General features: G+C 41.7%; 51 protein-coding genes, 1 tRNA gene and 1 pseudogene (2 of these 53 running past the window's edge). 25 read left to right on the top strand and 28 right to left on the bottom strand.

The genetic code is table 11. The annotated features are described in order from the left end of the window. Window positions 1–112, bottom strand: partial view of a preQ(1) synthase gene (queF, locus tag SOI84_RS07755; RefSeq protein ID WP_320675425.1) — the start only. It extends 305 nt beyond the left edge of the window; only the first 112 of its 417 coding nucleotides appear in the window; its start codon is at window positions 110–112; its stop codon lies beyond the left edge, outside the window. 159 nt (window positions 113–271) lie between these two features. Here queF and SOI84_RS07750 point away from each other — a divergent pair, with 159 nt between their 5' ends. Together SOI84_RS07750 and SOI84_RS07745 are read left to right on the top strand one after the other, a co-directional pair. Continuing rightward, window positions 272–499: a hypothetical protein gene (locus SOI84_RS07750; RefSeq protein ID WP_320673967.1), complete on the top strand. Its 228-nt coding sequence runs from the start codon at window positions 272–274 to the stop codon at window positions 497–499. A 37-nt stretch (window positions 500–536) separates the two neighbouring features. After that, window positions 537–875, top strand: coding sequence for a P-II family nitrogen regulator (locus tag SOI84_RS07745; RefSeq protein WP_320673966.1), 339 nt, complete (start codon window positions 537–539; stop codon window positions 873–875). Here SOI84_RS07745 and SOI84_RS07740 read toward each other — a convergent pair. Next, on the bottom strand, window positions 872–1,675 hold the full coding sequence (locus SOI84_RS07740) for a TlyA family RNA methyltransferase (protein WP_320673965.1): 804 nt from the start codon (window positions 1,673–1,675) through the stop codon (window positions 872–874). The genes SOI84_RS07745 and SOI84_RS07740 overlap by 4 nt on opposite strands. Window positions 1,676–1,769: 94 nt before the next feature. On the opposite strand from SOI84_RS07740, the gene SOI84_RS07735 reads away from it, so the two are divergent. The 3 genes from SOI84_RS07735 to SOI84_RS07725 all read left to right on the top strand — a co-directional run bounded on the left by SOI84_RS07735 (window position 1,770) and on the right by SOI84_RS07725 (window position 4,930). Then, window positions 1,770–2,036 carry a hypothetical protein gene (locus SOI84_RS07735; protein ID WP_320673964.1) on the top strand — a complete coding sequence of 89 codons (267 nt, stop codon included), beginning with the start codon at window positions 1,770–1,772 and terminating at the stop codon, window positions 2,034–2,036. Window positions 2,037–2,080: 44 nt separating this feature from the next. After that, a complete protein-coding gene (gene purB, locus SOI84_RS07730) occupies window positions 2,081–3,376 on the top strand; it encodes an adenylosuccinate lyase (protein ID WP_320673963.1) in 1,296 nt (431 codons plus the stop codon). Window positions 3,377–3,529: 153 nt separating this feature from the next. Continuing rightward, window positions 3,530–4,930, top strand: a complete 1,401-nt coding sequence (locus SOI84_RS07725; protein ID WP_320673962.1) for a class II fumarate hydratase — start codon at window positions 3,530–3,532, stop codon at window positions 4,928–4,930. 18 nt (window positions 4,931–4,948) lie between these two features. Here SOI84_RS07725 and SOI84_RS07720 read toward each other — a convergent pair whose 3' ends face one another. Next, a complete protein-coding gene (locus SOI84_RS07720; RefSeq protein WP_320673961.1) occupies window positions 4,949–7,717 on the bottom strand; it encodes a DEAD/DEAH box helicase in 2,769 nt (922 codons plus the stop codon). A gap of 128 nt (window positions 7,718–7,845) precedes the next feature. On the opposite strand from SOI84_RS07720, the gene SOI84_RS07715 reads away from it, so the two are divergent. The 5 genes from SOI84_RS07715 to bioA all read left to right on the top strand — a co-directional run bounded on the left by SOI84_RS07715 (window position 7,846) and on the right by bioA (window position 12,835). Then, on the top strand, window positions 7,846–8,985 hold the full coding sequence (locus SOI84_RS07715; RefSeq protein ID WP_320673960.1) for an aminotransferase class I/II-fold pyridoxal phosphate-dependent enzyme: 1,140 nt from the start codon (window positions 7,846–7,848) through the stop codon (window positions 8,983–8,985). Continuing rightward, window positions 8,982–9,698: an alpha/beta hydrolase gene (locus SOI84_RS07710; protein WP_320673959.1), complete on the top strand. Its 717-nt coding sequence runs from the start codon at window positions 8,982–8,984 to the stop codon at window positions 9,696–9,698. Before SOI84_RS07715 ends, SOI84_RS07710 begins: the two co-directional genes overlap by 4 nt. Beyond that, the gene (locus SOI84_RS07705) at window positions 9,695–10,447 is read left to right on the top strand and encodes a methyltransferase domain-containing protein (RefSeq protein WP_320673958.1); all 753 of its coding nucleotides are present in this window, start codon (window positions 9,695–9,697) and stop codon (window positions 10,445–10,447) included. Before SOI84_RS07710 ends, SOI84_RS07705 begins: the two co-directional genes overlap by 4 nt. Next, on the top strand, window positions 10,444–11,106 hold the full coding sequence (gene bioD / locus SOI84_RS07700; protein WP_320673957.1) for a dethiobiotin synthase: 663 nt from the start codon (window positions 10,444–10,446) through the stop codon (window positions 11,104–11,106). The genes SOI84_RS07705 and bioD overlap by 4 nt, the downstream gene beginning before the upstream one ends. Window positions 11,107–11,509: 403 nt before the next feature. After that, entirely contained in the window at window positions 11,510–12,835 is a 1,326-nt protein-coding gene (gene bioA / locus SOI84_RS07695) for an adenosylmethionine--8-amino-7-oxononanoate transaminase (RefSeq protein ID WP_320673956.1), read from the top strand. A gap of 98 nt (window positions 12,836–12,933) precedes the next feature. Here bioA and SOI84_RS07690 read toward each other — a convergent pair whose 3' ends face one another. After that, window positions 12,934–13,416 carry a J domain-containing protein gene (locus SOI84_RS07690; protein WP_320673955.1) on the bottom strand — a complete coding sequence of 161 codons (483 nt, stop codon included), beginning with the start codon at window positions 13,414–13,416 and terminating at the stop codon, window positions 12,934–12,936. 80 nt (window positions 13,417–13,496) lie between these two features. On the opposite strand from SOI84_RS07690, the gene rsmG reads away from it, so the two are divergent. Next, window positions 13,497–14,240: a 16S rRNA (guanine(527)-N(7))-methyltransferase RsmG gene (rsmG, locus tag SOI84_RS07685; RefSeq protein WP_320673954.1), complete on the top strand. Its 744-nt coding sequence runs from the start codon at window positions 13,497–13,499 to the stop codon at window positions 14,238–14,240. On the opposite strand, the gene SOI84_RS07680 is transcribed toward rsmG, so the two are convergent. From SOI84_RS07680 to rpoB, 11 genes are all read right to left on the bottom strand, one after another. Further along, entirely contained in the window at window positions 14,237–15,394 is a 1,158-nt protein-coding gene (locus tag SOI84_RS07680) for an aldo/keto reductase (RefSeq protein WP_414153632.1), read from the bottom strand. The genes rsmG and SOI84_RS07680 overlap by 4 nt on opposite strands. A 59-nt stretch (window positions 15,395–15,453) precedes the next feature. Further along, window positions 15,454–15,843 (bottom strand): ferredoxin, encoded by a 390-nt coding sequence (locus SOI84_RS07675; protein WP_320673953.1) that lies wholly within the window; start codon window positions 15,841–15,843, stop codon window positions 15,454–15,456. Window positions 15,844–15,855: 12 nt separating this feature from the next. Next, complete coding sequence (locus SOI84_RS07670; protein ID WP_320673952.1) at window positions 15,856–16,245, bottom strand: DUF1257 domain-containing protein; 390 nt, start codon at window positions 16,243–16,245, stop codon at window positions 15,856–15,858. Beyond that, complete coding sequence (locus tag SOI84_RS07665; protein ID WP_320673951.1) at window positions 16,245–16,448, bottom strand: DUF2997 domain-containing protein; 204 nt, start codon at window positions 16,446–16,448, stop codon at window positions 16,245–16,247. The genes SOI84_RS07670 and SOI84_RS07665 overlap by 1 nt, the downstream gene beginning before the upstream one ends. Before the next feature lie 89 nt (window positions 16,449–16,537). Next, on the bottom strand, window positions 16,538–17,347 hold the full coding sequence (locus SOI84_RS07660; RefSeq protein ID WP_320673950.1) for a HEAT repeat domain-containing protein: 810 nt from the start codon (window positions 17,345–17,347) through the stop codon (window positions 16,538–16,540). A 209-nt stretch (window positions 17,348–17,556) separates the two neighbouring features. Beyond that, the gene (locus SOI84_RS07655; protein WP_320673949.1) at window positions 17,557–19,320 is read right to left on the bottom strand and encodes a sodium:solute symporter family protein; all 1,764 of its coding nucleotides are present in this window, start codon (window positions 19,318–19,320) and stop codon (window positions 17,557–17,559) included. Between the two features lie 5 nt (window positions 19,321–19,325). Next, window positions 19,326–20,414 (bottom strand): 23S rRNA (adenine(2503)-C(2))-methyltransferase RlmN, encoded by a 1,089-nt coding sequence (gene rlmN / locus SOI84_RS07650; protein WP_320673948.1) that lies wholly within the window; start codon window positions 20,412–20,414, stop codon window positions 19,326–19,328. A 17-nt stretch (window positions 20,415–20,431) separates the two neighbouring features. After that, window positions 20,432–20,584: a high light inducible protein gene (locus tag SOI84_RS07645; protein ID WP_320673947.1), complete on the bottom strand. Its 153-nt coding sequence runs from the start codon at window positions 20,582–20,584 to the stop codon at window positions 20,432–20,434. Window positions 20,585–20,649: 65 nt separating this feature from the next. Beyond that, a complete protein-coding gene (locus SOI84_RS07640; RefSeq protein WP_320673946.1) occupies window positions 20,650–24,777 on the bottom strand; it encodes a DNA-directed RNA polymerase subunit beta' in 4,128 nt (1,375 codons plus the stop codon). 47 nt (window positions 24,778–24,824) lie between these two features. Next, complete coding sequence (locus SOI84_RS07635) at window positions 24,825–26,729, bottom strand: DNA-directed RNA polymerase subunit gamma (RefSeq protein WP_320673945.1); 1,905 nt, start codon at window positions 26,727–26,729, stop codon at window positions 24,825–24,827. 50 nt (window positions 26,730–26,779) lie between these two features. Next, a complete protein-coding gene (rpoB, locus tag SOI84_RS07630) occupies window positions 26,780–30,073 on the bottom strand; it encodes a DNA-directed RNA polymerase subunit beta (protein ID WP_320673944.1) in 3,294 nt (1,097 codons plus the stop codon). Window positions 30,074–30,117: 44 nt separating this feature from the next. Between rpoB and SOI84_RS07625 the strand changes: the two genes are divergently transcribed. After that, window positions 30,118–30,324, top strand: a complete 207-nt coding sequence (locus SOI84_RS07625) for a hypothetical protein (protein WP_320673943.1) — start codon at window positions 30,118–30,120, stop codon at window positions 30,322–30,324. Window positions 30,325–30,353: 29 nt separating this feature from the next. On the opposite strand, the gene SOI84_RS07620 is transcribed toward SOI84_RS07625, so the two are convergent. After that, the gene (locus SOI84_RS07620) at window positions 30,354–31,139 is read right to left on the bottom strand and encodes a TatD family hydrolase (protein WP_320673942.1); all 786 of its coding nucleotides are present in this window, start codon (window positions 31,137–31,139) and stop codon (window positions 30,354–30,356) included. Between the two features lie 95 nt (window positions 31,140–31,234). Beyond that, the gene (gene rpsT, locus SOI84_RS07615; protein ID WP_320673941.1) at window positions 31,235–31,528 is read right to left on the bottom strand and encodes a 30S ribosomal protein S20; all 294 of its coding nucleotides are present in this window, start codon (window positions 31,526–31,528) and stop codon (window positions 31,235–31,237) included. On the opposite strand from rpsT, the gene SOI84_RS07610 reads away from it, so the two are divergent. Together SOI84_RS07610 and hisD are read left to right on the top strand one after the other, a co-directional pair. After that, window positions 31,491–31,616, top strand: a complete 126-nt coding sequence (locus SOI84_RS07610) for a hypothetical protein (protein WP_320675493.1) — start codon at window positions 31,491–31,493, stop codon at window positions 31,614–31,616. The genes rpsT and SOI84_RS07610 overlap by 38 nt on opposite strands. Window positions 31,617–31,678: 62 nt before the next feature. Further along, window positions 31,679–32,974, top strand: a complete 1,296-nt coding sequence (gene hisD, locus SOI84_RS07605) for a histidinol dehydrogenase (protein WP_320673940.1) — start codon at window positions 31,679–31,681, stop codon at window positions 32,972–32,974. Here hisD and rpiA read toward each other — a convergent pair. After that, window positions 32,971–33,687 carry a ribose-5-phosphate isomerase RpiA gene (rpiA, locus tag SOI84_RS07600; RefSeq protein ID WP_320673939.1) on the bottom strand — a complete coding sequence of 239 codons (717 nt, stop codon included), beginning with the start codon at window positions 33,685–33,687 and terminating at the stop codon, window positions 32,971–32,973. The genes hisD and rpiA overlap by 4 nt on opposite strands. A 44-nt stretch (window positions 33,688–33,731) precedes the next feature. Then, window positions 33,732–34,883, bottom strand: coding sequence for a trypsin-like peptidase domain-containing protein (locus tag SOI84_RS07595; protein ID WP_414153586.1), 1,152 nt, complete (start codon window positions 34,881–34,883; stop codon window positions 33,732–33,734). 225 nt (window positions 34,884–35,108) lie between these two features. Here SOI84_RS07595 and rimP point away from each other — a divergent pair, with 225 nt between their 5' ends. From rimP to infB, 4 genes and pseudogenes are all read left to right on the top strand, one after another. Beyond that, entirely contained in the window at window positions 35,109–35,579 is a 471-nt protein-coding gene (gene rimP, locus SOI84_RS07590; protein ID WP_320673938.1) for a ribosome maturation factor RimP, read from the top strand. 37 nt (window positions 35,580–35,616) lie between these two features. Beyond that, complete coding sequence (gene nusA / locus SOI84_RS07585; RefSeq protein WP_320673937.1) at window positions 35,617–37,023, top strand: transcription termination factor NusA; 1,407 nt, start codon at window positions 35,617–35,619, stop codon at window positions 37,021–37,023. Then, a complete protein-coding gene (locus SOI84_RS07580; RefSeq protein ID WP_320673936.1) occupies window positions 37,020–37,298 on the top strand; it encodes a YlxR family protein in 279 nt (92 codons plus the stop codon). Before nusA ends, SOI84_RS07580 begins: the two co-directional genes overlap by 4 nt. Window positions 37,299–37,362: 64 nt before the next feature. Continuing rightward, window positions 37,363–40,781 (top strand): annotated as a pseudogene (infB, locus tag SOI84_RS07575) (translation initiation factor IF-2). 79 nt (window positions 40,782–40,860) lie between these two features. On the opposite strand, the gene SOI84_RS07570 reads toward infB, so the two are convergent. Beyond that, window positions 40,861–41,127 (bottom strand): DUF3493 domain-containing protein, encoded by a 267-nt coding sequence (locus SOI84_RS07570; protein ID WP_320673935.1) that lies wholly within the window; start codon window positions 41,125–41,127, stop codon window positions 40,861–40,863. A gap of 46 nt (window positions 41,128–41,173) precedes the next feature. On the opposite strand from SOI84_RS07570, the gene SOI84_RS07565 reads away from it, so the two are divergent. Both SOI84_RS07565 and SOI84_RS07560 read left to right on the top strand, forming a co-directional pair. Next, window positions 41,174–41,245 (top strand) — tRNA-Thr (locus SOI84_RS07565). Window positions 41,246–41,522: 277 nt separating this feature from the next. Next, window positions 41,523–42,626 (top strand): glycosyltransferase family 2 protein, encoded by a 1,104-nt coding sequence (locus SOI84_RS07560; protein ID WP_320673934.1) that lies wholly within the window; start codon window positions 41,523–41,525, stop codon window positions 42,624–42,626. Window positions 42,627–42,694: 68 nt separating this feature from the next. Here SOI84_RS07560 and SOI84_RS07555 read toward each other — a convergent pair whose 3' ends face one another. Continuing rightward, window positions 42,695–43,540: a sulfite exporter TauE/SafE family protein gene (locus tag SOI84_RS07555; protein WP_320673933.1), complete on the bottom strand. Its 846-nt coding sequence runs from the start codon at window positions 43,538–43,540 to the stop codon at window positions 42,695–42,697. Between the two features lie 133 nt (window positions 43,541–43,673). After that, entirely contained in the window at window positions 43,674–44,756 is a 1,083-nt protein-coding gene (gene psbA, locus SOI84_RS07550) for a photosystem II q(b) protein (RefSeq protein ID WP_320673932.1), read from the bottom strand. A 376-nt stretch (window positions 44,757–45,132) separates the two neighbouring features. Here psbA and SOI84_RS07545 point away from each other — a divergent pair, with 376 nt between their 5' ends. Next, window positions 45,133–46,764, top strand: coding sequence for a photosystem II high light acclimation radical SAM protein (locus tag SOI84_RS07545; RefSeq protein WP_320673931.1), 1,632 nt, complete (start codon window positions 45,133–45,135; stop codon window positions 46,762–46,764). On the opposite strand, the gene SOI84_RS07540 is transcribed toward SOI84_RS07545, so the two are convergent. Genes SOI84_RS07540 through SOI84_RS07530 form a run of 3 tightly spaced genes read right to left on the bottom strand, consistent with a single transcriptional unit; the run spans window position 46,686 to window position 49,170 of the window. Beyond that, window positions 46,686–47,564 (bottom strand): type II CAAX endopeptidase family protein, encoded by an 879-nt coding sequence (locus tag SOI84_RS07540; RefSeq protein WP_320673930.1) that lies wholly within the window; start codon window positions 47,562–47,564, stop codon window positions 46,686–46,688. The two genes, SOI84_RS07545 and SOI84_RS07540, sit on opposite strands and share 79 nt — an antisense overlap. Window positions 47,565–47,576: 12 nt before the next feature. Then, a complete protein-coding gene (gene clpS / locus SOI84_RS07535; protein ID WP_320673929.1) occupies window positions 47,577–47,891 on the bottom strand; it encodes an ATP-dependent Clp protease adapter ClpS in 315 nt (104 codons plus the stop codon). Between the two features lie 55 nt (window positions 47,892–47,946). After that, window positions 47,947–49,170 carry an LL-diaminopimelate aminotransferase gene (locus tag SOI84_RS07530; RefSeq protein WP_320673928.1) on the bottom strand — a complete coding sequence of 408 codons (1,224 nt, stop codon included), beginning with the start codon at window positions 49,168–49,170 and terminating at the stop codon, window positions 47,947–47,949. Window positions 49,171–49,286: 116 nt separating this feature from the next. Between SOI84_RS07530 and SOI84_RS07525 the strand changes: the two genes are divergently transcribed. The 3 genes from SOI84_RS07525 (at window position 49,287) to SOI84_RS07515 (ending at window position 54,718) form a co-directional block, all read left to right on the top strand. Next, on the top strand, window positions 49,287–51,953 hold the full coding sequence (locus tag SOI84_RS07525) for a TIGR03960 family B12-binding radical SAM protein (protein WP_320673927.1): 2,667 nt from the start codon (window positions 49,287–49,289) through the stop codon (window positions 51,951–51,953). Between the two features lie 268 nt (window positions 51,954–52,221). Continuing rightward, window positions 52,222–54,132 carry an Rne/Rng family ribonuclease gene (locus tag SOI84_RS07520; RefSeq protein WP_320673926.1) on the top strand — a complete coding sequence of 637 codons (1,911 nt, stop codon included), beginning with the start codon at window positions 52,222–52,224 and terminating at the stop codon, window positions 54,130–54,132. Between the two features lies 1 nt (window position 54,133). Then, the gene (locus SOI84_RS07515) at window positions 54,134–54,718 is read left to right on the top strand and encodes a ribonuclease HII (RefSeq protein WP_320673925.1); all 585 of its coding nucleotides are present in this window, start codon (window positions 54,134–54,136) and stop codon (window positions 54,716–54,718) included. A gap of 5 nt (window positions 54,719–54,723) precedes the next feature. On the opposite strand, the gene SOI84_RS07510 is transcribed toward SOI84_RS07515, so the two are convergent. Next, on the bottom strand, window positions 54,724–55,254 hold the full coding sequence (locus SOI84_RS07510; protein WP_320673924.1) for a DUF1997 domain-containing protein: 531 nt from the start codon (window positions 55,252–55,254) through the stop codon (window positions 54,724–54,726). A gap of 53 nt (window positions 55,255–55,307) precedes the next feature. On the opposite strand from SOI84_RS07510, the gene pheA reads away from it, so the two are divergent. Next, complete coding sequence (gene pheA, locus SOI84_RS07505; protein WP_320673923.1) at window positions 55,308–56,150, top strand: prephenate dehydratase; 843 nt, start codon at window positions 55,308–55,310, stop codon at window positions 56,148–56,150. Between the two features lies 1 nt (window position 56,151). On the opposite strand, the gene SOI84_RS07500 is transcribed toward pheA, so the two are convergent. Together SOI84_RS07500 and SOI84_RS07495 are read right to left on the bottom strand one after the other, a co-directional pair. Next, window positions 56,152–57,090 (bottom strand): methyltransferase domain-containing protein, encoded by a 939-nt coding sequence (locus SOI84_RS07500; RefSeq protein WP_320673922.1) that lies wholly within the window; start codon window positions 57,088–57,090, stop codon window positions 56,152–56,154. 3 nt (window positions 57,091–57,093) lie between these two features. Continuing rightward, on the bottom strand, window positions 57,094–57,671 hold the 3' portion of the coding sequence (locus tag SOI84_RS07495; RefSeq protein WP_320673921.1) for an LON peptidase substrate-binding domain-containing protein. The gene runs 85 nt beyond the window's last position; the window shows 578 of its 663 coding nt (coding positions 86–663); the start codon falls outside the window, past its right edge; it ends in the stop codon at window positions 57,094–57,096.

The raw sequence follows: 57,671 nt of genomic DNA, 5'->3' as shown, positions 1-57,671 counted from the left end.
CATAAGGCCTTTTATTATTTGGGTTTTCAAAGCAAATTAACCTCGAGTCCTTAATTGCCCTTTCTCCATATAGAGGAGATTCTGTCGCTGAATCAGTTTTACTCTCAAGCAAAACAATTTCCCCTCCATTGATACTCGGTCTGAGCAAATTTTACTCAAATCCAAATTCAAATGAACTTTCACCACCTCAAATCTGGAATTGGTAACAACGGCAACATCAGAATTAGCCGCTAGCCCCCCTAATAGGTCAGCACAAGCTAATTAGCTGTTTATGGACATTTTGCTAACCAGTTCAGATGGCGGAGCTTTAATAAGTCCTATAAGCATTCATGGCATGCTTTGGCTACAGACCCATTTTGAAGATGAACATTGGGCTGCTCTAGCAAATGACCAGGTGAAAATACCTCAGGGAGATGCCAAAGAACTTGTTAAAGATGCTGCCGAAGCGGGAGTGATGTTTAATTTCTTGCCGTCTCCTACAGTTCCTGGCAGATTCTGACAAACTAAATTCATATCAATTCTCCATTAGCAACATCATGAAGAAAGTTGAGGCCATCATTCGCCCTTTCAAACTTGAGGACGTAAAACTAGCCCTTGTTAATGCAGGGATAATTGGAATGACAGTAAGCGAAGTCAGGGGTTTTGGTCGTCAAAAGGGACAAGTGGAGCGTTACAGAGGCTCTGAATTTACTGTGGAGTTTCTTCAGAAGTTGAAAGTAGAGGTAGTTGTGAATGATGAGAATGTGGATGCTGTATTAAGCGCAATTGGTGAAGCTGCAAAAACTGGTGAAATAGGTGACGGGAAAATTTTTGTTTCCCCAGTTGAATCTGTAATTCGCATTAGGACAGGAGAAAGGGATAATTCTGCTCTCTAAAGCAGAGTCTTAGATACCAAATCTTCTATATCTGGGAAGTCTTTAAATTTATCGATTCCTAGCCACAGCAAATATTCATGGTTTCCAGCAGGACCAGTTATTGGTGATTCAATTATTCCCTGAGGAAACCAACCTAAATCTTTAGCTGAAGCTAAAACACCTTTCAATGCAGCTAGATGAGCATCGGGATTCCTGACTACTCCCCCTTTTCCTACACGTTCACGTCCAACCTCAAATTGAGGCTTCACCAAAAGAATAGCTTCGGGAGAAAGGGGCTCTAGCAAATCCTTTAATGGAGCGAGTACTAACTTCAAAGAAATAAAAGACAAATCTGCTACTGCAAGGCTCGGGAAAGGGTCCTCAAAGCTAAAAAGATCATCGGGGTTCAAAGTACGCAAATTAGTTCGTTCTCTTAACACCACACGAGGATCTGTACGTATTTTCCATGCTGTTTGCCCATAACCAACATCAATCCCATAAACCCGTTCTGCTCCATACTGCAAAAGGCAATCAGTAAAGCCCCCAGTGGAGATACCAGCATCAAGACAAACTCTTCCCTGAACTTGAACTTTGAAAGCTTCTATAGCACCTAATAGTTTTTGTCCTCCACGAGAAACAAATCTTGGAGACTCTTTAATTAAAAGCTCTATGTCATCTCGAACTTCCTGACCAGGCTTATCAAGCAGCTGACCATTAGATTCTCTGACCTTTCCAGCCCGTATTAACTGTTGGGCCTTTTGACGGGAGCTTACCAAGCCTTTCTGGAACATATGGAGATCAAGACGATTTTTACGGGACATTGCTGAAATTCAGATAAAAACCGAACAAAAACCAATCAACTGAGCAAAAAAGGGCAAAAACGCATGAAGATCATTCAAACAAGAACTCCAAGGAATGTCTCCTCCTAAACCTAATAAGCCATCACAACAGCGAAAAAAGCAAAAAGGCCGCAAAAACTTGTATGGCTTGTATATCGCAAAATCCAAAAAGGTGCTTGAACTTCTACAGCCAGGATGTTTCGTTACCTTAGACAATCAACCAAGTGATCTACCCCCTTTTGAAGTCATCAACTGCAAAGGAGGTCGTTGCTGGGTTCGTCAACAAGCCTGGGGACAATGTGTGCATTGGGAAGTAGAGCACTACCGTCTGAAATCTGCATGATAAAAGGGTTTAAGTTCAACAAACTCTCAGGCATTTAAGAACCATTGATTGATAGATACACTCTCCCTGAAATGAGCCATGTCTGGAATGACAGGGCCAAATACCAAAGCTGGCTAGACGTTGAGATCGCTGCTTGCGAAGCAAATTTTGAGCTAGGAAGAATACCCCATGATGCGATGACCCAGATCCGTCAAAAAGCGGCCTTTGACGAGAACAGGATTCTGGAAATCGAAGCTGAGGTGCGTCACGATGTCATTGCATTCCTCACAAACGTAAATGAACATGTTGGAGATGCAGGGCGCTTCATCCATTTAGGAATGACCAGTAGCGATGTACTTGATACTGGCTTGGCACTCCAAATGAAAGCTTCTGTGAAATTGTTGAAGGAAGAGTTGAATCAACTTGAAGCCGCAATCCATTCACTCGCTAAGCAACATAAAAACACCGTCATGATCGGACGGTCGCATGCAATACATGGAGAGCCAATCACATTTGGATTCAAACTTGCAGGCTGGCTAGCAGAAACCAAACGAAACGGACTTCGCCTAGACCGCCTAGAAAAAGATATTTCCGCAGGTCAAATAAGTGGTGCTATGGGCAACTATGCAAACACCGATCCAGAGGTTGAACGTCTTGCATGCCAAAAGCTTGGTCTTACACCTGATACAGCTAGTACACAAGTAATCTCGCGAGATCGTCATGCTGATTATGTGCAAACCCTTGCTTTAATAGGTGCTTCGCTAGATAGATTTGCAACGGAAATCAGAAATCTACAGCGTACTGATGTCCTTGAGGTAGAAGAAAATTTTGCCAAGGGTCAAAAAGGCAGCTCTGCCATGCCTCACAAAAGAAACCCTATTCGAAGTGAAAGAATTAGCGGCTTATCAAGAGTTTTACGAGGATATGTAATCGCAGCAATTGAGAATGTAGCTCTTTGGCATGAAAGAGACATTAGCCATAGTTCAACCGAGAGAATGATGCTCCCTGACTGTTCAACAACACTTCATTTTATGCTAAGAGAAATGACACAAATCATGCAAGGTCTTGGCATCTATCCTGAAAATATGAAGCGAAACATGAATATTTATGGGGGGGTAGTCTTCAGCCAAAGAGTTCTTTTAGCTCTTGTTGAGTGTGGAATGAGTCGCGAGAAAGCATATCAAATTGTTCAACGAAATGCACATTCAGCCTGGAATAAAGAAGAGGGCAATTTCCGAAAAAACCTTGAATCAGACAATGAAGTTCTCTCAGTATTAAAAGCAGATCACCTTGCCAATTGCTTTAACACCGACTCATATGAATCAAATCTAGATGTAATATGGGAAAGGCTGGGCCTATAAATGAACCATATAATCTAATGAGGAAAGTGTTTCAAGCAGAAGTTTTACAAATTCGCAAAAACTCCTAATATAAAGTTGAAAGCTTACTTATTCAAGCTCTTAAGAAAGTAAGTTATGTGTTCTAAAGGATCCATCTCCATCAACAAAGGATGAATGACTAAACCAGTAGTTCGCATTGAGCATGACAGCATTGGCCCTATCGAGGTACCAGCTGATGTCTTATGGGGCGCTCAGACTCAAAGATCACTAAAGAACTTTGCAATTACTGAAGATACTATTCCTACTGAAATAATTCATGCACTTGCTTTAATTAAACAAGCAGCAGCAATCGTGAATGAACATTTCGGCCTATTGGAAAACTCTAAAAAAGATCAAATCGTTAAAGCCGCAAAATCAATTTCTAATGGTTCATTTGACAATCAGTTTCCGCTTCGTGTCTGGCAAACGGGTAGCGGGACACAAACCAACATGAATATCAACGAAGTTATCAGCAATATCATTGCCAAAGAAACTGGTGAACAACTTGGAAGCCAAAAACCTTTACACCCAAATGATGATGTAAATAAATCACAGTCAACTAACGATGTTTTCCCCTCTGCGATTCATATTGCAGCAGCAATTAGCCTTAAAAATAGACTATTACCTGAGCTAAAATTGTTCATCCAAGCTATTGATAATAAAAGCAAAGTTTGGGGTGAGATAATTAAAGTTGGCCGTACACATTTACAAGATGCTGTACCACTAACCCTTGGGCAGGAGGCTTCCGCCTGGAGAGATCAAGTGATTCATGCTTACTCCCGTATTCAACAAAGTCTCACTGAACTTTACCCTTTGCCTCTAGGTGGCACAGCAGTTGGCACAGGCCTAAACACACCTGCTGGCTTTGATATTGAAATCACCAAGACTCTAACAACAATTACTGGTCTACCTTTCTTCTCAGCAAACAACAAGTTCGCTGTTATGGCGAATCATGATGGGCTAGTAAATGCAATGGCTCAACTCAAGATGCTTGCAATCACACTTCTAAAGATCGTAAATGACATCCGCCTTCTTTCTTGTGGGCCTCGTACAGGCTTAGGAGAATTAAGCCTCCCAGCCAATGAGCCGGGTAGTTCAATAATGCCTGGCAAAATAAATCCTACTCAATGTGAATCAATGTCAATGGTTTGCACTCAAGTCATGGGGCTTGAGACGGCTGTAGCAATGGCCGGGAGCGGAGGTCATCTCCAAATGAATACCTACAAGCCCCTAATAGGATTCAATCTGCTTCATAGTATTAATTTGCTGCATGATGCATGCAAGTCCTGTCGAATAGGGATGATTGAAGGGATGGAAGCAAATCGATCAAAAATAAACGATTATCTACAAAATTCTCTTATGCTTGTAACAGCATTAGCACCAGTAATTGGCTATAATAAAGCAAGTGAAATTGCTAAATATGCTCATGAAAATAACTTAAGTTTACGGCAGGCCTCTCTTAAGCTTAATTATATAAGTGGCGATGAATTTGATCGAATTATTGATCCTGAAAAGATGACTAGTCCAACTCCTTAAGACTCCCAGTTAATGCTGCTATGAAACACGTTCTGTCGCAGGGTTTAAACCTCTTTTCTCTGCTTCCGCCTCATTAATAAGGTCATATGCCTCACAAACTGGGAAACGATTAATTGCTTTCAAAGCAATTCGTGCATTTTTTTGAAGTCGCTCAGTCACCAACTCGCAATAGGGGACTTGGGAAAGCAAATCAACTGTTCTCCGCATTATTCGAACAACATCTCCTTCATCCAAAGAGGTATTTGAAATCAAATCACCCCAAGACGTACCTCTTGCCCATGCATCTACAAGGCCCATCAATTCTGATTCAAACCATGCAGGAATAAACAGTTGGTGCTGTTCCTGCATCCTTAAAAGCTCTCGTCTTAAATCATTTAAGTCATTTAAAGCTTCGTCAGCTTTATGAGGGGTTGGATATCCACTCCAAAGATCTGGTCGATTCACATCGCTACTAATAGCTTGGAATACTGCTGCAAGTTCTGGTGGAGGCAAATCATCTAAATGTCCGCTCATTAAAGAAAGACCTAGCCAAAGCTCGTTATCACCTCTCAAAGAAACAACCGTACGTCCCATTTGAGTAGGAGTTAACTCTTCGAGACATCCAAAATACTGAAGAATATCTATTAAAGATAAAAAAGTTTCCCAATGATGGTTGGCTCTTTGATGCAAAAGCAATTGACGTTCCTTTATCTCGTGATCTAGCTGTTCCATCCGACGGCGATGTTTTTTCAATTTCTTTCGATCACCCCATCGATGTGCAGGTTGACTCTCTAACTCTTTCTCCAGGCTATTAACCAACTCAACTTGTGCAATCACTTCACCTGCTAAATCATATTGTGGCCTGCGCATCTCATGGCGCTTAGAAATATCTGAAACTGCAAGAGAAATTTCTCTACTTTGATCATTACCATGACATATCTCTCCAGGTCGAGATAAATCAGGTCTCTTAATTTCGCCAACATTTAAACAACTCAATTCTGCATGAATACTTACGACTGAATGGCACGGTAATAAAAGCCAAATATTCTTATCTGTCAAACAAAGTAATAAGGGAAACTGTCCTGGTCCATCGCATTTCTCAACTATCACAGCAGGTGTCACACCAGCTTTCAATTGATGAGACTTAATGCTTACCAAAGTCCCTACACTTGCAAATTGTAATGCCAACGTAAGTTCGTTAGCTAGTGTCTCCTCAGCCTGCTGTTGAAGAATGCGTAAAAGTCTTCGTTCTTCACGCAATCGTCCACGATGTTTCTCATATATCTCAAAGTCTTGCCAAGGTATATCTCCAGCAACATCATTCAATTCACTCAACTGACTCCTCAGTTGATCAATTAGTTGCTCTTCATCTGCTAAATCAAGACTTGCGAGATAACGTCCAAAACTTCGCTCAATCATTTCTCTAGCCTTATCTAAAGTGTGATGTTGGAGAAGGTTTAAGACCATGCCGTAACTTGGCGCAAACTGACTGACAAGAGGATCCGCCTGGCTAGTAGCAAGCTGCCCTGCTTCTCGCACTCCCTCAAAGCGACTTTGTACGGTGACTACATAACCCTTTGAATCAAGCCCTCTTCGACCTGCCCGTCCGGCCATCTGAAGGAACTCACTACCCATCAATGCCCGATGGCCTCTATCAGAGCGCTTAGAAAGCACAGAAATCACAGTACTTCTTGCAGGCATATTGATACCAGCCGCCAAAGTCTCAGTTGCAAAAACAACTTTCACTAATCCCCGCTGAAACAACTCCTCAATTAATTCCTTCCATGCTGGTAAGACACCAGCATGATGAGCAGCTATCCCACGCAAAAGAGCATCCGAATGTATTCCATCGCGCACAGCTTCAGGATTAAGCTCGCTGTAGTGACTAAGACGCTCACGAAGCAAGACCTGTTCAGATGGTGTTACCAAACAAAGAGCTCCCATCTCCTCCAAAGCCCTATCACAACCGCGCCTACTAAATATGAAATAAATTGCTGGCAACATTTCTCTCTCTCCCATTTGCTCCACAACAAACTTGGTACTTGGAGACTTCGGTTGGAGGGGCTTTGAGGAGCGAGCCTTCCGCTTATTCCCCTTAGGTGATCGCCAGATTTTGCAATTTGGATGTAGGCCGGTGCCTTTCTCATTAAGTAATTGATGCAGGCCCTTAAAACTACAAAAACTAAAAACCAAAGGAACAGGCCTATATTTGCTAACGACTAATTTCGTAGGCCCATGTACTTCATTAATCCAATCAGTTAACTGGCCAGCATTGGCAACAGTTGCCGACAATGCAACTAACTGAATATTGGATGGGCAATGAATAATTGATTCCTCCCAAACAGTACCCCTTTGAGAATCATTCATGTAATGACACTCATCAAAAACCACTGTTTCCACTTTCTCTAATGGGTCACTCTTCTGATCTGCCTCTATATAAAGCATGTTCCTAAAAATCTCTGTTGTCATAACAACCACTGATGCATCGCGATTCACGGACAAATCACCAGTCATTAGGCCTACATTTTCATGCCCAAACTGCTCCCGAAAATCTCTAAGCTTCTGATTAGAAAGTGCTTTAAGAGGAGTGGTATAAAACACCCTGCTCCCATGAGCAATTGCACGGTGTATTGAGTATTCACCAACCAAAGTCTTCCCTGAGCCCGTTGGGGCACTCACAACTACAGAATGTCCTTGATTCAACGAATCAATAGCCTCAAGCTGAAATCCATCCAGCTTGAAAGGAAAAATCGAAAGAGGATTCAAATCGACCTTGGTCAAGTCAGAAAAAGTCGTGACATGAGCCACTTAGCTCATAGATTCAATCCTAGTAAGCAAAATAAAGAAATCAGACCCAAAAGCTCCTTTATGCACAACGCTCAAAGTTTCTTTTACCAAGAGCCCCTTTCCCAGAAGCCTTTTTCGAATTAGAAACAATGCCTGATATCCCTCAATCAAGACTTCGTCATCTCAGGATTTTGAGGCCGGGACCTAGGGAAGCAGAATTTTTTGCTAATGATTCCAAACAGTCACAATCACTAATTGACCTTGCCAGCAATGACTATCTGGGTCTAAGTCGACATCCTGTAGTAATCCAAGCAGCCCAAGAATCCTCCTCTCAGGAAGGTGTTGGAGCAGGTGGCTCTAGATTTGTCACAGGCAGTCGACTAATTCATCAATCTCTCGAGAGTGCACTTTCTGATTGGCTTGGGAGAGAAAAAGTCTTCCTCTTCCCAAGTGGATTCCAAGCTAATATTGCTGCTGTGATGGCATTAGCCAATCGGCAAACACCAATAATTGCAGATAGATTATGCCACTATTCTCTTCTAGTAGGAATAAAAGCCGCTGGAGCTAAATTACATCGATTTGCACATAATAGCTGTGAAGATTTAGAAAGATGCCTTCAAAGATGCACAAAAAGAGATCCTAAATCCAAACCTTTAGTGGTTACTGAAAGTCTATTTAGCATGCAAGGAACAAGTCCTGATCTAAAAAAGATGACATGTTTATGTGATCAATATGGAGCAAAGATGCTTGTAGATGAAGCACATGCGCTTGGCATAATGGGGCCGAAAGGGAAAGGTCTTAGCCATGCAATAGAGGATCCATTAGTAATGATAAGTGGGACCTTCGGCAAAGCCTTTGGAAGCGGAGGTGCATTCTTAGCAACTAACACTTTAATTGGAGAACAATTACTCCAAACCAGTGGGGGGTTTCGTTATACAACTGCATTGGCGCCACCATTAGCCTCTGCTGCTCTTGCTGCATTAAGCCTAATAAAAGAAAATAGTCATTGGGGCATTGAGCTACTAAAACAGGCAAAGATATGGCGTATAAAGCTTAAAGAAAATGGCTGGGAAATTCCAAATGGTGAAGGGCCAATTATTCCGATTTTGATGGGGTCAGATGAGACCACTCTTTACCAACAAAAACAACTTGAAAGAAAAGGCTTACTAAGTGCAGCCATAAGACCTCCCACTGTCCCAGAAGGCTCATCCAGACTGCGTCTTGTTATTCGCAAAAAGCTGCCTGATCAAACCTTAGAGAAAGTCATTAAGGCCCTAAAAGAAAAATGAAAGAAGTTTACGCAATGCATGGCTGGGGAAGTGATAGCTCATCTTGGGAAAATTGGGAAAGATTTTTTCGAGATAATGAGTGGCAATGGCAAAGCGCAGAGAGAGGCTATGGAGAACTTCCCTTGTCTTCCCCAAGTTGGCAGAGCATCGGAACGAGCTCAGGAAAAATTAAAAGAGTAGTAATTGCTCATTCTCTTGGGCCTCATCTAGTGCCCAAAAAGATTTATGCACATGCCACCCATCTTGTGCTTCTGGCTAGCTTTAGCAGGTTCCTCCCAAACGGCAGAAACAATCGAGCTCTTTTGGCAGCTTTAAAAGGGATGCAGAACCAATTAGGGACAGATGAAGAACAAAAAATGCTAATCAACTTCCTAACAAAAGCTTCCTACCCAGCCCCTCTGAATTCTCTCCCTTCAGGACCTATCCACAAACCCCTGACTAACAAAGGTAGAAAAAAACTTCAAGAAGACCTTACCCTGCTAATTGGGACTAGTGGTCTTCCTGAAGGAATATCTCAGGCAGCAAAAGTGCTTGTAGTTAATGCACAAGAAGATACAATTGTCCTCCCTGAGGTTCAACAGTTCCTGCTAGACGAATTAACTCTAAAACAACAGACCAAGCCTACTGAATGGAGGCTTAAAGGTGTAGGTCATTCTTTATTAGTTTATGGTCTAATTGAAAGAATTGAGCACTGGTTGGAGTCATCCAAATGAAACAACTGTGGCATCAGGAAGTAATAGAAAACTTTGACAAAGCTGCTATCTCATACAATGAGAACGCCAAGCTACAAATTGCAATTGCCTGGCGACTTGCGAAAATATGTACAAGAAACAAAATGCCTAAAGGTCTTTGGGTTGATCTGGGGGCAGGGACTGGTCTACTTGCAGATGCACTTGAAGAATTAAATCCCGCTCAACAAGTATTAAGAATTGATGGGAGCAATGAAATGCTCTCAAGAACTAAAAGGCTTTCTCACACAAGACTTTGGGATTTAAGCGAGGGTCTTCCAAATCTAGAAACATTGCCCAGTTTACTCGCCTCAAGTTTCACTCTTCACTGGCTCGAAGATCCCCCCCGTAAACTAAATGAATGGTTCTATTCTCTTGCATCAGGAGGCTTCCTGGCACTAGCAGTTCCTGTAGATGGAAGCTTTCCAGAATGGTATCAAGCTTCAAATAACGCAAAAGTACCTTGTACAGCCCTGCCATTACCTAATCCAAAATCATTACTCAACGAAATACCAAAACATTGCATCCAATACCGCAAAATACATAGCTTTACTCAATATGCCAATGACGCCCCATCTCTTTTAAAAACAATGCGAAGAGTTGGCGGACAAACCAGTAAGAACAAGCCCTTAAGTATTAAGGAGTGGAGAAGACTTAGCAATTCGTGGAAAAGATCTCTTGAGAAAAAATGTGCTCTAACCTGGCGCATCCAGATCATCATTCTAAAACGATGAATACCAAAAGAAGCAAAAACATTATTGTATGCGGTACAGGTACTGATGTAGGGAAAACTGTAGTCAGTGCGCTACTTGTTCAAGGGCTAAATGCAACCTATTGGAAACCTATTCAAAGTGGGCTTGATGGTGGTGGAGATAGGGGCAGGGTATGCGAATTACTAAAGCTACCAGAGGGAAGATGGCTCCCTGAAACTTTCAACCTAAAAGCACCTGTATCTCCTCACTGGGCAGCAGAAATGGAAGATTCTTTAATAAAACCTGAACTGATCGTTCTTCCAAACAACACTCAAACAATTGTAGTAGAGACAGCTGGGGGGTTAATGGTTCCACTAACTTATGACTTTTTACAAATCAAACTAATAGAACAATGGAAATCTCCAGTTATTCTTGTTGCCCGAAGTGGTCTTGGTACTCTCAACCACACTCTTCTAAGTTTAGAGGCTCTTCATTTACGAAAGATACCAGTATTAGGAATTATTTTGAACGGTCCCCATCATCCAAATAATCCTAAAACCCTTGAAAAAATAGGTAAAATCCCTGTAATCGCAGAATTACCACAATTAAAACCTCTAAATGCTGAAAATCTTTCAAAGCAATGGCATAAACAAAATCTTCGTTCTAAGTTCAATGAGCTCCTCAAGGGGGAATATGAATAATCGCCAAATATTGGCCACTTTTACCGTCGCTATTCTCTGCAGCGGTATACTTGTTCTTCTAACAGATATAGAAGAAAATCTCATTCATTTAGTGGAATGTAATCAGCTTTCAAAAGATATAAAGAACAGTAGAAAACACTGCTATTAAGAAATGCATTTTAAAAATGCCAAGGCGTGAGAACATATTTACCACATAGATTATCACAACCTCGTACTTAGCCCTACTGAAACAAGTCTTTCCTAAATTAATCATTATTGGAAGCCAATAAAGTTAATCCAGGTGATTTTATTCTCAGAAATGATGCATTAGACTTTCTCCTGTGCTATCAAAATGGTAGGGCGAGTACGAAGGCAATTCCTATCTGCTTTTTCCAAAAGTACTGATCAAAAAATCCGATTTAAAATGTCAAAAAAACAAAACACCGAAATAAATTTCAAAAACCCATCTCAAGCTCTCAACCAAGACTGGAATCAGCATATTTGGCCACCATTTACACAAATAGCGCTCTCAAGCCCCCCTGATCGTGTAGTCACTGGGAAAGGCGCCCTTTTATACAGAGAGGGAGGCTTACCTCTAATAGATGCTATTAGCAGCTGGTGGGTTACACTTCATGGTCACTCCAATCCTTATATAGCAAAGGCAGTCTCCGAGCAGGCAAGTAAACTGGAACAGGTTATTTTTGCTGATTTCCTTCACCCTCAAGCCGAATATTTAGCCGAAAGGCTTTATCGTCTAACTAAACTTGAACGCTTATTCTTCTCAGATAATGGGTCAACAGCAGTTGAAGTAGCCATAAAGATTGCCTGTCAATTCTGGCAAAACAATAGGGAAAATCGTACTCAAATTATTGCCTTCGAAGGTGCCTACCATGGAGATACTTTTGGAGCAATGTCTGTCGGTGAACGAAATCTATTCAATGCACCTTTTGAAAAAATGCTGTTTCCTGTTAAAAGAGTTCCATGGCCAGAAGATTGGTGGGGGAATGAAGAAATAGAAACTCATGAAAGGCTGGCCTTAACTAAACTTAAAAAACACCTCTTAACCCCTACAGCAGCTGTAATACTTGAGCCATTAATTCAAGGTGCTGGCGGTATGAAAATAGTAAGAAAAAAATTCTTACTAGATGTCCAAAGGGTAGTTCAAGAATCTGGAGCTCTTCTTATTGCTGATGAAGTTCTCACTGGTTTTGGGAGAACTGGAAAACTTTTTGCATCTCTAAATGCCGGCATTTCTCCAGATCTAATGGCTATATCAAAAGGCCTCACAGGAGGCTTCTTACCGATGGGGATCACACTGGCGAAAGAGAAAATATTCGAAAAATTTCTTAGTGAAGACCCTAAACATACTTTCTGGCATGGGCATAGCTTTACAGCAAACCCTCTTGGTTGTGCTGCAGCTAATGCAAGCCTAGATCTACTAGAGAAGTCTCCAGAAATGTACGAGAACTTTGAGAATAGACACCGTCCCTATGTTGAAAGGATTTCAAGGAAAGAAAACATCGAGAAGCCAAGATTGATTGGAAATATTTCCGCATTTAATCTTTGCAATAGAGGAGAGAAAGGGTATCTAAATAAAGCTAGATTAACTATCAAGAAGCGTGCAATGGAAAAAGGTGTTTTCATTAGGCCCCTTGGAAATGTGATTTATTTAATGCCCCCTCTATGCATAAGCGACTCACAACTAGAAAAATGCTATTCAGTGATAAGTGATATAATTGACGATCTATAGATAACCTTGTAAAGCAAGCAAATTCAAATAAATCTAGGCACAGCTGCAGCCAACTTATTTCAAATAAAGGTATATTTATTTTGATCAAATAAATATACCTAACTAGAAACTTGCCTTATTTGATCAAAAGTCTGATCTGCGATTAGCCAACTCGGCAGGATTTGTACCTCAGTACCTTTCGTGAAAAGAACTATGAGGCAAATGATCAAGCTAAGAAAAAATGTTGCTCCCAAAAGGATCAATGAAAACAACTCTCCTCCAGAAAGAGGACGAAGAACCTCCTTTTTTTTTAGTCCATTAAAAGATGAGGACTTACTGAAAAGTTCTTCCTTAAAAAGAGTTTTTTCAGAAATTTTCTGATCCGAAAGATTGTCATCATAAGATTTTCGCCTTTTAGGATCTATAAGAAGGTCGTAAGCTTCGCAGAGCAATTGAAACTTCTCCGCCGCTTGACTAGAAGGAAGAGATGTCGTATCAGGGTGGAAAACTTTACTTTGTTTATGAAATGCTCTTCTCAAAGTGGATGCATCAGCAGACCTAGGAACGCCAAGCAAGTCGTAATAATCACGGGTGAACGGCAAATCCTCAAAACTCCTAAAGAATGGTTCCTAATCAAGCTCTAATCTGCCAAGAAGCCTACAAAAACTGAAACTTCTCAACAATGTCGAAGCAAATTTGGTTAGAAAATCATGGCTTCGGTCTATGGGAAGCCCTTGGATGGGAACCCTCATCAAAACAATTAGAGCAAATGATAAGCATTCAAAAGCTTCTTAAAGCATGGAATCAACGTGTCAATCTAACTCGACTTATACACAATGAAGATTATTGGGTAGGTCAAATTTTTGACAGCCTTTGGCCTTTAAAGAAAGAACTAACCAATCCTCTCAGGTCACTTCGATGCATAGATATAGGCAGTGGATGTGGTTTCCCTGGGCTAGCAATAGCAATAGCTCTGCCAAATTCTCAATTCACTTTGGTTGATGCTGCTTCCAAGAAAACACGTATTCTAAAAAATATGATTGAAGAAATTGGGATAAGTTCACGAGTAAAAATTCTAAATGAAAGAGCAGAGATAACAGGACAAAACAAGAGCTATAGATCAATGTTTGATATCGCTATGGCGCGAGCAGTCGCCCCTGCACCAATAGTCGCTGAATATCTGATCCCACTCCTAAATCACACTGGAGAAGCAATACTTTTTAGAGGGAAATGGACCAATGATGATAAGGTCAATCTAACAAAAGCCATCAAGCTTCTAAAAGCAGATCTCATCAAAATAGAAATACAACATCTTCCCTATAAACTAGGTTTGCGTCATCAAATACGACTAAAGGCTATAGCAAGTTGCCCTATGAAATATCCTCGAAAAGTTGGAATCCCGTCGAAACATCCTCTTGGTAATTAATATTTCCCGAGTCTTTGCTTTGATCCACCGCCAAGCCTTTTCTTTAATTTTCGCAATATTAATGGTATCTCCTTTCCCCAAGGACTTTCTTCAAGGGCCTTTTCTAAGTCTCTTTGGCTAACTTCCTTATCCAAAAGATCTGCATTCTCCCCTGGGAACCAATGACCTCCATTTCCTAAAAGAGAATAACGAGCTTTTGCAAAATTCTCCATTTCCCAAGACTCAATAAGATTGTGCAGCCAAAGCAAAACTGTAAGGTTTATTCCTCCGGGTGTGTCCTCCCAAGAAGGTAAACCAACCCTCCAAGTTCCCAACCAGTCATCTCCAAGTGAAAGGCGGGCAGCTTCTGTTAAACGATTATGAATAGGCGCTACCAACTGATTTGCTTGTGGTAAAAGCTTTACGGCCTCAAGATGATTATCTATATCACCTGGACACGCTAACCCAACACTAATAGTATGAACCAGAGGGTTCGCTAAACAAAAAAGATCATTAAAAACGATTGGAGGAAGAGGACTACAAAGTTTTTCAAGGCAAGAGGATGGAGTGTGCAAATGGCCACCCTTATCGGTAGGGCTAATAATAAAAACACCAAGATCTCTATCTTTTGCTGCTTGAATAGCCGAAGAATTGTCTTGATTAATATAGTACCAATGAAGATTAACGTAATCAAATTGATCTGTTTCAATAACCTTCAGGATGAAATCTGTACGGCCATGAGTTGAAAAACCAACATGTCCAATCCGTCCTTCTGATTGCCATTGTCGCACTACTTCCATACATCCACCCGGCCTTAATGTTTGTTCGAGATGCTCTGAATGGTTTAACCCATGTATAGCTAAAAGATGCAAGTAATCGCATTGCAAATTCTTAAAGCTAAGCTCTAATTCCCTCTCAAAGATGTGCGGGTCTTGCCTAGGAGGAACTTTCGTCTGAAGAAGCCTCTTAGAGTCTGGGACATTACGCAAAGCCCAGCCAAGTTGTAGCTCTGAAGTGCCGTAATGCCTTGCAGTTTCAACATGGTGAAACCCTTTGCGCACAGCAAGACGAAGAATCTCCTCCAACTTATTCTGAGAAGAACTATCAATATCCCTAGACGGTAAATCATCCCAACTCTGCTGAAACCTCATACTCCCTAAAGAAAGTACAGGCATTTCCAAACCTGTTCGGCCGAAGCGGCGAGAAGGGAGAGAATTATTCAGCAATGATCTGATCAGATATTTCTACGTTTTTTCAACCGATTTGACTTTTTTGGAGGAAATCCCAAAGGTTGGATTTCCATTAGTTCTAATTCTTCTCTTAAACGGTCAAGGTCCTCAAACGGAACCCAATGAATGCAATCGACTGGACAAGTGTCAACAGCTTCTTGAACCAAATCAGTACTATCACCATTCTGGCGTATAACTCTTGATCGACCTAATAATGGCTCAATAACAAAAGTATTAGTTGCTACATGTGAACAATATCGACATCCAATACAAACGGATTCATCTACCCATATGGCACGCTCCCTAAGCTGACCACCTAAACGAGGTTCAGAGCCATTGGGAGCGTCTGAATTACCTACTAAAACTCTAAAAGCTGTTGAAGGATCTACTGGCACCAAGATTACTTTTTAATCCCAACGTGTTACTACTAACTCGATCGACCCATCAAGATTATTTGCCTGTTTCTCAACTGCAAAACCTTCTTCTGCAGTCGCAGATAGAACTGTATTAAGTGCATATTGCTGAGTAAGTTTGGAAAGAAAACGCTCTACCGGAACTGGCTGACTCCAAAGATCTAAATCAGCAACCAATTCATATGAATCAGTTGAAGAGTTCCAGCGAAAACCTATATCTGATCCTTTGTTAACTGAAACGGCAAGATCGGCCTTTACAGTTTGCCCCCTATACCCTCTAACCAGCTTCTCTTCAGCTTCTGCCACCATGCCTAGATCTCTTAAAGCTGCTAGAAGATGCTCCTTTTTGCGAAGTTGAGTTTTAATAATGCTGAAATGAGACATTAGTTTAATTCAGTAGAAATTGACTGGTTTTCTTCTTGGTTAACACGGAAAGCATCAGCTGTCTGATGGTTAACTTCAACGGAGCCTAAAGCAGCTTCGAGCTTTTCTGTAAGTACTTGACACGATTCACCAAGAACGCCGGTTACTGACTCCTCCACCCGACCATCTTGTCTAATCCGAAAACGTAAGGTCCTTTGAGGCATCCGTTTTATCCTTTAGGAGCTTGATTTTATAGAAAGAATTCCATCTTCTGTGCATAAGTTGTTACACAAATGCGTAAGCATTAGCAAACTCAAACCAAAACGCCATCATCGATCAGCTCTTGAAGGCGAGTCCTAACAATCCCAGTGCCTAATTGCTCCAAAACAATTCTTGCTTCATCTCGCACCGAAGACTCAACATCATTGAGCAAGACATCAAAGAAAGCATCTATCAGTGCGGTTCTTAATGACTCCTCTAAATTCTCAATAATTCGACCAAGGGCCCATATGCAATTACTGCGAACAACAGGCTCACTATCAATCTTAAGGCTAATTAAAAGCTGTTCAGAAGCTTTGGCAGCTTTTTCAGAAGAAGTGCCGACTACATCAGCCAATGAACTCGAGGCCCATAGTCTCACTGCTGAAACATCATTCTTCAACGCATTTATTAACGGTTGCAGCACCAAATCATCCGGATAATTCCCTAAACTCCAAGCCGTTGCCTTCCGCACATAAGCATTGCAGTCATTTTTCAGAAGATTTAGCAAAAGGTCCAAAGCCCTAGGACAAGGGTTTCGACCTAAAGCATAAACAGCACTCATACGTTCAACGGGGCACGGCTCTTTTAACAAGGGAATTAACAGTGGCAAGGCTCGTGGATCTCTATGCTCACAGAAAACTCTTAAGCCCTGAAGACGTTGCTCATGCCCTTCCTTTAGCCAAGTCAAGCCAGACTCGCATTCCATAGCAATTTGCAGAGAATCTGGATCAAACCCCTCAAAATCGATCTCATCAAGGGGATCTCCAAGTAGTTCAGCTGCTAACTCACTTGCTAACACATCTGGATCTATAGCCAAATTGACCGGCGATTCTTGAACCAAATTTTCCTGTTCATCAGTCATGCAAAAACATTAAACCAATTAAAAGATCTAAGCTCAACTCAATGGCGCAGGTGCCAGCATGTCGCCTGGTAGCCAAATCCGAGCACTGACCGCAATCAAGGCCAACCCAAAAATAGCCACTATCAATACTGGAAGAACGGTTGAGCGTAAGAAACCCAATTCATCAAAAGCTTTTAATCCATTTTGCTACCCAAATAAGGATTTCGGAATCACAAAGTAGCCAGTCTTCTGCGTAGCCATCCCCTCCAAAGGGCGATAAAGCAAATACCTGCTATAGAAATTCCTAGCCACCCACACAATTGTTGATGAAGAATAAAGGCTCCACTCCCAAGTAAGCCTCCATACAAAACTCCTACGCTTAACAAAAACCGTGCAAAAATTCTGTTAATGGGCTCAGGTGGCTGAACGCCTAATTGATTACGAATAATTCTCCAGCCAGGTCCAGGTGGTTGAACCTTTGTCACAAAATGCTCCAGAACAGCTTTTGATTCTGGAGGTGTTAATACTAAAACCACTAACCAAATAACTGCTGTAATTGCTGTTGTTGCAATCAATCTAACGCCATAATCCTCTATGCGGAAAACAGGAATTACTGAGGTTGTAAATCCAATTAAAAATCCAGCAACCATTGCAGCCAATTCTGCCTGAGCATTAACACGCCACCAGAACCAACGCAGAACTAATACAACGCCTGGACCAGTCCCAATAGCAATAACCAATCTAAAAACTGAACCGATACTTTCGGCCCACAAAGCAGTTACAACACCTAGTCCCAAAAGCACGAAGCTTGTAATTTGACCAACCTGCACTAATTCAAAATTAGTTGCCATAGGTCTGACAAACCTCTGATATAAATCATGGGTTAGATAACTTGCACCCCAATTCACCGCTGTACTAACAGTGCTCATAAAAGCAGCGACCAAAGAAACAACTACAAGGCCTAATCCAACTGGGGGAAGGTATTTCACTGCCAAGGTTGGGTAACTAAGCTCCCAATCCTGCTGAGTAGGAAGTAAAACTATCGAAGCAAGCGCAACGACAATCCATAACCAACTTCGGAGAAGATAATTAACTACAAGAAACACCCAAGCCGCTAAAGTCGCCTCCTGTTCATTACGGGTTGCCAACATTCTTTGGATAAACTCTCCTCCTCCATCACTACGGCGAAAACTCCACCACTGAATAGTCAAAAATGCACTGAAGGTTGCAACACTTATACCTGCACCTTCTATCCATTCAAATCGACCACTTTGCCATTGCCATGGGAATAATGAAAGCAACTCAGGACGGTTCAACTCCTCAAGTTTGTGCAATAAATTTGTCATCCCACCCGCAGCATGCACAGCTGCCATTGCAACCGCAAATGCCCCTACAAGAGCTAGAGCTAACTGAATTAGATCATTAACAACAACTGCCCAAAGGCCTCCAATAACAGTGTAAGCAAGCATTAGTACGGCTACAAGAACAAGAAGGAACATCGTGTCGGTCATGCCTCCGACAATTAGTCGCCCCTGAACAATTCCCAAAGCCTCCATTACCTTCCTCATAGCTAAAAATGCGTATCCAATCCCAATACAATTCACTGGTAATGCAAGTAAAAAAGCCTTTACCCCCCTCAACCATGCAGCAGACACTCCCCCATATCGAAGTTCTGTAAAAGCTGCATCAGTCAACACTCCACTTCTTCTCCAAAGAGGTGCGAAAATTACAGCCATTGCAATGTGAGCCAATCCAAAGCTCCACCATTCCCAGTTTGCGGCCAAGCCACGAGTACCTACTAATCCAGCAACATAAAGAGGGGTATCGATAGAAAATGTTGTTGCGGCCATTGAAGCCCCAGCAAGCCAACCACTTAAGCTACGACCAGCAACAAAATAATCATCCTCTGTCTTATTACGTGCAGCAAGCCAAAGTCCTAAAAGAAGCGTTCCCAATAAATAAAATCCAAGAATCAACCAATCAACAAAAGTCATGATATCTAGCCAATCGTGAGGTCTTCGTAAGTCACATCAGGCTGAGTTAACATTTGGGAATGATCACGACGAAGCTGTCCACAAGCAGCATTTTTATCTAATCCTCGACTACTCCTAATGCTGGAAACGATGCCATTCCTCTCTAAAATTCTTCGAAAATCTGCTACTCGATTAAAAGATGGGCGACGAAATTGACCATCAGCTATAGGGTTGTAGGGAATTAAATTAACATGACTCTGAGAACCTTTTAATACTTGCGCTAATTCATTAGCATGTTCAGGTTGATCATTGAGTTCTCCTAAGAGAATATATTCAAAACTCACTCTTCTTCCTGTAATCGAAAAATAATGCTTGCAATCTTCTAGAAGAGAATTAAAAGTATAAGACCTTGCTGTAGGAATAATCTTCTCGCGTAACTCTTGATTAGGTGCATGCAAGCTAACCGCAAGAGTAAATTGAGCTCTCCCCAGGATAGATATGGCTTGCTCGGCCAAGGTTGGGAGAGTGTTCGAAACTCCAACAGTGCTAATAGTTATACGTCTTTGCCCAATTCCCAAATCGCGATTTATAGAGCGTATAGCAATTAACACTTGCTCCATATTTAATAATGGCTCGCCCATTCCCATAAAAACAACATTTGATGGTCGACGACCCATTACCTCTCTGATACTTATTACCTGAGAGACAATCTCGTAAGCATCTAGAGAACGCAACAGCCCTTCCTTTCCAGTTGCACAAAAGCTACATGCCATAGGACAACCCACTTGACTAGAAACACAAACTGTCAATCGATGATCTGTAGGTATACCAACAGATTCAATGTTCAAACCATCATTGGTCTCTAATAACAACTTAATTGTTGAATCCAAAGAAACTAAACGTTTTATCTCCTTTAAACGGCCTACTTGATATCCATCTTCTAATAAGGATTTCCGCCAAGCCTTAGGCAAAACAGTTATTGCTTCCAAATTTTCTGCGCCCTTTGTATATAGCCAATGATGAAGCTGTCTGCCCCTAAAAGCTGGTTCTCCCTGAGAGATAGCCCATTCTTCTAATTCTTTCGTACTTCGACCAATTAATACATTCTTGGGCACAACCAATAGGTCTTTATTCACCAAATCAACAAACCATGCCCTAACTTGTACTCAACTAACAACAAGGCCAGGAAACCTATCATTGCTAGGCGTCCATTCAAATTTTCAGTATGTGAATGGAATCCATAACGAGGCTTTTTACGAATAGGGACAATGGTTGGTTCAAGCATTTTTAGTAAGGGAGATCAATCAATTCTTCGATGTAAAAGTTGGAAGTTTAAAAATAAATGATGCTTTACTCATCACTAAGTAACCCTTCCTCCTGCAAGCCCTCAAGCGCAGCTTGATCAGGCAGCTGATCTTCTGGCACTTCATCATCAGCAGTCGGTCGGGCAAATGCTGCGAAGTTGCTTGCGACTGCATCGATACCATGACGACTTCTTGTTGCCTCAAGATCTTCATCGCTCGGATCATCCAAGACTGCGGTGGATTTAGCAGCAGAAGCTGATGGCATTTCAACAGTGTAATCAGGACGAAGATTTTGCATTCTTCTATACCCTGCTGGATCCTCAGCAAGAATGTCAGGATGAGGCCCTGCCTCAGCCCTTAATTCCTCCTCAAAACCACTAAACCCAGTTCCAGCTGGAATTAGTCGACCAATTATCACATTCTCCTTAAGTCCTCTAAGCCAATCACTCTTACCCTCAATAGCAGCCTCTGTTAAAACACGTGTTGTTTCCTGGAAAGACGCAGCCGAAATAAAACTATCTGTATTTAGTGAAGCCTTAGTAATCCCCAATAAAACTGGTGTGAACTCTGCAGGCGCACCTCCAGTTATGGACATCGCCTGATTGGTATCCTCCACCTGTCGTAATTCGATCAACTCTCCAGGTAATAAAGTTGTATCACCTGCATCTTCAATGCGAACCTTACTAGTCATTTGGCGAACAATGACCTCAATATGCTTATCGTCAATAGCAACTCCCTGTGATTTGTAGACATTTTGAACTTCATTGACGAGGCAATGTTGTAGTTTTGCAATCGCTTCCTGTGCTGCGTCCATTAAAGGCTTACGTCCTCGCAAGTCTTCGAAGAAACACTCAAGAAGTTCATGAGGATTTATTGGACCATCAGTAAGCAGCTCTCCAGCATTTACTTGCTGTCCATTGCTAACCATAACGTTGCGACCTAAGAATATTGGATATTCGCCAATCGCATCATCAGTCTCAATAACAGTTACTACAACTGACTCATCATCTTCTTCTTGCTTAATTTCAACAGTTCCCGGATTTTTACATAGGATTGCTGACTCTCTTGGACGACGAGCCTCCAATAGCTCCTCAATACGAGGCAAACCCTGCACAATATCTCCTGTTTTCTGACGTTCAAAAACTAGTAAGGCCAATCCATCTCCTCGTTGAACAAGATCTCCATCTCTAACATGCAAAACAGAGTCAGGAGAAACCATATAAGGTCTACCAAGACGAAGAGTTATTGAATTATTTTTTACCGACTCAACTTCACCACAACACTCAGCAAGCTCTTCTTTAGCAAGGGGCTCACCATCAACTAATCGCTGACCCACTGTGACCAAGGGCTTATCTTTGGTAGTCAAAGTTACTGTGTCTTCTTGTCTTTCAACAATTAATCGGCGTATAGGATCGCCCTCGTGAACGTCTGGCAATTGAACAACTCCTTCTTCTTTACAAAGGATTTGAGTAGTAGCAACTACATCTCCAGCCTTAACTGTTTGGCCATCCTCTACCTGAAGTTCGGTATGAGTAGAGCCATGGCTGGAGTCAGACATTGTGTCTCTACGGACCAATATGCTTTCAAGTATCACCAACCGAAGTCTGTCAATTGTCTTGGCTCGGTGATCTTTAACAGCCTCAACATCAACTGTCATTTGTGGTGTGGTCTCGAATGTCTCCAAAATGAGTTGGGTTTTTAGCAACTCGACACCTTCAACAGATTTAATTAACTCGCCATCTTTAAAGGCTAAACGTTGAGTAGCTTTTAGTCCTAAAGATGGTCCCCTTTCTTGTTTAACATGGGCCAACTCTGGAAGTTGCGCTTCATCGGGTATGGAGTACTCCTCAACAGGTCTTAATAAAAGACCCGATCCTTCTGGAGTTTCAACAGATTGCACAAAAACCATCTGATCTGCCTTGATGCCCTTTGCAATGGACTCGCCAGGGTTGACCATCTGACCTTCATCTTTAAACCGTTCTAATGACTTGGCTTCTTTGCAAAGGTGAAAGCTACCGCTTCGAACAATGATTTCTCTCAAAATATCATTCTTCTGAGCGACAGTAACGATACCTGCTGTCTGACTGAAAATATCTTTTACGACTTCTGTTCCTGCCTCAATCCATTGACCATCTTGAATCATTAAGAGAGAAATATCCTTATTGATTTCATGCGTTTCTTGAGGAATCCACAATAAGGTTCCTCCCTTGCTTACCTCAAAACCATTTTTCGCTGTCCTAGCCTTCTTAATAGACAAACCAGGGGCAAACTTTGCAAGGCCTCCGGTTTTTGTCCTAAAACGATCATCAGCGAGTTCTGCAACAACCTCCCCACTTCCAATTTTACTGCCAGGAATAGTGTTCAAGCGATATTGCGTGCCATCTTTAGCCTCCAAATGCCAAATCTCGCCAGAGTGAGTGCTCTCCTCATGAAGTTTAAAATCCTTCAGAGTCATTGACGTCGTGACAATCTGTACCTCTCTAGAATCTCCAATAGAGTCACGAAGTCGAATCTCTCCTCCAAACTCACTAGCTTGACTGGCTTCTGCTAAAACTTGTCCTGAACTGGCCTTGACATTTCCCTTAACCACAGGATGAGCATTGGGTGGCAAGTTATAAACATCTCCCGCTAGAACCCAAAGTCGACCTAAACGTTGTGCCTTAAGAGTAATATTCCCCTGTCTATCAGTAACTTCTTTTGGTTGAATAACTGTTTCATAACGCACCTGTCCCGCAAGGTCACATATCACATCTTTAGTTGCTTTCTCAACACTCTTCTGGACTGAACCAGCGGCAATTTGAGCAAGCGTTACATCAGCTTGTATCTCTTGCGCATCATCAACAAATAATAATGAGCCATTAATGATTTCTATTTTCTGAGGCCTTCCCTTTCCACTTGGTTTAACCGTAAGTGTGAAATCAACCTCTGCTTGCTGAGCTTCAACACCATGAGGCGTCCGATATCCTCTAACACGTGCTTTTGAGCCAAACTCAACTTTTCCAGCAACCTTGGAACGAACCACACCAGTCTCAGCTGTTGAAACTCCACCGGTATGGAAAGTTCTCATTGTCAATTGAGTACCGGGCTCTCCAATAGATTGTGCAGCAATAATCCCTACTGCTTCGCCAAGGTCAACTAGCTCATTATGAGCTAGAGCCCATCCGTAGCATTTCCTGCAAACTGACCTCATAGCCTCACATGTCAAAGGAGATCGAACACTGACGCTCTCTAAACCAGCCTTTTCAAAAGACTTAGAAAGTTCTGGATCAATCTCCCGATCACGCTCAGCAACAGTTTGACCATCTTTATCCACTACCTTCTCCGCTGTTAAACGGCCAACCAAGCGATTCCCAAAACGTCCGTCCTCAGCCTTAACAAGGATTGAACGTGTGGTACCACAATCTTCTTCTCTAACAATTACATCCTGAGCAACATCAACGAGGCGTCGAGTTAAGTAACCTGAATCAGCCGTTCTTAGGGCAGTATCAACCAAGCCCTTTCGTGCTCCATAAGAAGAGATAACGTACTCTGTGACTGTTAATCCTTCCCGAAAGTTTGTTCGTATTGGAAGGTCAATAATCTCACCTTGCGGATTCGCCATCAAGCCACGCATACCTACCAACTGCCTAACCTGAGACATGTTTCCGCGTGCCCCGGAATTAGCCATCATCCAAACTGAGTTCAGAGGATCGTTCTGATTAAAATTTTTCTTTACTGCATCAACCAATCTTTCATTAGTTTCAGTCCAAGTGTCAATAACCTTTGTATGGCGCTCAACCTCGGTAATTTCTCCCAAGCGATAGCATTCCTCAGTAGCAGTAATTTGATGTTCTGCCTGACCCAGTAAATCTTGTTTGGCCTCTGGAACTTTTAGGTCATCTACGGAAATAGAAACAGCCGCTTGAGTGGCATAACGAAATCCAAGATCCTTTAAGTTGTCAGCCATAGCTGCTGTGGCAGCAGTGCCATGAGTCTTATAAGCCCATGCAACTAATTGCTTGAGCCCTTTTTTATCAACTACACGATTAAGAAATGTTGGAGGAGTCTTCGCCAAGGCTGGTGAAGCACTTACAGAAGCAGCTTTTTTCTTAGATCCCTTTGAACTCCTAGAGCCCTTTGTTGACTTGCGAGACTTAGTTGAAGACTTGCGTGTTTTAGGTGTTGAGGATGTCATTGCTGCGAATTAGTTAGAGTTTGAAGAAATAAATAGGAAGAGAAAAATTAAGTTGTTGAGACTGCATCAATAATCGTGTGATTCATAACAACCCTGCCGACCGTAGTGAGGATATAACGACTAATTAAAGCCCCATCGCCATCTAAACGATCTCTTCGCAAGGTCCATTGTTCAAAACGTGTCCCATCGCTAAGCACCTCTGCCTGAAGAGGTGCTTCAAGTTCATCATCATCTTCAACTTCTCCGTTAAATCGGACCCAAACCCAGTCATGCAAACTAATCCTTTTATCTTCAAAAGCATTAATGACATCGTCTAAGGCTGCAAACGTTCTAGATCTATCGCCAAACTTTGGCTTGCTTGCCTCTGGCTCTAACGCTGTCAAATAATAAGATCCAAGAACCATATCTTGAGATGGGGTAATGATCGGTTCTCCTGTAGCAGGGGAAAGAATATTGTTGCTTGCAAGCATTAACATTCTTGCTTCTGTTTGAGCCTCAATCGCTAAAGGTACATGGACTGCCATCTGATCCCCATCAAAGTCAGCATTAAATGCGGGGCAAACCAATGGATGCAACTGAATTGCACGTCCATCTACTAATTTGGGCTCAAAAGCCTGAATACCTAACCTATGAAGAGTTGGAGCTCGGTTTAAAAGTATTGGATGACCTTCAATCACTTCTTGTAAAACCTGCATCACCTCATCGTCTGCTCTCTGTATAAGTTTCTTCGCTGCCTTTATGTTATTTACAATATTTTGACGGATTAATCTATGTATAACAAAAGGTTGGAATAGTTCTATTGCCATTTCTTTTGGCAATCCACACTGATGCATCTTTAACTTAGGCCCAACAACTATGACAGAACGACCAGAGTAATCGACTCTCTTACCTAATAAGTTTTGACGAAATCTCCCTTGTTTACCCTCAATAATATCGCTCAAAGATTTGAGAGGTCGATTATTTGCACCAACAACTGTTCTGCCTCTTCTTCCATTGTCAATCAGCGCATCTACTGCCTCCTGAAGCATCCTTTTTTCATTTCGAACAATAATTTCAGGTGCCAATATTTCTTGCAGGCGAGCCAAGCGATTATTCCGATTAATAACCCTCCTATAAAGATCATTTAAATCAGATGTTGCAAAGCGTCCTCCGTCCAGCTGAACCATAGGTCGCAAATCTGGAGGGATAACTGGAATTGCATCCAAAACCATCCACTCAGGAGAAGCATTGGTCGCTATGAAATTATCAATTACTCTCAAGCGCTTTATCAGCTTAGCTCTTTTCTGACCTTTGCTGGAGGAGATATCTTCCCGCAGTTGCTCTGCAATTTGAGCAAGATCTAAATCTTCAAGTAATTGTTGAAGTGCCTCAGCGCCAATTCCAACTACAGGTTCATTCTCAATCTCAGAATCTTCAGCATAGATTTCATCTTCAATTTCTAACCATTCATCTTCTGTGAGAAGTTGTTTATACTTAAGCTCCTTATGGTCACCTTGATCCAACACAACATAGCAATTGAAATATACAATTTGCTCAACATCACGCAATGGCATATCAAGCAAGATTGCTACATAACTTGGAATACCCTTTAAATACCAAACATGAGAAACAGGAGCAGCTAATTTAATAAAGCCCATCCGATGACGCCGCACTCTACTTTCAGTAACTTCTACACCACAACGTTCACAAACAATGCCCCGGTGACGAACTCTCTTATATTTTCCACAATGGCATTCCCAATCCTTAGAAGGACCAAAAATCTTTTCACAGAAAAGGCCATCCATTTCAGGCTTAAGTGTTCTGTAATTGATAGTTTCTGGCTTTGTAACTTCTCCAACAACCTGGCCATTTGGGAGCGTTCGCTGTCCCCACTCCATTACACGATCTGGTGATGCCAAAGTGATCTTTACGTAATCAAAATGATTCTCGGTACGTAAGTTGCTGTTTGTCATGGAAGAAGTAGTTGCTAATGAAAACGAAGTAGAGAATTAATTAAAAGTGTCTAGTCATCGTCATAATCAGATACTCCTAAAGATTCATATGTTGGACGACTAGGAGTACTCCTCCTCGGATTGACATCTTGCATTAAATCAACCTCCTTACCTTCGTCTGTATAAACTGCAATATCTAGGCCAAGTGATTGAAGTTCTCTCATTAACACCTTGAATGATTCGGGAGTGCCAGGTCTAGGGATTGGCTTTCCTTTCACAATCGCATTTAAGGCCTCATTTCTTCCCTGCATATCATCCGATTTCACAGTCAGAAGTTCCTGCAAGGTATATGCGGCTCCATAAGCCTCAAGAGCCCAAACCTCCATTTCCCCTAAGCGCTGCCCACCTTGCTGAGCCTTACCTCCAAGAGGCTGCTGAGTTACTAATGAATATGGGCCAGTTGAACGAGCATGAATTTTGTCATCTACCAAGTGAACTAATTTCAAAATCTGGGCATAGCCCACTGTGACTGGTTGATCAAATGGCTCTCCGGAACGACCATCAATTAGCTGGAGCTTTCCAGGAGTCTCTGGGTTGTAAACCCATTCTTTGCCTGGTTGTCTAGCAGCTTCTTTTAAATACGCCTCTACGGTTTGCTGGGATTTTTCAACCCCATACATTTCATCGAAAGGGACTACCTTTACTCGGCAATCAAGATTAGCCGCTGCCCAACCCATCAAGCATTCAAAAACCTGACCTACATTCATTCTGCTAGGAACCCCTAAAGGGTTGAGCACGATGTCAACGGGGGTGCCATCAGGCAAATAAGGCATATCTTCTCTAGGAAGAATTCGACTAATAATTCCTTTGTTGCCATGGCGTCCAGCCATCTTGTCACCAACTTGAATCTTTCGTCGTTGAGCCACATAAACCCTGACCACCATGTTTGCCCCAGGAGGAAGCTCATCTCCCTGTTCTCTGGTATAGATCCGTACATCAACAACTCTTCCACGTTCTGTACTAGGTACTCTCAGAGAATTGTCTCTAACATCACGAGCTTTCTCGCCAAAAATAGCTCTTAGCAGCTTCTCCTCTGGAGGCTGATCAGATTCCCCTTTCGGAGTGACCTTACCAACTAAAATGTCTCCGCTTTCGACAAAGGCACCTATTCGAATAATCCCCATCTCATCAAGACTTCCCAGACTTTCTTCTGCAACATTTGGAATCTCCCTTGTTATCTCCTCAGGGCCAAGCTTTGTCTGTCTAGCCTCAATCTCATATTTCTCAATATGTACAGAGGTATATAGATCATCCTTAACTAGGCGTTCACTTACAAGTATTGCATCCTCATAGTTATAACCTTCCCACGGCATATAAGCGACTAAAACATTCTGTCCGAGAGCAATTTCTCCTCCTTCACATGCCGATCCATCTGCAAGTACCTGGCCTGTAATTACAGGGTCTCCTTGATGAACTATTGGCCTTTGATTTAAACAAGTATCTTGATTTGAACGCTGATATTTCTGCAAATAATGAGTATGGTCTTGTCCATCCTCATCACGCACAGTAATAGCCGTTGCATCTACAAAAGTCACATGGCCACTTACCTTTGTGATAGGAACCATCCCAGAATCCCGAGCAACTTGTGTCTCTAAGCCAGTTCCAACTAAGGGGCGTTCAGGTCTTAAAAGTGGTACTGCCTGACGTTGCATATTTGATCCCATGAGCGCTCTATTTGCATCGTCATGTTCAAGAAAAGGTATTAACGAAGTAGCAACCGAAATGACCTGCACTGGCGAAAGTTGAACATAATCAACTTGCTCTGGAGGAACTTTCTCAAAGTCCTGGCGATACCTAACAGGGATAAGCTCAGCCAATATTTTACCTTCACTATCTGTTGCTACATCACCAGGAGCAACTCTACATTCATCTTCTAAATCTGCTGAAAGATAAATTGGATCACCCTTTTTATTTACACATCCATCTTCAACCTTCCAAAAAGGTGTCTCTATAAAACCATATTGATTAACTCGAGCATGTGTTGCCAAAGAATTGATTAAGCCAGCATTTGGTCCTTCAGGAGTCTCAATAGGGCATAAACGACCATAGTGAGAAGGATGTATATCTCTAACTGCAAAACCTGCACGTTCTCTAGTTAAACCACCAGGTCCTAAAGCAGAAATACGCCGCTTATGGGTTAACTCAGCAAGAGGATTAGTCTGATCCATGAATTGACTAAGTTGGCTTGAACCAAAAAACTCTTTAATTGCTGCCACCAGAGGTTTTGGGTTTACCAACTGAGCTGGAGTAAGGGAATCTGTCTCGCCAACTGTCATCCTCTCTTTAATGATTCGCTCAAGGCGATTCAATCCAACTCGGACTTGGTTTTGAAGAAGTTCACCAACAGAGCGAACTCTTCTATTACCAAGATGATCAATATCATCTAAACTTGCGCCACCAATATCTAACTCTAAATTAATCAGATAATCTATTGTAGAAAGAACATCTTCATGTGTAAGTGTCCGGACTGAATCAGGTATAGTTAGCCTTAATTTGTTATTAATTTTATAGCGGCCAACACGGCCTAAGTCATACCTCTTTGGATCAAAAAATCTAGCCTGCAGAAGTTGTTGGCCACCCGTAACAGAAGGGGGCTCTCCTGGACGGAGCTTCTTATATAGTTCCAATAAAGCCTGATCTTCAGAACTAATGCCTTCATCATTAGCCGCCTCAATAGACTTCTTATAATATTCAGGATGCCTAAGCTTATCTATAACATCATTATCAGAAAGGCCCATTGCACGCATTAAAACATGGGCATTTATTTTCCTTGTCTTATCTACTCTTACATGTAAAAGATCATTCTTATCTGTTTCAAATTTTAGCCATGCTCCTCGATTAGGAATCACACTCGCATTATAAGTTCGTCGTCCATTCTTATCTTGTTCATCTTTAAAATAAACACCTGGACTACGTACAATTTGATTGACAATAACTCGTTCTGCACCATTAATAATGAAAGTTCCACGTTCAGTCATTAGAGGCAACTCGCCTATAAAAACCTCTTGTTCTTTAATTTCACCAGTTTCCTTATTAACTAAACGACAAGTTACATACATTTGAGAAGCAAAAGTCGCATCTCTTCTCTTAGCCTCCTCTACATCATGTCTAGGGCGTTTTAACCTGTATTCACTGCCTATAAAATGAAGTTCTAGCTTGCCAGTGTAATCAGTAATCGGCGAAAAACTTTCAAGTTCTTCAATCAGACCTTTATCCAAAAACCACTTAAAGCTAGCTCTCTGCACCTCAACCAGATCAGGGAGGTAAGTTGCGGTCTTCGCGACCTGAATGGAGCTTCTGCTCATGCTGGAGAAAGGCAGTTGAGAAGTGTTGAACAAGCTGGTAATCGATGGCCCCTTTAACCCGAAGCAATCCCAAAAGCAGATCAACCCCTCTTCTCCTTGGAGAAGAGGGCTTAATTGCAAAGACTCAAAAATCTCGGGTCAGAACGGCTAACGTCGACAACGAACCAGATGGGGATGAACCTATTAAAGGAGGTAAGTACGCAGGATGTCCTGCGTTATCACCAAACCAATTAATTATCCTACCCGTTTAAGGGTCATAAAAGTAAGACTTTTCAATTACTCAAGGAAGTTCAAACAAATTTCTAGCATTCTTTGTGCTTTGCTTAGCAATGGTTTCAAAGGATTGCCCTCTAAGTTCAGCAACTCTTTTTGCTACACACTCAACAAACGCGGGTTCGTTACGTTTCCCCCTCCAAGGGACTGGGGCAAGGAAAGGGGAATCAGTCTCTACCAAAAACCTATCTTCAGGGACTTCTCTCACACATTCATGAACAAGAGAAGCCTTAGGGAACGTAACGATTCCACTAAAACTAATAAAAAAACCAAGATCTAAAAACCTTCTCATCTCTTCTGGCGTCCCTCCCCAGCAGTGCATAACCCCTTTTGGGCAAAGCCCAGAGCAGTTGCGATGTTCAAGCTCTTTAAGCATTGCCTCAGCTGCCTCACGGCAATGAATAATTACAGGCAAATCCAATTCCCCAGCCAGATCCAGCTGAGGTCGTAAAACTTGAAGCTGCTCTTCAAGGTTGCTCTCCCGAAAAAAATCCAAGCCAAGTTCTCCTATCGCAACCACGCGATCATCTTCTAGAGCAGCTGTTCGTAAAACTTGCAAAGTATTGCTATCCCAATGCTGCGTATCTAAAGGATGGACACCTACTGAATATCGCAATTCTGAAAAACGATCTGCCAATGCTCTAATCGCTGGTATTTCGTCAGGTTCTACACAGGCATGGAGAAGACTCACCAGCCCTGCCTCCCGCCAACGTTTGGCGACGTCCTCTAAGTCATCATCAAAGTTCTTGAAAACGATATGACAATGACTATCTATGAGCTGGGGATTTTCCACCTTGTTTATGAGTAAGCCTTCAAAACTCTATTCTGACTATGGGATCAAAAAATTCAAATATAGAAATTTACTCTCTAATACAAAACTCTTGAGGTCTATGCAGGGTCCAAAGCCTGCTTTACAGCTCTACTTAGTCTTGCTTTTTGGTGAGCCCCTGCATTCCTATGAAGTACACGGCGCTTAACGGCTTTATCAATCTTGCTAAAAGCCGCATTCATACTTTCTTGAACACTTGCCTTAAGTTCATTACCAGGCTTTTCAGCATATTCAGTGCACGCAATGAAACAACGCTTCATCAATGTTCGCACTGCCGACTTATAGGTCCTGTTCTCCAAACGGTTTCTTTCCGTAATGAGAACGCGCTTCTTGGACGATTTATTATTGGCCACTGAGGCTCTACTAGTTCGAGAAACCAATACCTTAACAGCAGCAATGCGCAAAATGACAGCAAAGCTAATCAAAGAAGAACTAGGTTGATTTCATAACGAGTTTGCTGCGCTCGCTAAAGCAGCCATTCAAGTCCAAAAACATTCTCCAGCATGATCAATTGTGTTAAGGATTTGGACCAAGCAAAGCGGAAACTGAAAAGCCTGTCCGCGCGAACCAGCCCAGAGTCCCAAAAAGCTGCCATTAGTACAGTGGTAGAAATCCTAAATAATGTCCAAAAAGAAGGGGACAAAGCGCTTATTAGCTATACAGAGCGCTTTGACGGATTTCATCCAAACCCATTAAAAGTACCATTTGAACAACTTGAAATAGCATGGGAGACAACTCCATCTAGCCTTAAAAAAGCTCTTGAACTAGCAAAAAATAGAATTGAAGATTTTCATCAACGGCAAAAACCAACTGATCTGAACTACACAGGCATTCATGGTGAACGGTTAGGAAGAAGGTGGCGACCTGTACAAAATGCTGGGATTTATGTTCCTGGAGGAAAAGCGTCTTATCCAAGCACTGTTCTAATGAACGCTATCCCTGCACAAGTTGCAGGAGTAGAGCGCCTAATAATGGCTTCCCCAGCAGATCGAAATGGTTATGTAAACAAAACAGTTCTTGCCGCAGCACATTTAGTTGGGATCAATGAACTCTTTCGCATTGGAGGAGCTCAAGCAATAGCTGCGATGGCATTCGGTACAAGGACAATCCCTAAAGTTGATGTCATCAGTGGTCCTGGAAACTTATACGTAACACTTGCCAAAAAAGCTGTCTACGGTGAAGTAGGAGTCGACTCACTAGCAGGTCCTAGTGAAATATTAATAATAGCCGACCATACAGCTGATGCTGAACATGTTGCTTCTGACATGCTTGCTCAAGCAGAGCATGATCCTCTAGCGGCTTCAATACTTCTAACAACGGACCCTACTCTTGCGAAGGCAATACCAGAAGCAATTAAGCAACAAATGTCAAATCACCCCAGAGCAGAAATTTGTAAATCATCACTTGCAAATTGGGGACTAATAGTTATCTGCAAAACTCTTAACGAATGTACTTATCTAAGCAATTTGTTTGCACCCGAGCATCTTGAATTATTAGTCGAAAATCCACATGCAATATCAGAAAATATTAATAATGCTGGAGCAATTTTTTTAGGAAATTGGAGTCCGGAAGCTGTAGGAGATTACCTTGCTGGACCGAACCATACTCTTCCAACATCTGGCACAGCAAGATTCTCTGGGGCACTAAGTGTAGAAACATTCTTAAGGCACACATCTTTGATTGAATTCAATGCAGAAGCCCTAAATGCAACTAGCTCCGCAATAAGAGAATTAGCAAATAGTGAGGGACTTCATAGTCATTCAGAATCCATCAGACTCAGAACGGAAGAGAATTTCTAAGTAGCTAGATTCAGAGAGTTCACAACAACTGAATCCTCATTTATTTCGCCCACTAAAACTTCATTTACAAGATTAACAAAGAGTCCATTCTCTAAGACCCCTGGGATGTTATTTATCTGGCATTCAAGTTCTTTAGGCTCACCTATTCCACCGGGCATTCTTAAATCAAGAACAAGGTTCCCTTGATCAGTAACTACCGGTCCTGCCTTACATTTAGCCATTCGCAAGTTGGAATCCCCTCCTATTGCCTTTAAAACAGTTTTCACCTGCCGCCAAGCACCAGGCAAAACCTCAACTGGCAGCAAGAAATCCATATTCAATCTTTTTACGAGCTTAGTTGAATCAACAACAACTACAAACCGCTCTGCCCTACTAGCAACCAATTTCTCCTGAACATGACAGGCTCCTCCTCCTTTGATCAAATTAAAAGAAGGGTCTACCTCGTCAGCACCATCAATTGCTAAATCAATTTTACTGACAGCATTAAGGTCAAGCAAAGGAATGCCGAGTTCGGCTGCCATTACTTCACCTTGAAAAGAAGTTGTAACACCAACAATGTCCTTAATTTCTCCCTTGGACAACTTGGAGCCAAGGCCTTGAATCATCAAACCAGCTGTAGAACCTGAACCTAAACCTAAGACCATCCCATCTTGAATTTGCTCAAGGACTTTCGAAGCGACTGCTCGTTTCATTTGGAGTTGAATGTCGACCATGATTTGATTAACTAAATTGCGAATTACGAGACCGTAGCAAGAGTTCAAGTCCCACTTGGTAATGGCGCAGGTCTCACTGACAAAGTCAAGTCTGAGCCATTACGAATGATCTTCAAAAAAAGAGGGGTGCCAATTTTCCACTCATCCACCTTCTCAAGCAATGTCTGAGGATCGTCAACAACGACCTCATCTGCCTGAATTACAAGATCACCCCTCTTTAGTCCGGCCTTTTCGGCAGGGCTGCCCGGAAGAACTGTTTGAACAAGGGCTCCAGACCTTTCTGGAAGTTCTAACAGTGAATTTGGATCACTATTATGCTCCTTAGCAATTCTGGGCGTTAAAGGAATTAACTGCACACCCACATATGGATGAATCACTTCCCCATCCGAAAGCAGTTGTTCTGCAACTCGACGCGCCAAATTAATAGGTATTGCAAAGCCCAAACCAGCACCAGGACCAGAACGAACCAGGGTGTTAATCCCTATAACCTGACCACTCTCATTAATTAATGGTCCTCCTGAATTCCCTGGATTAATCGCTGCATCAGTCTGGATAAGATCCAAACGTTTATCAGAGAATCCAAGGCTATTTATATTTCGATGCAGGCTACTGACTATTCCAAGTGTCACTGTACTTTCAAGCCCATATGGAGTTCCCAAAGCTATTGCCCAATCTCCAACTTCAAGAGAATCGGAATTTCCAAGAGGAGCTTTTTTAAGACTTCGATCTTTATCAAGTTGAACAAGAGCCAAATCAGTTACGGGGTCTGTTCCAAGGACAAGACCATCTAATTGATCTCCATCAGGGAAAGTCACAATGACACTATCAACACGCTCAACTACATGTGCATTAGTCAAAACAAGTCCTTTCTGATCGATAACAAAACCAGAGCCTTGTCCCCTCTCATGCTCTAAGCCGTTTGGCTCTCCCAAAAGATCTCTTAGAAGGGGGTCTATAAGAGTTGGATCAAAAGGTTGTCTTTCAAATACTCTTTCAGTATCAATTCGTACAACTGCAGGAGCAACATCCTTTACTGCGTCTGCGACAAAGCTATGTCCTTGAGGCGACTCATCAAAAGACAAAGCTAATAATGGTTGCAGAGGCCAATAGAAAGACAAAGCAAAAAAGACAAATAAGCTCATTGCTAAGCGAAGCAATGAAAAAATTTGCTTCTTTAAGGTTGCGAAGAGAGACATTGCACCAAACTAAAGGAAACTGCTTTGCACTGAGTTAGGAAGTCCCAGTAATGGGAATTTGGGAACATAGGCATTCTTAAAAAGTGAAATCAAAAGCAAATTGTCTTTAACAATGACTTAATTCATGCAATCAAGTAGATTTACTGAAGCCTGGCAGGCGCCTCCCTAGGGAGACAGGTCAAATCTGAAGCCGGTCGGGCTGCTAGAAGTCCGACACAACACCTCTTGCCTCATTCTCTGCTAGCGGATCTGGAGAACATCGCCTCGTCTACAGCTGCCAAAAACGGCTTTGATATTTGTGGTGTGCAAATACTGACCCATGCCATGCCCATGACCTTACAGATACAAATACGCTTGCTAGAAGGAAGAGATGTCTCTCTTGATGACTGTGCAAGATTTAGCAAACCTATGGAGCAAGCTATAGAGGCTTCCGAACTTTTCCAAGAGAAATATGTTCTAGAAATAAGCAGTCCCGGTGTTGGAGTTAACTTGCTAAGTGATCGTGACTTTGATTCTTTTAAAGGCTTCCCTGTTGAGGTTTGCCATAAAAAGACCAATGGCTCAGAAATTTGCAAAGCAGGTCTTTTACTGAAGCGATCTGCTGAACATGTTCACCTAAACGTAAAAGGGCGCATCGATCGAATACCCCGAAAAGAGGTCATAACGGTACATCTAACACAAGCTAAGGTCTCATAAACCTAACTATCTAGCTCAATCTTTATCCAAAGCCTCAATGGCACTAGTAATTCTCCCCGGCCTCAACAATCTGATCGAAGACATCAGTGAGGAAAAAAAACTTCCTCCACCAGTTGTGGAAGTTGCTCTTCGTGAAGCCCTATTAAAGGGCTATGAAAGATATAGAAGAACTCTTTATATCGGGATCAGTGAAGACCCTTTTGAAGAGGAATACTTCAGCAACTTTGATGTTGGTCTTGATCTAGATGAAGAAGGATACAGAGTTCTAGCAAGCAAAATAATTGTTGAGGAAGTTGAAAGTGAAGATCATCAAATTGCATTATCAGAAGTTATGCAGGTTGCTGAAGATGCGCAAATAGGAGACACAGTTGTCCTTGATGTCACGCCAGAGAAGGAAGATTTTGGAAGGATGGCAGCAGCAACCACAAAGCAAGTTCTAGCTCAAAAGCTCCGGGATCAGCAAAGACGAATGATTCAAGAAGAATTTGCGGATCTTGAGGATCCTGTACTAACTGCAAGAGTTATACGCTTTGAACGTCAATCAGTAATTATGGCAGTCAGCTCTGGACTTGGCAGACCAGAAGTAGAAGCCGAACTCCCAAGAAGAGATCAACTACCAAATGACAATTATCGAGCAAATGCAACCTTCAAAGTTTTTCTTAAAGAAGTTAGTGAAATCCCTAGAAAAGGTCCTCAATTGTTTGTGAGCAGAGCCAATGCAGGCTTAGTAGTTTATCTCTTTGAAAATGAGGTGCCAGAGATTCAAGAAGGATCAGTCCGCATTGTTGCCGTAGCTCGTGAAGCAAATCCTCCATCTAGATCAGTAGGTCCCCGAACAAAGGTTGCAGTCGACAGTATTGAAAGAGAAGTAGACCCTGTAGGTGCATGTATTGGGGCAAGAGGCTCAAGAATTCAACAAGTAGTCAATGAGCTAAGAGGTGAAAAAATTGATGTAATTCGTTGGTCCCAAGACGCAAGTCAATACATTGCAAACTCTCTAAGCCCTGCAAAAGTTGAGCTGGTTAGATTAGTGGATCCAGATGGACAACATGCGCATGTTCTAGTTCCACCTGATCAATTAAGTCTTGCAATCGGAAGAGAAGGCCAAAATGTGAGGCTTGCAGCTCGACTTACAGGCTGGAAAATTGATATCAAAAACTCACAAGAATATGACCAATCAGCAGAAGACTCAGCTGTAGCAGAACTAATCGCTCAAAGAGAAGAAGAAGAATCTCTTCAACGGGATGCAGAAGAACGTTTAGCTGCTGAACAAACTGCACGAGCAGAAGAAGATGCCCGGCTTAGAGAGCTATACCCTCTCCCAGAAGATGAAGAGGATTACTCAGAGACACAACTCGAAGAAGAAGAAGTAGCGAATATTTCTAACGGCGATAGTGAGACTGAACAAAAAACCCCCTCAAACGAAGAGGATGGTACCCGGTGAACAAAAGCACCGTCTTGCGCCGTTGCGTAGCCTGTAGGAAATTGCTGGATAGACAGCAACTTTTGAGGGTTATTCGTGATCACCAAGACGGAGTCGTACTCACAAAGGGAATGGGTCGCTCGGCCTATTTATGCCCTTGTGAGGACTGCCTAGAAGAAGCACGACGAAGAAAACGACTTCAAAAAGCCCTGCGTTGTCAGGTGCCGGAAAGCGTTTTCGAGGTGCTTCAAAAGCGACTAAGTCAAAGCATTGATGAAGCCGCTGAGGCAATATGAACCATCGCTCCACCTTCGGTGTAGCACCCTAAGCACCTAAGTCCGGAATCAACCGGAGACATTAATGACCAGCAGCGGAAAAATCAGAATTTACGAACTTTCCAAGGACCTTGGCCTTGAGAATAAGGATGTGCTTGATGCTGCTAAACAACTGTCCATTTCAGCAAAGAGTCATAGCAGTTCTATCAGTGACGAAGAAGTTCAGAGGATCAGAAGTTTTTTAGGGCAAAAGGAAAAGTCTGTTTCACCTTCAAAGAACAAACCTAAAGCTGAGAAAGTCATTCTTTCGGTGAAAAAGGCAGCAATATCTACTCCCTCTAAAGGTCAAGCGGAAGCGAACAAAAAGCCCCCTAAAGTCGCCAACAAACCTATAACTCCACTCAAAGCTACTGGACCAAAACGTCCTGTTAAACCATCACAGGAACTTGGCACAAACCCTACAAAAAAAATCGAAGCGCCAAAGCTCAATCAATCAAACGAAACTAACAAAGCTAAAAAGCCCTCTCAACAATTAATTCATAAAACGGCAGTTCCAAAGCCAAAATCACCTATAAGACCAAACTCAGGGAAGAACACAACTAATTCCATTCCCAAGCCCTCAATCAAAGGAACTCCTAAGCCAGACTCTTTAACACCTTCACGACCCCAAATAATTTCAAAACCCCAGAACCCCGAAACCAAACCACCACATACATCAACAACCAAGTCAACTCCTCCTCCACAACGCTCCAAGCCGAAACCAGAACTGGTAGGGCGTCCCCAACCAAAACGACCTGCAGCACCACCCGTTCGCCCAGAAGCTCAACGCTCTGAGAGAAGGAAGCCAGGCATTAGCCCAAGGCCTCTAGGTGGAGCTAATCAACGGAATAACTATCAACAAAGACCTGGGGGCCAACAAAGACCTGGAGGCCAACAAAGACCTGGGGGCCAACAAAGACCTGGGGGCCAACAAAGACCTGGGGGCCAACAAAGACCTGGGGGCCAACAAAGACCTGGGGGCCAACAAAGACAAGGCGCAAACCGGCCTGGACAACCTCGATCTGGGGGGAATTCACTTGAGCTAGTCGGTAAACCTATTCGTCGGGATAGGTCTCCTAACAGCAATCCTCAAGGCAATCGCGATGGAGGGAAGCGACCAGGTGCACCAACACGTCCAGGGATGCCAAGTGGTATGCGCAAACCTATGGCGCCAGGTGAGCTTATGCAGCTCCAAAAGCCAACGGGCAGACCTGGAACCCCCCCCCTAGAAGACCGGATGGTACGCCAGTTACCCCAAAGGGCACTACTTCTGGTGCTACCCCACCAACCAAAAGGCCAACACCTCCAACAAATGCTCCAAAACGTCCTGCACATCGTGTTGGTCAGGGCTCAGGGCGTAGGCCTGGGAAAGCTGATTGGGATGACAGTGCAAAACTCGAAGCACTGAAAAACAAATCTCCTCAAAAACAGCGGCAAAAAGTTCACATCATTGGTGACAATGATGATGCGCTAACCACTGAAACAAGTGGTTTTGCAGGAGAACAACAAGCAGTCTTACTTTCCGCAAGTTTAGCTAGACCAGCAAAGCCAAAGTCACAACAAAAAACTTCAGCAAAGCCTGTCGCAGCAATGCGCAAGCGCAAAAAAGAAACAACTCGTCAACGACAACGTAGGCGGGCAATGGAACTTAGAGCTGCTCGTGAGGCTAAACAAGTTAGACCAGAAATGCTAATTGTTCCAGAGGACAACCTTACTGTTCAGGAACTAGCCGACATGCTCAGCGTCGAAAGTTCTGAAATCATCAAATCTCTCTTCTTCAAGGGGATAATTGCAACAGTCACCCAAACTCTTGACCTCACTACCATCGAAACAGTTGCGGAAGAATTAGGAGTTCCTGTTTTACAAGACGATGTGGAAGAAGCAGCCAAGAAAACGGTAGAGATGATTGAAGATGCTGATTTAGAACATCTAATCCGCCGGCCACCTGTTGTAACAGTGATGGGGCACGTTGATCATGGTAAAACCAGCCTTTTAGATGCAATCCGAAAAGCAAGAGTTGCTGCTGGTGAAGCAGGTGGAATAACACAGCACATTGGTGCTTATCAAATTGAAGTTGAACATGGCGGAGAGCCAAGAAAGATAACTTTCCTAGATACCCCTGGCCACGAAGCTTTTACAGCCATGAGAGCTAGAGGGACCAAAGTTACTGACGTAGCAATACTTGTAGTCGCAGCTGATGATGGTGTAAGGCCTCAAACACTTGAAGCAATAAGTCATGCACGCGCTGCCCAAGTTCCAATCATTGTGGCAATTAACAAGATTGATAAAGAAGGTGCATCTGAAGACAAAGTGAAACAAGAGCTATCAGAAAAAGAATTAGTCCCTGAGGAATGGGGGGGTGATGTAGTGATGGTTCCAGTAAGTGCAATAAAGGGGGAAAACATAGATAAACTCCTTGAAATGATCCTGCTAGTAACCGAAGTTGAAGATTTAAAAGCTAATCCAGATCGTTTAGCTAAAGGAACCGTAATTGAAGCCCACCTCGATAAAGCCAAAGGCCCAGTAGCAACACTGTTAGTCCAAAATGGAACACTTAAAACTGGAGATGTCGTCGCGGCAGGGCCAGTACTCGGCAAAGTCAGGGCAATGGTTGACGAAAAAGGCAGCCGACTTAAAGCAGGTGGCCCCTCCTCCGCCGTAGAGGCACTGGGCTTTAATGAAGTCCCAACTGCAGGTGACGAATTTGAGGTCTATCCAGACGAGAAAGCAGCTCGTGCCGTCGTTGGCGAGAGAGCATCGAATGCAAGAGCAACTAGGCTGGCACAGCAAATGGCTTCCCGCAGAGTTTCTCTCGCCACAATGTCTGGTCAAGCCAGTGAAGGTGAACTTAAAGAATTGAATATAATTCTTAAATCCGATGTACAAGGAAGTGTTGAAGCCATCCTCGGATCTCTTGAACAACTGCCAAAGGATGAAGTACAAGTGAGAGTTCTCCTTTCCGCTCCAGGTGAAATTACAGAAACAGATGTGGACCTTGCGTCCGCATCAGGAGCAGTCATCGTTGGATTTAATACTTCTATGGCATCTGGTGCAAGAAAGGCAGCAGATGCAACAGGTGTAGACGTAAGAGAGTATGAGGTTATTTATAAACTTCTTGAAGATATTCAACTAGCTATGGAAGGATTATTAGAGCCCGAAATGGTTCAAGAATCTCTTGGGCAAGCAGAAGTAAGGGCTATTTTCACAATAGGAAAGAGTGCTGTTGCAGGTTGCTATGTAACCAATGGAAAAATTCAACGTAACTGTAGCGTAAAAGTTCAACGATCTAACCAGATTGTTTTCCAAGGCGATCTCGACTCGCTTCGAAGAAACAAAGATGATGTAAAAGAAGTTGGCACAGGCTTTGAATGTGGTATTGGTTGCGATCGATTTGCTAATTGGCAAGAGGGAGATGTAATTGAAGCCTATAAGCTTGTTACTCAAAGAAGGAAATTAAGCACATAAAGCAATCATTATTAGACAAATAATCCAAGCCTTTGTCATTTTCTACGGCCTAAGGCAGGTTTTCGATCCTTTAAGTAACCTAATTAGAGCTTCTACGGTCCCATAAAAGCAACCCACCAAAAATTCCAAAAGCCGCAAATTGTATCCCAAGATCAGTTAGTGGAACAGTAATTCCAGAAACCGATCTAAGACCCATGACCCCAATACCTAAACAGGCGGAACCAAAACAAGCAAACCAAACCACTCGGCGAAGGCCTCGCCAAGGGTTCCGGGATTCTTGAAGCAAACGTTGACGCATTTCAGGGCCAAGATTTGATTCAACACCCTTGGGAAATAAATCGCTCAAAGATCCGATCCGACAATATCTTGAATGTTAGGTTCTCTAAGGGGCTGCCGGTGTAGCTCAGTGGTAGAGCAACTGATTCGTAATCAGTAGGTCGCAGGTTCAAATCCAGTCACCGGCTTTGAAATCAAAGAAAGTGGTAATTAGTAATTATGATAATTACTAATTACAGCTAAAAAGCAAAATAAAAGAAAGTTAGAATTACTTTCAAGGGCAATTCATCTGATAATGAAGACATCTCTTGAATTCTAACAATTCTAGAGCAAAGACAATACAATATTGAAACTCTTACAATCATACGCTCTAAAGAATTGATCGATTTTTCTATACTCTTAATAAGCCTTCCAAGTATTTCTATTATTGGAATAATAGTACTATTATTCCAACTAAACAGGACATTGAAAAATGCACCGAGCCTAATTGAATATTCTGAGTTAGATTCTTTTGAGAACAAAACAACCTTAACTGTAATAGTACCTACTTTTAATGAAGAGAAAAATATCTATCAGTGTTTGTCATCTATCATAGAAAGTGTCAATCCATGTGACGATTGGAAAGTTATAATTGCAGATGATAGTTCCAGTGATCAAACCTTAACAAAAGCAAAGCTGGCTTCTAAAAAATCGTCTATAAGAATTGATTTTTTAGAAGCTGGTCCTCGACCTAAAAACCAGCGCTGGGTAGGTAAAAACTGGCCTTGCTCGCAGGCAATGGAAAAAATAGATAGCGATTGGATTTTATTTCTGGATGCAGATATACAAATAAAAAAAGAAACTATTTTCCGGGCCTTATCACAGGCAAACATGGAAGGCATTGACCTTCTAAGTCTTGCCCCAAGACTCACCTGTGAATGCCTATCAGAATGGATGGTTCAACCAATCATGGCGAGCCTAATATCTATTGGATTCCCTATCAAAGCAGCTAATCAGTCGAAAGAAAGCACAGCATTTGCAGCGGGGCCTTTCATGCTGTTCAGACGAAGCGCCTATAAAGCGATAGGCGGCCATAAGGATCTTGCCGGAGAAGTAGTTGAAGACCTGGCATTAGCAAGGAAAATAAAAGGCTCGGGCTTCAAGCTGCGTTTTTTGCTTGGTTTAAATGCAGTTGATCTGCATATGTATCCGGACTTTGATGCGTTATGGGAAGGTTGGAGCAAAAACTGGTTTTTAGGGCTTGACAGAAATATCCCAAAGGCAATTTCGGCCTCATTAGTAGTATTTTTAATCTTTTCTACTCCATGGCTAACACTTCCTTCAGCATCTATTTGCCTATTGTTCATAACGAATTACAATCTTCTCCTAAATATAATATTGGTCTCTCTTCTAGCAATAACACTTCAACTCATTCTGAGAATATGGATCAACAAAAAATTTGATTTTTCATTGAAATACTGGTGGTTAATGGGTGCAGGGGGGATAATTATTCTCTTTCTTGGACCAATATCAGTTGTAAGAACAATTACTGGAAAAGGGTGGACATGGAAAGGGAGGTCATTGGCTTAAATAAGGAAGAAAATGATCTAAATCGATAAAAGAATAGAATAAGTTTAAGTACCAATAGAGAAGTATCACTATATTGCTTTTGTTAAAAGTGTAAGACCCACTAAAAGAGTCAAACATTCAAATGCTCTTTTTATGAACCACCTGCCTTTGGAAATCGCATAATGAGATCCCAAAAAACCTCCAAGGAGAGACCCTATTAAAAGAATTGGCAAAAGATCCCACGCGATATCGCCTCTTACCCCTAAAACTAAAGCGCCGGTACCATTCCAAAACAAACCCACAAGAATTAATGTATAGGCAACAGCCAAGGCATAATCTATTTCAAACCAGTACACAAGCCAAATAGTAACAAATAGGCCCGTTCCTGAAGCAAGAGATCCATTCAAGATTCCAATACAAAATAAGACCAACCCCCCCAAAAGTAGCTCTAAAGAAGTCTTTTCCCTAACTCTTTTCTTAATCCCAAGGCTTTGATTATTAAATGAATAAAGCCCTATAATCAATGTAAGCAATCCCAGCAGAAAATTAAAGAGCTCTTCAGGCAAAGCGATAACTATTTTTGCACCAAGAAGAACACCTGGTAAACCAAAAATGAGAATTAAAGCTGCAAAACCTTTGTCTAATGAACTCCCTTTTAAATAACGAAAAGCAGCCCCTAAGCCCAACGCAACACTTGCAGTTTTATGTGTTGCCAGTGCAATCTGAAATGGTAAGCCTAATAAGATTAGGGCAGGAAGCTGTAACAAACCAGCACCACCTCCTGCCAAAGCCGAAAGAAAGTTTGCAGTAAAAGAAATCAAGCCTAAAGTAATCTGTGTAGTTAGAGAATCAATATTCATGGCGGAAAATTCATCGAACCAATCAGTTTTGAATTCAAATGCTCTAACCCTTACTAAATCTCTAAGCAAAATCAAATAAACATTTATTATACTTAGCTATTCTCCTTGAGGGAAAACCCATCTAAAAAGCCCCCTCTTACGAGGGGGCTTTTTAACACTTAACCCAAAAGGCTAATTGTTGTTAAGCAATGAATGAAATTGCTTAAGCTCAACCTATTGCTGGAGCAACTAGAGCAACTGGTGTTGATTCAGCAGCAGCTAAATCAAGAGGGAAATTGTGAGCATTACGCTCATGCATAACTTCCATACCAAGATTGGCTCTATTTAGAACGTCTCCCCAAGTAGGAACAACTTTGCCCGAAGAATCAATGATTGACTGGTTGAAATTAAAACCATTCAAGTTGAAAGCCATGGTGCAGATGCCCATAGAAGTCAACCAAACACATACGACAGGGAAAATTGCCAAGAAGAAGTGAAGGCTCCGGCTGTTGTTAAAGCTGGCGTATTGGAAGATTAAGCGACCAAAATAACCGTGAGCAGCCACGATGTTGTAGGTCTCTTCCTCTTGGCCAAACTTGTAGCCATAGTTCTGTGACTCAGTTTCAGTGGTCTCACGAATAAGTGAAGAAGTGACCAAAGAACCGTGCATTGCAGAGAACAAGCTTCCACCGAACATGCCTGCTACACCAAACATGTGGAAAGGATGCATCAAAATGTTGTGCTCAGCCTGGAACACAAACATGAAGTTAAAGGTACCTGAAATACCAAGTGGCATTCCGTCAGAGAAGGATCCCTGACCAAAGGGGTAAACCAAGAAAACAGCAAATGCTGCTGATACAGGTGCTGAGTAGGCAACACAAATCCAAGGGCGCATACCCAATCGGTATGACAATTCCCACTGGCGTCCCATCCAGCCACAGATACCAATCAAGAAGTGGAAGACAACTAACTGATAAGGGCCACCGTTATAAAGCCACTCATCCATAGTTGCGGCTTCCCAAATGGGATAAAAGTGGAGGCCAATGGCGTTACTGGAAGGAACAACAGCTCCAGAAATGATGTTATTTCCAAAAAGGAAAGAACCAGCAACAGGCTCACGGATACCATCAATATCGACAGGTGGAGCAGCGATAAAGGCAATGATGAAGCAGATTGTGGCCGCAAGAAGGCAAGGAATCATCAAAACACCAAACCAACCGACATAAATACGGTTATTGGTGGAAGTGACCCATTCACAGAACTGCTGCCAACTGGTTAGATCCGGCCTATTGGTGCGGATTGAGGTGGTCATAAGGACGTGAAAATAGTCCCAAAAAGGGACAAGTAAAAAAGGCACAAAAATTATGCCTTTTAGACTTTAAAGGAAAATTGTGATTACTGTGACCCTCTTGAATAGAGGGCTTTGCAAAAGTTAAGCAAACAACACAAGAGAACCCTTGATGAAATCAATTCTCATTAGTTTAAATCTAGAAAATAAGGCTTCTCTAGAGGGAACAGCCAATTAGAAGAATCTATTCATAGCATCACTTTCTTGCTGAATTTGATTTTGTGCAACTCGGCAGAGACCAAATAGGAGACTTGCCCTTGAGATATCGCAAAAATGATCGCAAAAGTTGTTAGGGTCTTTGGATAGATCGCTCAGCTTCAAGAAGCTACTCAATGGATGCATGAGTAACTCCTCAACCTCAGTACAAACTATTCAGGGGGAAACATCCAAAGCCTCGAGTTCTTTTGCTGAGAGGGTTTTATATATAAGGCTACCCTGCAACCCAATTTTCCCAATTGGGGCTATCTATCTGGCAGATCATCTACATAAATGTTTCCCTAGCATTAGTCAAAAGATTCTCGACTTAGCAGCTCTGCCAATCTTTGATGTAGAACAAGTCCTTTTAAAAACAATTGATAGCTTTCAGCCTTCAATCCTAGTTTTCTCATGGAGAGATATACAGATATATGCACCTGTCGATGGAAGAGGGGGCAATCCTCTACAAAATTCATTCGAGGTATTTTATGCCAAAAATCCGTTTAAAAAAATAAGAGGCGCATTAGGTGGCTTACGTCTAATGTCAAGCCACTACTCAGAACTTTGGAGGAATCAAAAACTCATACGGCAAGGCATGCATCATGCACGTAAACACTGCAAGCATGCTCAAGGAGTAATTGGGGGCGGTGCGGTAAGTGTTTTTTACGAACAGCTCGGCAGATCACTGCCAAAAGGAACAATAATCTCAGTAGGAGAAGGAGAAAAACTTCTTGAAAAACTGATCAGAAAAGATGAAATCAAAAAAGAGCGATGTTTTGTAGTTGGCGAAGAGCCTAGACATGGACTCATTCATGAACAACCATCATCTTCATCTAAAACTGCCTGTAATTATGAATACATAAGATCTATCTGGCCAGAAATGAATTGGTATTTAGAGGGTGGGGATTTTTTTCTAGGGGTACAAACAAAACGAGGATGTCCACATAATTGCTGCTATTGCGTTTATACAGTTGTAGAAGGTAAAAAAGTACGAGTTAACCCTATCGATGAAGTAGTTGCTGAAATGCGACAATTATATGATCTTGGTGCAAGAAGCTTCTGGTTCACAGATGCACAATTTATACCTGCAAAACGTTATATAGAAGATGCTAAGCTACTGCTTAGAAAAATCAAATCAGAAGGACTTCGAGATATTCGATGGGCAGCATATATTCGAGCAGATAATTTAGATTTGGAGCTTGCAGAACTGATGGTTGAAACAGGAATGAATTACTTCGAGATAGGTATTACATCTGGGTCTCAAGAACTAGTAAGAAAAATGCGAATGGGTTATAACCTACGCAATGTACTAGAAAATTGCAAGTTACTTTCAAATGCAGGCTTTAAAGATCATGTATCAGTAAACTATTCCTTCAATGTTATTGATGAAAGGCCCGAAACAATTCGCCAAACAATTGCATACCATAGACAGCTTGAGAAAATTTTTGGGGAAGACAAGGTTGAACCTTCTATCTTCTTCATAGGTTTACAACCACACACACATCTTGAACAATATGGTTTTGATAAGGGATTAATTAGACCTGGCTATAATCCAATGAGTATGATGCCATGGACAGCAAGAAAGTTACTCTGGAATCCAGAGCCAATGGGTAGTATTTTTGGCAACATTTGCCTTAAGGCTTTTGATCAGGACCCTAACAACTTTGGAAAAACTGTCTTTAACTTGCTTGAGAAAGATTATGGAATTGCACCATTAGAAGATGCATTGCGTGCACCTTTAAAAGGAGAGGGTGCTTTAGCAACGGCATTTAATTGAAAAACGATAATAAATGCAAGTACAATTATTGCTAGAAAACCTGACAAAGGATTATTTAACTTCTCTATATCTGGACCAGTAAGCCATGAAGGAGTGTCCTTAGAAAGAGTATATAAGCAATTATTCAACAGGAACCAAATGCTCACTAAGCCGCCGTGTAATCCAACGCATCCCCAAAGAGACCCACCATCGAGAATTCGTCTAAAATTTAGTACTATCCCCAATAGAAATAACCCTAGGATCAAGCTAATCATTGGGAAGAAACCAACATCAAACCGAATATGCGCAATGCTAAAAAGTGCAGCCTGTATTACACCTCCCCATCGAGGACCAATTAAGTGATTCATCTCACCCCAAAGCCAGCCTCTAAAAACTAGTTCTTCAGCAAAACCCACACCAAATAATAATAGGAGGGCATTTATAACTTCCCCTGAGTTAAATTCATTAACCCAAAGCAACCAACCTCCAGTATGAAGCGTGAAACTGATTAACAGAAGAAAAGAAACTGACCATAGTATCCCTCTTAAAAATATATAATTACCTTTTTTAGTAAACATACCTGAAACCCCTAAAACCTTCCATGTATCTCTAAAACCCCATCGAATCTTTATCCAATAAGGCAATGCCAATAGAAAAAGTAAGAAGCTAATTATCGTACCGAACAAATCAGATCGTTCTAAGAAAAAATCAAGACCAAATACTCTTAATATTTGTACCGATACCCATCCCAAAAAATATAACCCAGGGATAAATGATGCAAAAGCTAACCAGCGAGTATAAATATTTGAAAAAGTAAGCATTAATAGACTAACTCAGCTTTCCTTTTCAAGTGTACTTGTAAGTCCCTTAGCCTTAAGCGACTCACAATAAAATTCTGCTGGTTCCAAGTCACAAACAATTACTAGACCAACACCAGTGTTATGTGCTTCAAGCATCACAGCCAATGCACCTTGCTCGCTTAATTGTGGTACGACTTCTAAGAGAACGGAAACAACATAATCCATTGTATTAACTGGGTCATTATGAAGAAGAACTTTATACATAGGTGAAGGTTTCCGGACCTTCACAACTTCCTTCTCAATAACAGGTGCGCCAGAGGCTCTGGGTTTAGGAATCATTGATGCCATGGCAAAGATGCTTGTTAAAGTAAATCTATGGTCAAGAAGAGGCTGCTACAAGAAATTAAAGCGACGATATACGGTTCATAGCAGTTATAACATTCTCACGACTATTAAACGCCGAAAGTCGAAAATATCCTTCCCCAGCGTAGCCAAAACCACTACCAGGTGTCCCCACGACATATGCCTTCTCAAGCAACTGGTCAAAAAATGCCCAAGAATCAATCCCTGAAGGTGTCTTTATCCATACATAAGGGGCATGTTTGCCACCATAAACTGTTAATCCTGCGGCTAAAAGCTCTCTTCTAATAATAGAAGCATTTTTCATATAAAAATCCACAAGAGAAGCTATCTGTGACTTTCCCTCTGAAGAATATACAGCCTGAGCTCCACGTTGAACAACATAATTTACACCATTAAATTTTGTACTTTGCCTTCGATTCCATAGGCCCCACAAATCAATCTTTTCGTTACTTGATTGACCATACAAGGTCTTAGGAATAATTGTATATGCACAACGGATCCCAGTAAAACCTGCGTTCTTTGAAAAAGAACGAAACTCAATTGCGCAAGTTCTTGCTCCCTCTATCTCAAAAATCGAATGGGGCAAATCTTTATCTTGAATAAATGCCTCATATGCAGCATCAAATAGAATCAAGGCTCTATTCTCATTAGCATAATTAACCCAGTTTTGAAGCTGATCTTTTGTCGCAACTGCACCAGTAGGATTATTTGGATAGCAAAGATATATTAAATCTACTTTTTCAGTTGGAATTTGAGCTTCAAACCCATTATCTGCATTAATAGGCAGATATATAAGCTCCTCATATCGACCATGTCCAGCAGCATCTCCTGTGCGACCTGCCATAACATTGCTATCTACATAAACTGGGTAAACAGGGTCTGTAACCGCAATCTTATTTCTTTCGCCCAATATATCTAAAATATTACTACTATCACATTTAGAACCATCTGAAACAAATATCTCCTCAGCAGACACCTCACACCCTCGAGACTGAAAGTCTTCTTTGGCAATAACTTCTCTTAGCCAAGCGTAACCCTGTTCTGGTCCATAGCCATGAAAGCCATTATGTGTTCCCATCTCATCTATAGCCAATTTCATGGCATCTCGACAAGCCTTAGGGAGAGGTTCGGTTACATCTCCAATACCTAAACGGATTAAAGGCAAATTAGTGCTTTTAGCAGTGAAAGCATTAACTCTCCTTGCTATCTCTGGAAATAAATAACCCGCCTTAAGCTTTAAATAATTACTGTTGACATGAACCACGAGTATGAAGGCGTATATAGAGACATCTTGCTATGGAGAGTGTCATTTTTCCCTGGACTCCATACGATGAAATAAGACAAAGAGTTTTTTAGCTGCTCACCCTCCCTAAAACTGCTTTGAGAAACCAAAAACACTTCTACCCAGTTGATTTTGATGAACTGGTCGACCCAAGTATTAATAAACCAGGTCGATACCTAGGGAACGAGCTTGGGACTAAAGAACTTAATTGGCAAAAATCAAATGTCAGATGGATACTTGCATACCCAGAGGTATATGAAGTAGGGGCAAGCAACCTTGGACATATCATTCTCTACTCAATTCTGAACTCTATCAACAGCAGTCTCTGTGATAGAGCTTATTTACCAGGTAAAGATCTATGCAAAAGACTGAGAAAACAGAAAGTACCTTTATTTGGGGTTGAAACTCGATATCCACTGGCAGCTTTTGACATTCTTGGATTCAGTCTTAGTTACGAGCTGGGTGCAACAAATATATTAGAAATGATTGACTTGGCTGGACTTCCCTTACATGCAAACAAAAGGGGTGACCTACCTATTAGCAATCCATTAGCTCCTCCATTAATCTTTGCCGGAGGGCCAACAGCAACCAGCAACCCAGAACCATTTGCTGCTTTCTTTGATTTTTTCGCATTAGGTGATGGTGAAGAACTTTTACCCGAAATCGGATTAATTGTTTCTGAAGGAAAGAGATCAAACCTATCTCGCTCAGAATTGTTACTTGATCTTGCCCAAGTACCAGGAATATATGTCCCATCCCTTTATGGAACAAATTCTAGACGAACAAGTCTTCGCCCTTTAAAACCTTTTTTACCAAAAACAATTCTACGAAGAGTTGCAAAACCAATCCCACAATATGGCCTGGGGATAGTGCCACACATTGAAACTGTTCATGACAGACTCACTATTGAAATAAGACGAGGATGTACCCGAGGGTGCCGTTTTTGTCAGCCAGGGATGCTTTCGCGTCCAGCAAGAGATGTAGAACCTCAAGAAGTTATCGACACTATTCACAAAGGCATTAAACAAACTGGTTACAGTGATTTTTCATTGCTATCTCTCAGCTGTAGTGATTACCTTTCATTACCTTCTTTAGGGACTGAACTACGCAACCAATTATCAGATAAAGAAATAACCCTTCAACTTCCCAGCCAACGAATTGATCGTTTTGATGAAAATATTGCACATATACTTGGCGGTTCTCGCAAAGCTGGGCTCACGTTTGCTCCAGAAGCAGGAACACAACGTTTAAGAAACATAATTAATAAAGGACTCACTGACGAAGATCTTTTAAAAGGAATACAAACTGCCATGAGGAATGGTTACCGAAAAGTAAAGCTTTACTTCATGATTGGACTTCCAGGTGAAACGGATGAAGATATTTTTGGAATAGCTGAGACCTGCAACATGCTACAAAAAAATTGCAAAGATTTAGGAGCACTTAGAATAAATTTAACCATAAGCAATTTCACACCTAAACCACATACACCATTTCAATGGCATAGCGTGTCAACTAAAGAGTTTCAAAGAAAACAAAAAATACTCAAAGACGCCTTCCTAAGCAATAAAAAAATAAAAGTGAATTTCACAGATGTTCGCTTATCTGCCATGGAAGACTTTATTGGAAGGGGAGACAGATCTATTTCCTCAGTAATAGAGCAAGCTTGGAGAAAAGGAGCAGGAATGGACGCATGGTATGAATCCTTAGATCTCACATATAAAGCCTGGAAAGAGGCAATTTCTCAAGCAGGCCTTTCAGGTCGTTATAGACAATTAGAGATAGGGGACTGGAGTCATGTAGAGGGTCTAAAAAGAAATGATCTTTTTAAATTCTGTTCACAACCACTACCTTGGGATCACATCGACACAGGGATTGAAAAGAAATGGTTATTTAACGAGTTGATTAAAGCATTAAAATCTGAAGTTATAGGAGACTGTTCATTTGATAAGTGCAGTGATTGTGGAGTATGTGGTGATGAGTTTGGACATAACATAGTAATCGAACCACTGCCAATACCAAAAAGAAAGGGGAAAATACCCCCACCCAGTAATCGTATATGCCGAATTAGATTGCAATTTTCCAAGACAGGTCCAATGGCACTTTTAAGTCATTTAGATATTGTCAGGATGATGGAAAGAGCATTGAGAAGAAGCAACCTTCCTGTCAGCTATTCAGGTGGTTACCATCCACTACCTCGAGTGCAGATAGCGCTAGCACTTCCTCTAGGTGTAGAAGGATTAGGTGAATGGATGGATATTGAATTTACAAAAGAAATTGACTCTAAAGAAGTACTAAGTTGCCTCAGTGAATACCTACCAAAGAATATAGATCTATTAAAAGCTACATCTATTAAGACAAATTCGAAAAGCCTCTCGCAAAATCTCTCAGGAGCAAAGTGGGAGTTTTCCCTATTAGCTAGTCAACCCAACTATCCAACCACCGTAGAATGGGAGAGAGCTATAGAAAAGATAATAACTTCTCCTGAACTAATCTGGCTTGATACGGACAAAAAAGGTAGGTCCAGAAAACGTGACTGTAAACCTGACTTGAAAAATCTCAGGGTCAATTTCAAGACGCCAAAATCTTTGGAAATTTTAAAAGAAGAAGAAACTAAAACCGTACTAATACAGCTAGAAAGTCATATAGACTCATTAGGTAGAAGTATAAAGCCTATTCAAATTAAACACTTCTTAGAAGAACAACTAAACCAACCCCTTGAGATAAATCGCATTAAGAGACAAGAACTAATTTTGTCTGAGTGCTAGGGTCATTAAGGATATGACCGAGGGCAGAATCTGCCATTTCCATATCCAGGCTTTTCTTACCTCCAGTCTTGAGGAAAGCGAGGCCATAGCTTCTCGCTGAGTTCGGTCCGTAACATCCGAGCCCCAATGAGTTGCTTACTTCATAGGAGCATTGACTCCGTCTATTTCTTGAAAGGCTTCTAGCCATCAATTCTTTACAAACTAGATCCTGTGCACCTGCAGTCATTGATCGGATCTGAACTACCCAGGGATCACCCTGTTTTTCTCTATGCCCCAACAAATCATCATTGCTGAGCAGCTGCGCATCGCAGCACTGCTTAGCAATGAAAGAGTAGATGAATTAATTGTCGCTCAAGGTCGCTACCAAATCGGTGATGTTTTTCTTGGCACTGTCGAAAACGTGCTCCCAAGTATCGATGCAGCATTTGTAAACATTGGAGAAAGTGAAAAGAATGGCTTTATCCATGTAACTGACCTAGGTCCGCTTCGGCAAAAGAAGGGAGCAGCAACTATTACAGAACTTCTGAGGCCCAGTCAACCTGTTCTGGTTCAAGTAATGAAAGAACCAACCGGCACAAAAGGGCCAAGATTAACAGGGAATCTTGCTCTCCCAGGACGCTACTTAGTCCTCCAACCTCATGGGCAAGGAGTAAATATCTCTAGAAAAATTAATTGTGAAAGTGAGAGGAATCGACTAAGAGCACTTGGTGTTCTAATCAAGCCACCCGGTACAGGGCTATTAATTCGAACCGAAGCTAATGATGTAAGTGAAGAACTACTCATTAATGATCTAGAAACACTTCTAAAACAATGGGAAGCGATCCAACAGGTTTCTGAAAAAGCAGATCCACCAGTGCTGCTAAATAGAGATGATGATTTTATTCATAGGGTTTTACGCGACCATAAAGGAGAAAATCTTTCAAGTATTGTTGTTGACAACGAAAATGCACTGAGTCGAGTCAATAGCTTCCTAGAACATGATGGGCTAAATGTATTAGTAGAAGCTCATCAAGAACCAGCGAATATCCTTGATCATTTCCGTATTAATGCATCAATACGCGATGCGCTCAAGCCAAGAGTAGACCTACCTTCAGGTGGTTACATAATTATCGAACCTACCGAGGCACTTACAGTAATTGACGTGAATTCAGGTTCATTTACGAGATCCGCTAATGCTAGAGAAACTGTTCTATGGACAAATTGTGAAGCAGCTATTGAAATCGCTAGACAATTAAAGCTAAGAAATATTGGTGGAGTAATAATAGTCGATTTTATCGATATGGATTCTAGACGTGATCAATTACATTTACTAGAGCATTTTACTACTGCCATTCGTAATGATTCTGCACGCCCTCAAATTTCTCAATTAACTGAGCTCGGTTTAGTAGAGCTAACTCGAAAAAGACAAGGGCAAAATATATATGAGCTTTTTGGAAAAGAATGCCCTAATTGTGGAGGAATTGGTCATGTAGGAGTACTTCCTGGCAACGATCTTTTGCAACCATTAGCAATTGAACAAGGTTTAGTTAAATCCATTACTTCTGGAAAGAGTGATCTTAGCTCTTCTATTGATGCAAATAACACTCGTCGTAAAAAAGGTCGCGGAAAGATAACTCAAGAAAGCACACAACAAGAGTTTGATTCTTCAACAGAAACTAATCTTGATTGCAATATTGAACAAAGTGAAAGACAGGAAGATGTTGCTCAACCAGAAGTCAACAACTCTCGACAAGATCCAGAGTTAATCGCAGTGCCAATGACTAAAGAACAAGCACAATTATTTGGATGGCTAGGGCTAAATCCTACTCTTCTTCTAGATCCTTTACCAGAAAATGACAATTTGTTGGTAAAGATTGTACTTCCAGGGGAAGACTCAGAAAGTATCCTTGAAGAAGCTCGTCAACAAATTCAAGAAGGTTCTCTGCGCCGAAGAAGGCGTGGGCGTAATTCAGGAAAAACAACTTTTCGATCTAATGGCGATTCAAGTGATGAAAGCGAAGAGACCCTTAAGAGTAATCCAACAGAGATTGACAGTCAAAAGGAAGAATTAAATGTAGAAATTACCAATCTAGAGGATTTTGAAGAGAGTGAAATCTCACTAAAAGTCTCTGAAACACAATCGGAACAAGAACCAGAAGACTCGCGAAGAAGAAGAAGGCGTTCATCAGCAAAAGTATGAAATGTTGCCATCTAAAAAAATAATCGCAGGGATTGACGAAGTTGGGAGAGGTTCCTTATTTGGACCTGTTTTTGCTGGGGCCGTTGTCCTTAATAACAGCACCGCGAAATATCTAAGAAAAGAGGGTTTAACTGATAGCAAGTTACTTACTCATAAGAAAAGAACATATTTAGTTCCTTTAATAAAGTCTTTGTCAATAGGATGGGCACTTGGCCAAGCATCCTCAAGAGAAATTGATGAATTTGGAATAAGAGAAGCAACTGAAACTGCTATGATTAGAGCTATACAAAAGCTTGCGAAAAAGCCTGATTTCCTTCTCATCGATGGCAACCTACCATTACGAATATGGAACGGTCAACAGAAAAATATAATCAAAGGAGATGTGAAATTAGCTGAGATTTCAGCTGCAAGTGTTGTCGCAAAAGAAAGCAGAGACGCTTTAATCAGAAGATTAGCCTGTCTTTTCCCTGGCTATGGACTCGAAACAAACATGGGATATGGAACAAAGAAACATATCCAAGCAATTCAGGCCAAAGGAGCTTCTAAACTTCATAGGCTAAGTTTCCTGAAAAATATTAGTGAATAATTCTGCTATGAATCAATAAGTTTGCCTGATTCTTGGCACCAATTACTAAAGTCATTTAATAATTGATTCCCGACCCGTGCCTTAATTCCTATCAATATTCCATTTAGAATAGACTGACCGGTGCTCTCTAGAACCCCTGCAGGAATCAACTTCAATATAGGCGGCTGACTTACAGTTACCCCAAGATTCGCCTCCCCTTCTAAACCATGGGATGTGGCCTCTAAGGTCGCATCAAGTGTTAGCTGAAAATCATCCACCATTGCCAAGCCCCTTAATTCACTATCAGTAGCTCGCATTTTGAGTTTGCCATCAGTGTTGACCACCTCTATAGAAACCACAGGGTTAATTTGAAGCTGAAACACATTCAAACTAGTTACTGTGTAGCGAAAACTACCGGGAGCTAGAAGAGTTAACTTTTGGGGATCTAGCATTGCGCCAACAACTCTTTCTTGCTCGAGCAGATACCTTGGAAGACGCTCAATGTTGTGTCTTACAGGAAGATCTAGATGCTGGCTGGCTCGAAAGGCCAGAAACATGTCTCTTGACTAAGGCATATTGATCCTATCGAGCTTTCCCCCTCAAATCTCCAATGCAAATTCGTGTGGCCTTTTTAGGACCGGAAGGTACTTATGCCGAAAAAGCAGCTCTGGCGCTTGCTGAACTAGAAAAAATTCCAAAACCAGACTTAATCCCATGTAAAGGATTACGAGCGGTAATCGAACATCTCGCAAACAATCTTTGCGAAAAAGCGGTAGTCCCAGTAGAAAATTCCGTAGAAGGAGGAGTGACTGCAACATTAGATACGCTTTGGGCCCATCCGGAATTAAGTATCAGCAGAGCTTTGGTATTACCTATCAAGCATTCTTTATTTAGCAGCGGGACTCTTAGTGAGATTTCGGAGGTGTTATCTCACCCTCAGGCCCTTGCACAATGCAATGAATGGCTTACAAAAAACCTTCCAAACGCACTTCAGCTTTCTACTAGCTCCACAGCTGAAGCAGTAAAAATGGTCTACGGGAGTCGTTTCCGAGCAGCAATCTCATCTAGAAGCGCAGGAGAAACAGCAGGGCTAAAAGAATTGGCTTTCCCCATAAATGATATTGAAGGTAATAGAACTCGCTTTTTATTACTCAAAAAAGAGAAAAGTACGCAAACAGGAGACATTGGAAGCTTTGCCTTTTCATTAAAAACAAATGTCCCAGGTGCCCTACTAAAAGCACTCAAATGTATAGCAGACCTTGGATTAAACATGAGTAGAATTGAATCAAGGCCTTCAAAAAGAGAGCTTGGCGAATACATATTTTTTGTAGACATTGAACTATCTGCAAGCAAATCTGATAACTACGAACGCCTAATTAGAGTTTTAGAACCTTTGTGTGAACACCTAGTGAGCTTTGGGGTTTATCCAAGTTCTGAAATCCAAAAAAGCTAAGTTATTCATCACCAGTCCTAAAAACTCCAAAACGCATCAGTCCTGTTGAGAATGCCCAACGCATTAAAAGAATCGTTGGAATTTCTCTAATTCCTTTCAAGAGTGCCTCTGGACCTAAAGCAAAAACTGCCCTAGACCGTCTAAATCCTTCAAAAATGGACTCTGACCAAGAAGGGCAAGTTTCATTGGTCCAATCTGCAGTTTGGATCAACCCTTTTTTATACTTACTATTCTCCAAATTATTCCTAAACATTGGAATACTGGAGAACTCTGGATGAGCCCACTGATCTAACAACTGTCTCATAACAAGTCTTTCCACAAGACTTGTTTCTCCATTAGAGACGTCACGACGGTTCCAATCAGCTACAGCTAAAATGCCTCCTGGGCGTAATACTCGTAAAAGCTCATCAGCATAAAGCTGCTTATCAAGAATATGAGGACCTACTTCAACACTCCAAACAGCATCAAAAGTAGCATCACTAAATTTTAAATCGAGTGCATCCATTACCTGAAAATCACATTTAATACCTTGATCTGTAAGTTCAATTGCACGAGAAATTTGAACTGGACTAATACTTATAGCAACTACATCAAACCCATATTCTTTAGCAAGAATTCTCGCACTACCCCCTATTCCACAACCAACATCAATTACACGCGAACCTGGAGGCAACCTATCTAAACCACTCCAATTAACCAACTCATGAACAAAATCAACTTTTGCTTGGCGAAAGTTACGATTCTGTTGAGAGAATCCATAGTATCCCAAGTGAATATGCTCACCCCAAAGAGTCTCTAATAGCTGATCTTTGGTCCAGGAATCATAAGCTGATGCAACACTTTTAACAGAGGTATATCTACGATCTACTTTTATCCATATAAAAACAAATAACAATAAAAATAATGAGAAGATTACTGCGGTTAAAAGGATTATTTTCATTAATTAATTATTCCCAAGATCTGCATTGCTCAAAGTATCTTTCAAAACTGTTCTTGCTGCAAGCTGTCTTCTCGTTTGATCAAGCATTTCATATTCTCGTTCCAAACGTTTAATCGTATCGGTTAACTCCAGCAATTTTTGTTGTTCTTCAGCTGCGGGCCCCCCCAAATGGGAGGCTATCCAAAATGAAAGCTCTCTAGGCAAATCAGGCAAATCCTCTGGCAAGGAGACCTCACTACCTGTCAACTTCCCAGTTAGTTCAACAACATCCTCAAGAGCAGTTCGTACATTCCCAGAAAGCTTATGGAGACCATCTAGATCAGTCACAGCTTGATCTTCTATCCAACTAACGACTGCCCTGCGATAAGGAGCCTCACTAGTAACCTCTAAAACCCTAAATCTTTGTTGCCCAAGAGTGACCAAATTGCTCCGTCCATCCTGAAAAGTTTGGTGCTGAATTATCTCTGCACAACAACCAACATTCGCATAGATTTTCTTGCTGGGGTCCCAGCGAACAATGCCAAACCGGCTGTCTTTCTCCAAAACATTTTGGAGCATAATTCTGTATCTAGACTCAAAAA

This window comes from Prochlorococcus sp. MIT 1341 (genome assembly GCF_034092415.1).
In the GTDB taxonomy this organism is placed as follows: domain Bacteria; phylum Cyanobacteriota; class Cyanobacteriia; order PCC-6307; family Cyanobiaceae; genus AG-363-P08.
This window is presented reverse-complemented; position numbering and strand designations above follow the sequence as displayed.

Excerpts from the sequence above, each read along its gene's own strand:
- SOI84_RS07750 (WP_320673967.1), top strand. The coding sequence starts at position 272 with ATGGACATTTTGCTAACCAGTTCAGATGGCGGAGCTTTAATAAGTCCT.
- SOI84_RS07745 (WP_320673966.1), top strand. The coding sequence starts at position 537 with ATGAAGAAAGTTGAGGCCATCATTCGCCCTTTCAAACTTGAGGACGTA.
- SOI84_RS07740 (WP_320673965.1), bottom strand. The coding sequence starts at position 1,675 with ATGTCCCGTAAAAATCGTCTTGATCTCCATATGTTCCAGAAAGGCTTG.
- SOI84_RS07735 (WP_320673964.1), top strand. The coding sequence starts at position 1,770 with ATGTCTCCTCCTAAACCTAATAAGCCATCACAACAGCGAAAAAAGCAA.
- SOI84_RS07725 (WP_320673962.1), top strand. The coding sequence starts at position 3,530 with ATGACTAAACCAGTAGTTCGCATTGAGCATGACAGCATTGGCCCTATC.
- SOI84_RS07715 (WP_320673960.1), top strand. The coding sequence starts at position 7,846 with ATGCCTGATATCCCTCAATCAAGACTTCGTCATCTCAGGATTTTGAGG.
- SOI84_RS07710 (WP_320673959.1), top strand. The coding sequence starts at position 8,982 with ATGAAAGAAGTTTACGCAATGCATGGCTGGGGAAGTGATAGCTCATCT.
- SOI84_RS07705 (WP_320673958.1), top strand. The coding sequence starts at position 9,695 with ATGAAACAACTGTGGCATCAGGAAGTAATAGAAAACTTTGACAAAGCT.
- bioD (WP_320673957.1), top strand. The coding sequence starts at position 10,444 with ATGAATACCAAAAGAAGCAAAAACATTATTGTATGCGGTACAGGTACT.
- bioA (WP_320673956.1), top strand. The coding sequence starts at position 11,510 with ATGTCAAAAAAACAAAACACCGAAATAAATTTCAAAAACCCATCTCAA.
- rsmG (WP_320673954.1), top strand. The coding sequence starts at position 13,497 with ATGTCGAAGCAAATTTGGTTAGAAAATCATGGCTTCGGTCTATGGGAA.
- SOI84_RS07680 (WP_414153632.1), bottom strand. The coding sequence starts at position 15,394 with ATGCCTGTACTTTCTTTAGGGAGTATGAGGTTTCAGCAGAGTTGGGAT.
- SOI84_RS07670 (WP_320673952.1), bottom strand. The coding sequence starts at position 16,245 with ATGTCTCATTTCAGCATTATTAAAACTCAACTTCGCAAAAAGGAGCAT.
- SOI84_RS07665 (WP_320673951.1), bottom strand. The coding sequence starts at position 16,448 with ATGCCTCAAAGGACCTTACGTTTTCGGATTAGACAAGATGGTCGGGTG.
- SOI84_RS07660 (WP_320673950.1), bottom strand. The coding sequence starts at position 17,347 with ATGACTGATGAACAGGAAAATTTGGTTCAAGAATCGCCGGTCAATTTG.
- SOI84_RS07655 (WP_320673949.1), bottom strand. The coding sequence starts at position 19,320 with ATGACTTTTGTTGATTGGTTGATTCTTGGATTTTATTTATTGGGAACG.
- SOI84_RS07645 (WP_320673947.1), bottom strand. The coding sequence starts at position 20,584 with ATGCTTGAACCAACCATTGTCCCTATTCGTAAAAAGCCTCGTTATGGA.
- SOI84_RS07640 (WP_320673946.1), bottom strand. The coding sequence starts at position 24,777 with ATGACATCCTCAACACCTAAAACACGCAAGTCTTCAACTAAGTCTCGC.
- SOI84_RS07635 (WP_320673945.1), bottom strand. The coding sequence starts at position 26,729 with ATGACAAACAGCAACTTACGTACCGAGAATCATTTTGATTACGTAAAG.
- rpoB (WP_320673944.1), bottom strand. The coding sequence starts at position 30,073 with ATGAGCAGAAGCTCCATTCAGGTCGCGAAGACCGCAACTTACCTCCCT.
- SOI84_RS07625 (WP_320673943.1), top strand. The coding sequence starts at position 30,118 with ATGGCCCCTTTAACCCGAAGCAATCCCAAAAGCAGATCAACCCCTCTT.
- SOI84_RS07610 (WP_320675493.1), top strand. The coding sequence starts at position 31,491 with ATGAGAACGCGCTTCTTGGACGATTTATTATTGGCCACTGAGGCTCTA.
- hisD (WP_320673940.1), top strand. The coding sequence starts at position 31,679 with ATGATCAATTGTGTTAAGGATTTGGACCAAGCAAAGCGGAAACTGAAA.
- rpiA (WP_320673939.1), bottom strand. The coding sequence starts at position 33,687 with ATGGTCGACATTCAACTCCAAATGAAACGAGCAGTCGCTTCGAAAGTC.
- SOI84_RS07595 (WP_414153586.1), bottom strand. The coding sequence starts at position 34,883 with ATGTCTCTCTTCGCAACCTTAAAGAAGCAAATTTTTTCATTGCTTCGC.
- nusA (WP_320673937.1), top strand. The coding sequence starts at position 35,617 with ATGGCACTAGTAATTCTCCCCGGCCTCAACAATCTGATCGAAGACATC.
- psbA (WP_320673932.1), bottom strand. The coding sequence starts at position 44,756 with ATGACCACCTCAATCCGCACCAATAGGCCGGATCTAACCAGTTGGCAG.
- SOI84_RS07545 (WP_320673931.1), top strand. The coding sequence starts at position 45,133 with ATGAGTAACTCCTCAACCTCAGTACAAACTATTCAGGGGGAAACATCC.
- SOI84_RS07540 (WP_320673930.1), bottom strand. The coding sequence starts at position 47,564 with ATGCTTACTTTTTCAAATATTTATACTCGCTGGTTAGCTTTTGCATCA.
- clpS (WP_320673929.1), bottom strand. The coding sequence starts at position 47,891 with ATGGCATCAATGATTCCTAAACCCAGAGCCTCTGGCGCACCTGTTATT.
- SOI84_RS07520 (WP_320673926.1), top strand. The coding sequence starts at position 52,222 with ATGCCCCAACAAATCATCATTGCTGAGCAGCTGCGCATCGCAGCACTG.
- SOI84_RS07515 (WP_320673925.1), top strand. The coding sequence starts at position 54,134 with ATGTTGCCATCTAAAAAAATAATCGCAGGGATTGACGAAGTTGGGAGA.
- SOI84_RS07510 (WP_320673924.1), bottom strand. The coding sequence starts at position 55,254 with ATGTTTCTGGCCTTTCGAGCCAGCCAGCATCTAGATCTTCCTGTAAGA.
- pheA (WP_320673923.1), top strand. The coding sequence starts at position 55,308 with ATGCAAATTCGTGTGGCCTTTTTAGGACCGGAAGGTACTTATGCCGAA.
- SOI84_RS07500 (WP_320673922.1), bottom strand. The coding sequence starts at position 57,090 with ATGAAAATAATCCTTTTAACCGCAGTAATCTTCTCATTATTTTTATTG.